At 58.7% G+C, this 57671-nt stretch carries 50 protein-coding genes and 1 tRNA gene (2 of these 51 only partly in view); 28 read left to right on the top strand and 23 right to left on the bottom strand.

Annotated features, from left to right (window positions below):
• The 3 genes in view from CYR55_RS09715 to CYR55_RS09705 are tightly spaced (at most 59 nt apart) and all read left to right on the top strand, a layout consistent with a single transcriptional unit that may run on beyond the window.
• Positions 1-416 carry the final stretch of a cellulose biosynthesis protein BcsC gene (locus CYR55_RS09715; RefSeq protein WP_101815938.1) on the top strand. Its footprint begins 3556 nt before the window's first position, so the window shows 416 of its 3972 coding nt (coding positions 3557-3972); the start codon falls outside the window, past its left edge; it ends in the stop codon at positions 414-416.
• An 18-nt stretch (positions 417-434) separates the two neighbouring features.
• Positions 435-905 (top strand): cellulose biosynthesis protein BcsD, encoded by a 471-nt coding sequence (bcsD, locus tag CYR55_RS09710; RefSeq protein ID WP_101815968.1) that lies wholly within the window; start codon positions 435-437, stop codon positions 903-905.
• Between the two features lie 59 nt (positions 906-964).
• Complete coding sequence (locus CYR55_RS09705) at positions 965-1969, top strand: family 8 glycosyl hydrolase (protein WP_101815967.1); 1005 nt, start codon at positions 965-967, stop codon at positions 1967-1969.
• Between the two features lie 38 nt (positions 1970-2007).
• On the opposite strand, the gene CYR55_RS09700 is transcribed toward CYR55_RS09705, so the two are convergent.
• The 6 genes from CYR55_RS09700 to dppA form a co-directional block, all read right to left on the bottom strand.
• Positions 2008-3042, bottom strand: coding sequence for a Fic family protein (locus CYR55_RS09700; RefSeq protein WP_101815937.1), 1035 nt, complete (start codon positions 3040-3042; stop codon positions 2008-2010).
• 136 nt (positions 3043-3178) lie between these two features.
• A complete protein-coding gene (gene dppF / locus CYR55_RS09695; protein ID WP_101815936.1) occupies positions 3179-4192 on the bottom strand; it encodes a dipeptide ABC transporter ATP-binding subunit DppF in 1014 nt (337 codons plus the stop codon).
• Positions 4182-5222 carry a dipeptide ABC transporter ATP-binding protein gene (gene dppD, locus CYR55_RS09690; RefSeq protein ID WP_101815935.1) on the bottom strand — a complete coding sequence of 347 codons (1041 nt, stop codon included), beginning with the start codon at positions 5220-5222 and terminating at the stop codon, positions 4182-4184. The genes dppF and dppD overlap by 11 nt, the downstream gene beginning before the upstream one ends.
• 11 nt (positions 5223-5233) lie before the next feature.
• Positions 5234-6151, bottom strand: coding sequence for a dipeptide ABC transporter permease DppC (gene dppC / locus CYR55_RS09685; RefSeq protein WP_101815934.1), 918 nt, complete (start codon positions 6149-6151; stop codon positions 5234-5236).
• Between the two features lie 9 nt (positions 6152-6160).
• Positions 6161-7180 carry a dipeptide ABC transporter permease DppB gene (gene dppB, locus CYR55_RS09680; RefSeq protein WP_101815933.1) on the bottom strand — a complete coding sequence of 340 codons (1020 nt, stop codon included), beginning with the start codon at positions 7178-7180 and terminating at the stop codon, positions 6161-6163.
• Positions 7181-7362: 182 nt separating this feature from the next.
• Positions 7363-8970 (bottom strand): dipeptide ABC transporter periplasmic-binding protein DppA, encoded by a 1608-nt coding sequence (gene dppA / locus CYR55_RS09675; RefSeq protein ID WP_101815932.1) that lies wholly within the window; start codon positions 8968-8970, stop codon positions 7363-7365.
• Positions 8971-9840: 870 nt separating this feature from the next.
• Between dppA and budC the strand changes: the two genes are divergently transcribed.
• From budC to CYR55_RS09660, 3 genes are all read left to right on the top strand, one after another.
• Positions 9841-10605 (top strand): meso-2,3-butanediol dehydrogenase, encoded by a 765-nt coding sequence (budC, locus tag CYR55_RS09670; RefSeq protein ID WP_101815931.1) that lies wholly within the window; start codon positions 9841-9843, stop codon positions 10603-10605.
• A gap of 56 nt (positions 10606-10661) precedes the next feature.
• Complete coding sequence (locus CYR55_RS09665) at positions 10662-12200, top strand: FAD-dependent oxidoreductase (protein WP_101815930.1); 1539 nt, start codon at positions 10662-10664, stop codon at positions 12198-12200.
• Between the two features lie 388 nt (positions 12201-12588).
• Complete coding sequence (locus CYR55_RS09660; RefSeq protein ID WP_101815966.1) at positions 12589-12738, top strand: Hok/Gef family protein; 150 nt, start codon at positions 12589-12591, stop codon at positions 12736-12738.
• 186 nt (positions 12739-12924) lie between these two features.
• Here the strand turns inward: CYR55_RS09660 and CYR55_RS09655 are convergent.
• From CYR55_RS09655 to CYR55_RS09640, 4 genes are all read right to left on the bottom strand, one after another.
• Positions 12925-13001 (bottom strand) — tRNA-Pro (locus tag CYR55_RS09655).
• A gap of 95 nt (positions 13002-13096) precedes the next feature.
• On the bottom strand, positions 13097-14773 hold the full coding sequence (gene eptB / locus CYR55_RS09650) for a kdo(2)-lipid A phosphoethanolamine 7''-transferase (RefSeq protein WP_101815929.1): 1677 nt from the start codon (positions 14771-14773) through the stop codon (positions 13097-13099).
• Between the two features lie 234 nt (positions 14774-15007).
• Positions 15008-15433: an organic hydroperoxide resistance protein gene (locus CYR55_RS09645; protein WP_072927677.1), complete on the bottom strand. Its 426-nt coding sequence runs from the start codon at positions 15431-15433 to the stop codon at positions 15008-15010.
• Between the two features lie 180 nt (positions 15434-15613).
• Positions 15614-16072 (bottom strand): MarR family winged helix-turn-helix transcriptional regulator, encoded by a 459-nt coding sequence (locus CYR55_RS09640; RefSeq protein WP_101815928.1) that lies wholly within the window; start codon positions 16070-16072, stop codon positions 15614-15616.
• A gap of 244 nt (positions 16073-16316) precedes the next feature.
• On the opposite strand from CYR55_RS09640, the gene CYR55_RS09635 reads away from it, so the two are divergent.
• Entirely contained in the window at positions 16317-16919 is a 603-nt protein-coding gene (locus CYR55_RS09635) for an HD domain-containing protein (RefSeq protein WP_101815927.1), read from the top strand.
• Here CYR55_RS09635 and CYR55_RS09630 read toward each other — a convergent pair.
• Complete coding sequence (locus CYR55_RS09630; RefSeq protein ID WP_420912728.1) at positions 16910-18334, bottom strand: alpha/beta hydrolase; 1425 nt, start codon at positions 18332-18334, stop codon at positions 16910-16912. The two genes, CYR55_RS09635 and CYR55_RS09630, sit on opposite strands and share 10 nt — an antisense overlap.
• A 276-nt stretch (positions 18335-18610) precedes the next feature.
• On the opposite strand from CYR55_RS09630, the gene atzF reads away from it, so the two are divergent.
• The 8 genes from atzF to urtE all read left to right on the top strand — a co-directional run bounded on the left by atzF (position 18611) and on the right by urtE (position 30490).
• Entirely contained in the window at positions 18611-20440 is a 1830-nt protein-coding gene (atzF, locus tag CYR55_RS09625) for an allophanate hydrolase (protein ID WP_101815925.1), read from the top strand.
• An 11-nt stretch (positions 20441-20451) separates the two neighbouring features.
• Positions 20452-24084, top strand: coding sequence for an urea carboxylase (uca, locus tag CYR55_RS09620; RefSeq protein ID WP_101815924.1), 3633 nt, complete (start codon positions 20452-20454; stop codon positions 24082-24084).
• A 39-nt stretch (positions 24085-24123) separates the two neighbouring features.
• A complete protein-coding gene (locus tag CYR55_RS09615; RefSeq protein WP_101815923.1) occupies positions 24124-24864 on the top strand; it encodes a GntR family transcriptional regulator in 741 nt (246 codons plus the stop codon).
• Between the two features lie 153 nt (positions 24865-25017).
• Complete coding sequence (urtA, locus tag CYR55_RS09610; RefSeq protein ID WP_101815922.1) at positions 25018-26289, top strand: urea ABC transporter substrate-binding protein; 1272 nt, start codon at positions 25018-25020, stop codon at positions 26287-26289.
• 43 nt (positions 26290-26332) lie between these two features.
• Positions 26333-27907, top strand: a complete 1575-nt coding sequence (gene urtB / locus CYR55_RS09605) for an urea ABC transporter permease subunit UrtB (protein WP_101815921.1) — start codon at positions 26333-26335, stop codon at positions 27905-27907.
• Positions 27907-28998: an urea ABC transporter permease subunit UrtC gene (gene urtC, locus CYR55_RS09600; protein ID WP_101815920.1), complete on the top strand. Its 1092-nt coding sequence runs from the start codon at positions 27907-27909 to the stop codon at positions 28996-28998. The genes urtB and urtC overlap by 1 nt, the downstream gene beginning before the upstream one ends.
• Positions 28988-29782, top strand: a complete 795-nt coding sequence (gene urtD, locus CYR55_RS09595) for an urea ABC transporter ATP-binding protein UrtD (RefSeq protein WP_175580792.1) — start codon at positions 28988-28990, stop codon at positions 29780-29782. The genes urtC and urtD overlap by 11 nt, the downstream gene beginning before the upstream one ends.
• 9 nt (positions 29783-29791) lie before the next feature.
• Entirely contained in the window at positions 29792-30490 is a 699-nt protein-coding gene (gene urtE / locus CYR55_RS09590) for an urea ABC transporter ATP-binding subunit UrtE (RefSeq protein WP_101815919.1), read from the top strand.
• 56 nt (positions 30491-30546) lie between these two features.
• Here urtE and CYR55_RS09585 read toward each other — a convergent pair whose 3' ends face one another.
• The 3 genes from CYR55_RS09585 to CYR55_RS09565 form a co-directional block, all read right to left on the bottom strand.
• Complete coding sequence (locus CYR55_RS09585) at positions 30547-30795, bottom strand: GlsB/YeaQ/YmgE family stress response membrane protein (RefSeq protein WP_101815918.1); 249 nt, start codon at positions 30793-30795, stop codon at positions 30547-30549.
• Positions 30796-31130: 335 nt separating this feature from the next.
• Positions 31131-31610 carry an Hcp family type VI secretion system effector gene (locus CYR55_RS09580; RefSeq protein ID WP_101815917.1) on the bottom strand — a complete coding sequence of 160 codons (480 nt, stop codon included), beginning with the start codon at positions 31608-31610 and terminating at the stop codon, positions 31131-31133.
• A gap of 506 nt (positions 31611-32116) precedes the next feature.
• The gene (locus CYR55_RS09565) at positions 32117-32806 is read right to left on the bottom strand and encodes a hypothetical protein (protein ID WP_241522119.1); all 690 of its coding nucleotides are present in this window, start codon (positions 32804-32806) and stop codon (positions 32117-32119) included.
• A 403-nt stretch (positions 32807-33209) separates the two neighbouring features.
• On the opposite strand from CYR55_RS09565, the gene bhsA reads away from it, so the two are divergent.
• The 3 genes from bhsA to CYR55_RS09545 all read left to right on the top strand — a co-directional run bounded on the left by bhsA (position 33210) and on the right by CYR55_RS09545 (position 35502).
• Positions 33210-33467 (top strand): multiple stress resistance protein BhsA, encoded by a 258-nt coding sequence (gene bhsA, locus CYR55_RS09555; RefSeq protein WP_101815912.1) that lies wholly within the window; start codon positions 33210-33212, stop codon positions 33465-33467.
• A gap of 189 nt (positions 33468-33656) precedes the next feature.
• On the top strand, positions 33657-34280 hold the full coding sequence (locus CYR55_RS09550) for a LysE family translocator (protein ID WP_101815911.1): 624 nt from the start codon (positions 33657-33659) through the stop codon (positions 34278-34280).
• A 196-nt stretch (positions 34281-34476) separates the two neighbouring features.
• The gene (locus CYR55_RS09545; protein WP_241522118.1) at positions 34477-35502 is read left to right on the top strand and encodes an SDR family oxidoreductase; all 1026 of its coding nucleotides are present in this window, start codon (positions 34477-34479) and stop codon (positions 35500-35502) included.
• A 73-nt stretch (positions 35503-35575) separates the two neighbouring features.
• Here the strand turns inward: CYR55_RS09545 and yfcF are convergent, their stop codons facing one another.
• The gene (gene yfcF / locus CYR55_RS09540) at positions 35576-36199 is read right to left on the bottom strand and encodes a glutathione transferase (RefSeq protein ID WP_101815910.1); all 624 of its coding nucleotides are present in this window, start codon (positions 36197-36199) and stop codon (positions 35576-35578) included.
• A gap of 149 nt (positions 36200-36348) precedes the next feature.
• On the opposite strand from yfcF, the gene CYR55_RS09535 reads away from it, so the two are divergent.
• The 5 genes from CYR55_RS09535 (at position 36349) to yicI (ending at position 42454) form a co-directional block, all read left to right on the top strand.
• Positions 36349-36924, top strand: coding sequence for a DedA family protein (locus CYR55_RS09535; protein WP_101815909.1), 576 nt, complete (start codon positions 36349-36351; stop codon positions 36922-36924).
• A 310-nt stretch (positions 36925-37234) separates the two neighbouring features.
• Positions 37235-37531, top strand: a complete 297-nt coding sequence (locus CYR55_RS09530) for a hypothetical protein (protein WP_101815908.1) — start codon at positions 37235-37237, stop codon at positions 37529-37531.
• A gap of 385 nt (positions 37532-37916) precedes the next feature.
• On the top strand, positions 37917-38492 hold the full coding sequence (locus CYR55_RS09525) for a DJ-1/PfpI family protein (protein WP_101815907.1): 576 nt from the start codon (positions 37917-37919) through the stop codon (positions 38490-38492).
• Positions 38493-38745: 253 nt separating this feature from the next.
• Positions 38746-40113 (top strand): glycoside-pentoside-hexuronide family transporter, encoded by a 1368-nt coding sequence (locus tag CYR55_RS09520; protein WP_101815906.1) that lies wholly within the window; start codon positions 38746-38748, stop codon positions 40111-40113.
• A gap of 13 nt (positions 40114-40126) precedes the next feature.
• Positions 40127-42454, top strand: coding sequence for an alpha-xylosidase (gene yicI, locus CYR55_RS09515; protein WP_101815905.1), 2328 nt, complete (start codon positions 40127-40129; stop codon positions 42452-42454).
• A 114-nt stretch (positions 42455-42568) separates the two neighbouring features.
• Here the strand turns inward: yicI and CYR55_RS09510 are convergent, their stop codons facing one another.
• The 6 genes from CYR55_RS09510 to xylF form a co-directional block, all read right to left on the bottom strand.
• On the bottom strand, positions 42569-42715 hold the full coding sequence (locus CYR55_RS09510) for a Hok/Gef family protein (protein WP_206604038.1): 147 nt from the start codon (positions 42713-42715) through the stop codon (positions 42569-42571).
• Positions 42716-43075: 360 nt separating this feature from the next.
• Complete coding sequence (locus CYR55_RS24125; RefSeq protein ID WP_277622320.1) at positions 43076-43162, bottom strand: Hok/Gef family protein; 87 nt, start codon at positions 43160-43162, stop codon at positions 43076-43078.
• Positions 43163-43504: 342 nt separating this feature from the next.
• Positions 43505-44683: a D-xylose utilization transcriptional activator XylR gene (gene xylR, locus CYR55_RS09500; protein ID WP_101815902.1), complete on the bottom strand. Its 1179-nt coding sequence runs from the start codon at positions 44681-44683 to the stop codon at positions 43505-43507.
• 153 nt (positions 44684-44836) lie between these two features.
• A complete protein-coding gene (xylH, locus tag CYR55_RS09495; RefSeq protein WP_101815901.1) occupies positions 44837-46018 on the bottom strand; it encodes a xylose ABC transporter permease XylH in 1182 nt (393 codons plus the stop codon).
• The gene (locus tag CYR55_RS09490; protein ID WP_101815900.1) at positions 45996-47537 is read right to left on the bottom strand and encodes a xylose ABC transporter ATP-binding protein; all 1542 of its coding nucleotides are present in this window, start codon (positions 47535-47537) and stop codon (positions 45996-45998) included. The genes xylH and CYR55_RS09490 overlap by 23 nt, the downstream gene beginning before the upstream one ends.
• A 94-nt stretch (positions 47538-47631) precedes the next feature.
• On the bottom strand, positions 47632-48627 hold the full coding sequence (gene xylF, locus CYR55_RS09485; protein ID WP_101815899.1) for a D-xylose ABC transporter substrate-binding protein: 996 nt from the start codon (positions 48625-48627) through the stop codon (positions 47632-47634).
• Between the two features lie 379 nt (positions 48628-49006).
• On the opposite strand from xylF, the gene xylA reads away from it, so the two are divergent.
• The 4 genes from xylA (at position 49007) to CYR55_RS09465 (ending at position 54068) form a co-directional block, all read left to right on the top strand.
• The gene (xylA, locus tag CYR55_RS09480) at positions 49007-50326 is read left to right on the top strand and encodes a xylose isomerase (RefSeq protein WP_101815898.1); all 1320 of its coding nucleotides are present in this window, start codon (positions 49007-49009) and stop codon (positions 50324-50326) included.
• Positions 50327-50465: 139 nt separating this feature from the next.
• On the top strand, positions 50466-51920 hold the full coding sequence (gene xylB, locus CYR55_RS09475) for a xylulokinase (RefSeq protein ID WP_101815897.1): 1455 nt from the start codon (positions 50466-50468) through the stop codon (positions 51918-51920).
• A gap of 137 nt (positions 51921-52057) precedes the next feature.
• Positions 52058-53080: a cysteine hydrolase family protein gene (locus CYR55_RS09470; RefSeq protein WP_101815896.1), complete on the top strand. Its 1023-nt coding sequence runs from the start codon at positions 52058-52060 to the stop codon at positions 53078-53080.
• A 22-nt stretch (positions 53081-53102) separates the two neighbouring features.
• On the top strand, positions 53103-54068 hold the full coding sequence (locus CYR55_RS09465; protein ID WP_101815895.1) for a GlxA family transcriptional regulator: 966 nt from the start codon (positions 53103-53105) through the stop codon (positions 54066-54068).
• Here the strand turns inward: CYR55_RS09465 and CYR55_RS09460 are convergent.
• Positions 54061-55056 (bottom strand): acyltransferase, encoded by a 996-nt coding sequence (locus CYR55_RS09460; RefSeq protein WP_101815894.1) that lies wholly within the window; start codon positions 55054-55056, stop codon positions 54061-54063. The genes CYR55_RS09465 and CYR55_RS09460 overlap by 8 nt on opposite strands.
• Before the next feature lie 238 nt (positions 55057-55294).
• Between CYR55_RS09460 and CYR55_RS09455 the strand changes: the two genes are divergently transcribed.
• Positions 55295-56533 (top strand): MFS transporter, encoded by a 1239-nt coding sequence (locus CYR55_RS09455; RefSeq protein WP_101815893.1) that lies wholly within the window; start codon positions 55295-55297, stop codon positions 56531-56533.
• An 88-nt stretch (positions 56534-56621) separates the two neighbouring features.
• Here CYR55_RS09455 and exaC read toward each other — a convergent pair whose 3' ends face one another.
• Positions 56622-57671, bottom strand: the 3' portion of a protein-coding gene (exaC, locus tag CYR55_RS09450; protein WP_101815892.1) for an acetaldehyde dehydrogenase ExaC. The gene runs 489 nt beyond the window's last position; only the last 1050 of its 1539 coding nucleotides appear in the window; its start codon lies beyond the right edge, outside the window; the stop codon is at positions 56622-56624.

Raw genomic sequence — 57671 nt, 5'->3', positions numbered from 1 at the left:
TGGATTTCTCGAAAAACCTCAGCTACTTCAGCTATGGCCAGGGCGGCTATTTCAGCCCGCAGAACTATGTCAGCGTCGCCTTCCCGGTAGAGTACACGCAGAAAATGGATGACTGGGACCTGAAGCTGAATGCGTCCGTGGGTTACCAGTCCTACTCGAAAGACAAAAGCGCCTACTTCCCGGATGACCCGGCGCTCCAGTCGCAGCTTGAGTCGCTGGTGGCGGCCGGTTACGGCACCGAAGCGTACTACGGCGGCAGCAGCGAAAACGGCATCGGCTGGAATCTCGGGGCGGCAGGCAATTACCACCTGAACCGCAACATGATCGTAGGCGGGAAAGTGGGTTACGACACCTTTGGTGACTACAATGAAAGCAGGGCGGAACTCTATTTCCGCTATCTGCTCGACAGGAAATAACGTGGAATGAGTAATTTGATGCAAGACGCCCACGCGCAACAGCTCGCCTACCACCAGCGCCGCCAGTGCAAACCGGGCTGGCAGGATCTGGTTCAGACCCTGTTTTCCGGCATTCTGGCCACGGCGGAAGGCGAAGACGGCCACCAGTTCCTGCGCCTGATGGGCGGTGACCTGGCGCGCCGCCACCCGCTGCCCGCCTGCCGCACCGTGGGCGAGCTGGAGGACAACCTCAACCGGCTGCTGGCCGGGTTTGACTGGGGTGAAGTGACGCTGCTGCCGGGCGACCGCAGCCTGACGCTGGCGCACATCGCCTGGCCGCAGGCGCCCCATGCCGACCAGGGGAGCTGGCAGGCGGCCTTTGCCGCCGTGCTGGAGGGCACGTACGCCGTCTGGTTGCAGGCGCAGGGCGGCCATGAGCAGGTACCGCTGCGCTGGCAGGGGCCAGAGCCGCAGCACACCCTGATGTTCCGTTACCAGACCGGCCTCTGAGGCCGTTACCCGGCTGCGCCCTCCCGGTGCGGCCCTGTTTATAGGGATACCCACTGATGATGAGTACCGTACGCCGCATGGCGCTGATTTTCGGGCTGGCGCTCAGTCTGTTCTCTTCGCTGGCCTGTGCGCAGGAGGATGGCTGGGATCAGTACAAAACACGTTTCCTGATGCCGGACGGCAGGATCATCGACACCGCCAACCGTAATGTCAGCCATACCGAAGGACAGGGTTTCAGCATGCTGCTGGCGGTGTTCAATGACGATCGCGCAACCTTTGACCAGCTGTGGAAATGGGCGGACAAGACCCTCTACCGCAAAGAGGTGGGGTTGTACGCCTGGCGTTATGACCCGGATGCCAAAGACAAGGTGGCGGATAAAAACAACGCCTCAGATGGTGACATGCTGATGGCGTGGGCGCTGCTGCTGGCCGGTGACAAATGGGGTAACACGGTGTATACCGACGCCTCAGAGAAATTGCAGGCGGCGATTGTGAAGCACAATGTCATCGAATTCGCCGGTTATACCGTGATGTTGCCGGGTATTTACGGCTTTAACCACACCAGCACCATCACGCTCAACCCCTCCTATTTCCTCTTCCCGGCGTGGAAAGCGTTCTACCAGCACAGCCACCTGAAGGTGTGGAAATCCCTGAATGATGACGGGTTGGCGCTGCTGAAGCAGATGAATTTCGGCAAAACCGGCCTGCCGACGGACTGGGTGACAATGCAGGCCGACGGCACCCTGACGCCGGGCAAAGGCTGGCCGCCGCGCTTCAGCTACGATGCTGTCCGCATCCCGCTTTACATCAGCTGGGCGGAACCGAACTCCCCGGCGCTGCAACCCTTTATCCGTTACTGGCAGGGCTACCCGCGTGAAAACACCCCGGCCTTTATTGATGTGCAGAGCGGGGCAAAAGCCGACTATCCGCTCTCGCCGGGGATGCTGGCGATCCGGGATGTCACGCTGGGCAATAACTTCTATGTGAAGGACACCCTGATGCCGGATGACGGCTACTACTCCTCTGCCCTCCAGCAGCTCGCTTACTGGTCACTGCAGCCATAGCCTGTGGAGGCATAGAAAACCGGGGCAACCCGGTTTTTTTATGCCGGTAAGGTGGACAAAAGGCGCTCCCCGGCGGCCGTCAAGTGATAACGCTGCTGTGGGCTGCGTGGCGAATCCGGGTGGCTCATGGCAACCCACCCTGCGCTCAGCGCCGGTTCCAGCACATTTTTGCGGAAGGTCGGCCGGTGCCGCAGTCCGGTCAAAGGCATCAGTTCCGCACTCTTCAACGGCGGGCTGCGGTAGAGCGCTGCCAGTAACGCCGCGATTGCCTCACTGACATGCACAACCGGCTCGATGACCGCATGGATCTCCTGCATCGCTTCCAGCAAGGCAGCAAGCATGAATGCAATGAATGGGGTAGCCTCCGCATGCCGGTCAGCGTCTGACAGCGCCCGGTAATACTCCTCCTGCCGCGCATTAATCACTGACTCCACCGGCAAAAAAGCAAACATCGGCTGCCATTCACTCAATAACCGGGATTGCCACAGCCGCCCCATGCGGCCATTGCCGTCAGCAAACGGGTGGATAAATTCAAACTCATAGTGAAAAACACAGCTGATAATGATCGGATGCACGGTGGTCGCCCGGCACCACGCCAGCAGGTCGCGTATTAACAGCGGCACGCGATCGGCCGGCGGCGGCATATGAATCAATTTTTTATCACGGTAAATCCCTACGCCGCCCTGCCGGAAATGGCCGGCATGATCGACCAGCCCATGCATCAACATCCCATGCGCCTGAAGCAGATGCGCCACCGAGTAAGGTTGCCACTGCGCCATGCGCGCATAGGCGGCAAACGCATTGCGTACTTCCTGAATCTCATGCGGCAACCCCAGCACCCGTTTTCCTTCCAGCACGGCCGTGACCTGCTCCAGCGACAAGGTATTGTTCTCAATGGCCAGTGAGGCCTGGATGGTGCGGATTTGGTTACCCCGGCGCAGTTGAGGCGTAAAGATATCGTGCGGCGAGATTGACCACCGCCCCAGCAATTCACTGATAGCCGCGACCCGGTCAAGGATGTCGGGCGTAAGGGTAAAGGGTGGGACGTAACGCGATACCTGGCGGTGGTTCATGATGATCAGTACATGTAAAAAGAGCGGGGCTTCTACTCTACTTGATCGGTTACTTGTACGCTACTTGATCGGTGGTGCGGATAGCGCCCATAAAAAAGGGCGCGATGACCCGCGCCCTGGTTGGATGAACCGGCCCTTAGCCGAGTGCCGGGCTCGGTTGTTTCGCCTTTTCCTGCTCGTCCTGATCCACCGCGAAGCAGGCCACCAGCTGGTCGCCGTACTGCTTGAGTTGCGGCTGCTGCTGCGGGCAGACGTGGAACGCCCGGCGGCAGCGGGCATTGAAGGCGCAGCCCGGCGGTGGGTTAAGCGGGCTGGGCAGCTCGCCGGTGAGCTTGATGCGCTCGCGGCGCTGGTCCGGGTTCAGGCGCGGCGTGGCAGAGAGCAGCGCCTGGGTGTACGGATGGCGCGGGTTGTTGAAGATCGCCTCTTTGGTGCCCTTCTCCACACAGCGGCCGAGGTACATCACCATCACTTCATCAGCAATGTGCTCCACCACCGACAGGTCGTGCGAGATAAACACATACGACAACCCCAGCTCCTGTTGCAGATCCATCATCAGGTTCAGCACCTGCGCACGCACTGACACGTCGAGCGCGGAGACCGGCTCATCGGCGATGACCACGTCCGGGTTGAGCATCAGCCCGCGCGCGATGGCGATACGCTGGCGCTGGCCGCCGGAAAACATGTGCGGGTAGCGGTCATAGTGCTCGGTTTTCAGGCCGACTTTCGCCATCATCGCCAGCGCTTTTTCCCGCCGCTCAGCGCTGCTCAGTGAGGTGTTGATCAGCAGCGGCTCCTCCAGAATCTGCCCCACTTTTTTACGCGGGTTCAGCGAGCCATATGGGTTCTGGAACACGATCTGGATCTTCTGGCGGCGCAGCTTTTCCGCCGTCTCATCCGGTTTCAGCAGATCCTGGCCCTGATAGTACAGCTCGCCACCGGTCGGGATTTCGATCATGGTCAGCAAACGCCCGAGCGTGGACTTACCACAACCGGACTCGCCCACCACCGCCAGCGTTTTGCCGCGCTCCAGCGTGAACGAGACGCCATCCAGCGCTTTTACCATCCGCTCCGGGGCGAACAGCCCTTTCTTCACCGGGTAGTGTTTTTTCAGGTCAATCGCCTGTAACAGCGGCGCATTAGTGGTCATAAGTCGGTCTCCCGGCATCATCAAGCGGGTAATGGCATTTGGACTGGCGGCCGGGGATCTGGCGTAACGCCGGTTCCACGGCGCGGCAGTGATCGGTGGCATACGGGCAGCGCGGGTTGAGCAGGCAGCCGGTCGGGCGGTCATATTTGCCCGGCACCACGCCCGGCAGCGAGGCGAGCCGCGCTTTGTCGGTGGCGAACTCCGGCAGGGCGCGCAGCAGCGCCTGGGTATAAGGGTGGCGCGGCGCCCGGAAGATCTCCTCGGCCTTGCCCACTTCCACCACCTGCCCGGCATACATCACGATGATCTGGTGCGCGGCTTCCGCCACCAGCGCCAGATCGTGGGTAATCAGGATCAGCGCCATGTTCTCACGCTGTTGCAGCTCCAGCAGCAGCTCAATGATCTGCGCCTGGATGGTCACGTCGAGCGCGGTGGTCGGCTCGTCGGCAATCAGCAACTGCGGGCGGCAGGCGATCGCCATCGCGATCATTACGCGCTGGCTCATGCCGCCGGAGAGCTGGTGCGGGTAAACGTCCAGCCGCGAGGCCGGATCGGGAATGCCCACCTGCGTCAGCAGGTCGATAGTGCGCTGGCGGCGGGTTTTCTTATTGCCGCCCTGATGCACTTTCAGCGCTTCCATGATCTGGTAGCCCACGGTGTAGCACGGGTTGAGGCTGGTCATCGGGTCCTGGAAAATCATGGCAACGTCAGCCCCCACCAGCTGGCGGCGCTCTTTTTCACTGATCTTTTGCAGGTCGCGGCCGCTGAACTCGAGCCTTTCCGCCATGACGCGGCCGGGGAAATCAATCAGCCCCATGATCGCCAGCGAACTCACCGACTTACCGGAGCCGGACTCGCCGACAATCCCGAGCACCTCGCCCTGCTTTACCTGATAGCTGATGCGGTCAACGGCGCGGAACGGCGCGGTTTTTTCACCGAAATGCACCGAAAGTTGATCCACGGTCAATAAGGTTTTATTGGTGGCGGAAGCTGGCGCTTGCGCCTGAATAGGCGTTTCTGTTGCAGACATCTCGCGTCCTCTTACTGCTTGAGTTTGGGGTCGAGGGCATCACGCAGGCCATCCCCCATCAGGTTAAATGCCAGTACCGTCAGCAGGATCACCACGCCGGGGAAGGTCACGACCCACCAGGCGCTCTGGGCGAACTGCAACACATCGGAGAGCATTGTGCCCCACTCAGGCGTCGGGGGCTGCGCGCCCATACCGAGGAAGCCGAGTGCCGCCATGTCCAGGATGGCGTTGGAAAAGCCCAATGACGCCTGCACAATCAGCGGTGCCAGGCAGTTGGGCAGGATGTTGACGAACATCTGGCGTATGGCGCCCGCACCCGCCACACGAGACGCGGTGACGTAGTCGCGGTTAACCTCCACCAGCACCGCCGCGCGCGTCAGGCGCACATAGTGCGGCAGCGCCACAAAGGTCAGCGCCAGCGAGGCGTTGACAATCGACGGGCCAAAGATCGCCACCAGCACCAGCGCCAGCAGCAGGCTCGGCAGCGCCAGCATGATGTCCACCACGCGCATGATGATGATGTCGGTCATGCCGCCGAAGTACCCGGCCAGCAGGCCGAGCACCACGCCCATCAGCAACGACAGCACCACCACCAGGCAGCCCACCAGCAGCGACAGCCGCGCGCCGTACATCAGGCGGGAGAGGATGTCGCGGCCGACGTCATCGGTGCCGAGCAGGAATTTCCAGCTGCCGCCCTCCTGCCAGACCGGCGGTTTCAGCAGCGCATCACGGAATTGTTCCGCCGGGGCGTGCGGGGCGAGGAAACCGGCACCAATTGCCAGCACCAGCATAATGATAATGTAGGCCAGCCCCACCACCGCGCCTTTGTTACGTTTAAAGTAGTGCCAGAACTCCTGCATCGGGGTCATCGGCACCGGTGCGGTGCCGCGCTGTGACTCTGTGCCGACCGGCTCACTGATTTGAGACATGTGCGCCCCCTATTTCTTGTGTCGGATACGTGGGTTGACCACGCCGTAGAGCAGATCTACCAGCAGGTTAACCAGAATAATCAGGGTGGCGATCAACAGCACCCCGCCCTGCACCACTGGGTAGTCACGCCGTTGCAACGCATCGATCAGCCAGCGGCCCAGCCCAGGCCAGGAGAAAATCGTCTCTGTCAGGATGGCGCCGGCCAGCAGCGTGCCGACCTGCAGGCCAATCACCGTGACCACCGGCAGCATGGCGTTACGCAACGCATGGACGATGATCACCCGCATCCGGCTCACACCCTTGGCGCGCGCGGTGCGGATGTAATCCTCACCCAGCACTTCCAGCATGGAGGAGCGGGTCATGCGGACAATGACCGCCAGCGGGATGGTGCCGAGCACAATCGCCGGCAGGATCATGTGCATCACCGCGTCTTTGAAGTCGCCCGGCTCACCCCAGAAGAATGTGTCGATCAGCATAAAGCCGGTGAGCGGCAGGGTGTCGTCAAGGAACACCGTATCGCTGATGCGCCCGGAAACCGGCGTCAGGTTCAGGTGTACCGAGACCAGCATCACCAGCATGATGCCCCACCAGAAGATCGGCATCGAATAGCCGGTCAGCGAGATGCCGACGGCGGTGTGGTCGAAGATAGACCCGCGCTTCACCGCGGCCAGTACCCCGACCGGAATACCTACCGCCACCGCGAACAGCATGGCGCAGATGCCCAGCTCCAGCGTGGCGAGGAACCGCGGCACAAACTCATCCCAGACCGGGATGCGGCTTTTCAGCGAGATGCCGAGGTCACCCTGGAGCACCCCGCTGATATAATGGAAGTACTGCTGGTACATGGGCTTGTCCAGCCCCATCTCGGCCATCAATTGCGCGTGGCGCTCGGCGGAGATGCCGCGTTCGCCGGCCATGATGGTCACCGGGTCACCGGGGATCAGGTGGACAAACGCGAAGGTCAGCAGGGTAATGCCGATAAACGTTGGGATAACCAGCCCCAAACGCCGGAGTATGAACTGAAACATAACCCGAACTCTCTGTATAAAATGCCCGGCGAACCGTAGCTCGCCGGGCTTATTTAAGGCTCACATCTGAATCGGGCGCAGCGGAAAACCGCGCCCCAACAGCTCACAGTCGTAACATATCGATCCATCGATTAAAGCAGGACGGCACAGGCCGGGCGCCTGTGCCGGATGCCGTGGCGGCATCACTCCATAGAGACGTTTTCGAAGTGGTGTTTGCCCAGCGGGTCAACAACGTAGCCTTTCACCTCTTTGCGCACCGGCTCATAGACGGTGGAGTGGGCGATGATCAGCGCCGGGGCCTGGTCATGCATCACGACCTGCGCCTGTTTGTAGTATTCGATGCGCTTGTTGTGATCGGATTCGGCGCGGGCCGGCTGGATCTGGTCTTCAAACGGCTTGTAGCACCATTTGGAGTAGTTCGAGCCTTGCTTGGCCGCATCGCAGCTGAACAGGGTGGCGAAGAAGTTGTCCGGGTCCCCGTTGTCACCGGTCCAGCCCATCATGACCGTCTGGTGTTCGCCCGCTTTGGCGCGCTTCAGGTATTCGCCCCACTCATAGGTCACGATGTTGGCTTTCACGCCGATTTTCGCCCAGTCAGACTGGATCAGCTCCGCCATGCGGCGGGCGTTCGGGTTGTACGGGCGCTGCACCGGCATCGCCCACAGGTCGATGCTGAAGCCGTCTGCCATCCCGGCCTCTTTCAGCAGCGCCTTGGCCTGCTCCGGGTTGTAGTCATAGTCTTTGACGTCGTTGTTGTAGCCCCACATCGTCGGCGGGATCAGGTTTTTGGCGGACTGGCCGGCACCCTGGTAGACCGCGTCGATAATCGCTTTCTTATTCACCGCCATGCTCAGTGCCTGACGCACTTTCACGTTATCCAGCGGTTTTTTCTCAACGTTAAACGACAGGTAGCCGACGTTCAGCCCTGGTTGCTGCATCAGGTTGATCGATTTGTCTTTCTTCATCGCCGCGATGTCAGCCGGGTTCGGGTACGGCATCACCTGGCATTCGTTTTTCTGCAGTTTCGCATAACGCACGGAGGCGTCCGGCGTGATGGAGAAGACCAGGCGGTCAATCTGCGGCTTGGTGCCCCAGAAACCGTCAAAGGCTTTGTAAAGGATGCGAGAATCTTTCTGGTACTGGAGCAGCTGGAACGGGCCGGTGCCGACCGGGTTCAGGTCGATTTTCTCCGGTGTGCCGGCTTTCAGCATGTTGTCAGCATATTCCGAAGACATGATCGAGGCGAAGTCCATCGCCATATCGGCCAGGAACGGCGACTCCGGGCGGGTCAGCACGAAGCGCACGGTGTAGTCGTCCACTTTCTCAATCTTGCTGATCAGGTCCGGCATACCCATGCCCTGGAAGTACTCATAGCTGCCGCCGGAGACTTTGTGGTACGGGTTGGCTTCGTCTTTCTGGCGGTTGAAGGAGAACAGCACGTCGTCCGCATTGAAATCACGCGTTGGCTTGAAATCTTTGCTGGTCTGCCACTTCACGCCTTTGCGCAGGTGGAAGGTGTAGGTTTTGCCGTCCGGGCTGATTTCCCACTTTTCGGCCAGGCCGGGCTGAATCTCCGTGGTACCAATTTTAAATTCCACCAGACGGCTGTAGATCGGCACGGAGCTGGCGTCATAGGTGGTACCGGACGTGAACAGCTGCGGGTTGAAGCCTTCCGGCGACCCTTCTGAACAATAGACCAGGGTTTTCGCCTGTACACCCGCCGCCACAGACAGCGCAAGCAAGCCCATGCCAAACTTCAGTATCCCTGTTTTTCCCAAGGAGATTCTCATCGCGTTACTCCATAGATTGTGATGTGGTGTTGTGTGTTATTTGTACAAGCCGGCCTGTAATGTTTTTTTCGGTGGCCGGTTGCGGCTGACGCCGGGAGGCGTCTGAAGGAGTACGGTGCGGGTGCCGGTGAAAGCGTTTACCGGCGTGTCCGGGTGCGTGGAATTCACCCGAACTATCCTCTGGTCATACCCCTGAGGCTACCAATTTGGCAACTGTTTGGGGTGACGTCAATATAACCAACGGGCATTTACACAGAGTGTGAGAAACAGCAAACAAACATAAAAAAAACCATTTTCTAACATATTCAGGATTAAATAATGAGCAGGGATACTTTGCAGGCGAATCGTCTCGATGTAACAGTTTGTTCTCAGAGATTTCTACCGCTAAAAAACTAAAAAACTTTCTTACTGAATGGCGATAATCTGAGCGCTTATCACCTTGAAGTGCAGGAAATCCAGCTGAAAATGCTGGTGCTTAACCCAAAAGGGGGAGCATTTTTACCATAAGCTGCGCCTATGAGTGGCACATCTGCCGCGTAACGAAAAAACGTCTCATTCCGCACTGGTTATTTTTTACCAGACAATATGCTGCTCGCCCGCCCTGCCCCCGGCAGAAGCCACGGCGATTTTTGCCTCGCATTGTCTCTAACGGCGCATGACGGGCCGGCTACAGACTATCGACAGCGGCCAAACTATCGGCACCCTCCCTATCCCGCTGTTAACACTTTTTAAAACTTTAAAAAAACCCAAAAACAGCAGGTTATCCCGCAATTTGGCCGTTATGTCCCGGTATTTTCCCTGTGTTTGCTAGGCTTAATTCAGTAACGCTTAGTGCAGGGCGTCATGCCCATTAACCAGAAAGGAGGCAACATGCAACGATTCAGCAAAAAAGTCGTGGTCATTACAGGTGCAGGTTCCGGTATCGGCGAATTCACTGCGAAACGCTTTGCCGCAGAGGGCGCCTCTGTGGTGCTGGTGGGCCGTACTGAAGAGAAATTGCAGAAAACCCTGAGCGCGCTGGAAGGGGGAGACCATCTGGTGCGGGCCACGGACATGTCGAAAGCGGACGATGTTGAGCAGTTAGCCGCGGACGTGCTGGCGAAATATGGCCGGGTCGATGTGGTGGTGAATGATGCCGGGGTTGCTGCTCAGGGCAAAGTGCATGAGGGTGATTACGAAGATTGGGAAAAGGCGATCAAGATTGACCTGTATGGCGTATTCCACAGCTGCCGCTATTTCATGCCGGCGCTGATCAAAAGCCAGGGCAACATCGTTAACGTCTCCTCCGTCTCCGGGCTGGGCGGTGACTGGGGCATGAGCTTCTATAACGCAGCAAAAGGCGGTGTGACCAACTTTACCCGCTCGCTGGCGATGGACCACGGTGCCGATAATGTGCGCGTCAATGCGGTCTGCCCCGGCCTTATCATCACGCCGATGGCCTCTGACATCAAAGAGAATGAGCCGCTGCTGGCCGAGTTCCGCAAGCGCACCCCACTCGGCCGCCCCGGCCAGCCGGACGAGGTGGCGGCGGTGATCGCCTTCCTGGCAAGTGACGACGCGCGCTATATCACCGGGGTTAACCTGCCGGTAGATGGCGGGATTACGGCGTCCAACGGCCAGCCGAAACAAGCCTGATCCCTGCGCCTGCAAGACACACCTCTTCTGATAACAGCTTATAAAAGGAGCATGTCGTGGCCTATCAACAGGTAATTGCATTGTCGGCACTGACCGACAGCCAACCCGAACCGATCACGCTGGGCGAGCAAAAAATTATAGTGGTGCGGCGTGGCGATCGTGTCCACGCCTTCCAGGCAACTTGCCCTCATGCCGGCGCCCCCCTGGCAGAAGGTGCCGTGTGTGACGGCAAGCTGGTGTGCCCATGGCACAAAGCGGTTTACTCCCTGGATGACGGCATGCTGCTGGAGCCTCCGGCGCTGGAGGGGCTGACCCGCTATGCGGTGAAAACAGAAGAAGGCGCGGTATGGGTTGACCCGGAAACCACCCTGCCGCCCGCCACCCCAGATGCCCCGGATGACAAAGGCACGCTGGTGATTCTTGGTGCCGGGGCTGCCGGCAGTGCGGCACTGAGTGCGCTGCATGAACGCGGCTACACCGGCCGGATCATTGCCATTGATGCTGAAAAACAGGCCGGTTATGACCGTACGGCGCTGAGCAAATTTGTGCCGATGGGCAGTATGGCGGTGGACGATGTGCCGGAACTGCTGGATGAGGACGTCACCGGCGAGGCAAATGTGAAGCGCATTACCGCACGGGTGGCGCAACTCGACAGCCTGGCGCGCACGCTGGTGCTGGAAGACCAGCGCCGCATCACCTTCGATTCATTGCTGATTGCCAGCGGCGGGCGGCCGCAGGTGCCGGATCTGCCGGGCGTGAACCTGAGCGGCATCCATGTGCTGCGTAACCTCCAGCATGAAAAAACCCTGCTGCACGCGGTGGATACCCTGAAAAAGCTGGTGATTGTCGGCAGTAATTTCATCGGCATGGAGATGGCCGCCGCCCTGCGCAAACGCGGCATTGAAGTTACAGTGATTGCGCCGCACCCGCTGCCGTTTGAAGCGCAGTTCGGCCCGCGCATAGCGCACTATTTCCGTGAGCTGCACGAGTCGCATGGGGTGACCTTTGTGGATGGCGAAGCCACCGGTTTCAGCGGCGATCGCTGCGTCACGGCGGTGCAGCTGAAAGATGGCCGGGAAATCCCTGCCGATCTGGTATTGCTGGCAACCGGCATTGAACCGGTGACCTCCTTTATCCATGATTTACCGCTGTGTGAAGACGGTAGCCTGAAGGTTAACCAGGCGATGCAGGCGGCGGAAAACATCTATGCGGTGGGGGATATCGCCACCTTCCCCTATGAGGGCAAGCCGATCCGCATTGAGCACTGGCGGGTTGCGCAACAGCAAGGGCGCGTTGCCGCAGTCAATATGCTGGGAGGCAACGAAGTATTCGACCGTATTCCGTTCTTCTGGACACAGCATTACGGTACCCGTTTCGACTACCTCGGCCATCCGCAACGCTGGGATCAGATCGATCTGATCGGATCACTGGAAGCGCAGAACTTTGTGGCGCTGTATGGCCTGAAAGAGCAGTTGGTTGCGGTCGTGGCCACCGGCCGTGAACGCACCACCGGCAGGCTGATGATGGAAATGCAAAAGCACGAGCTGAGCATGGCGCATGCCCGGCGGGTCGTGCATGAGACTGCTCAGGCCTGAAGACGACTATTTCCCGGCCGCCTGCGGGCGGCCATTATTATTTCCCGCCCTTCCCTGCCGTTATAAGAAATATTCCTTTTTCTCACCGCGTTATTAATGACAGGTTCCTGTTACAGGTTTCACTCCCCTTATTTAGTCGCATTAAAACGATTTATTTAGCAATGAATTGCTTTTATTCGTGCGAGCAAAAAATATCAATGATTAAAAGGGGATAGCATCAGGAAATAAGGCGTACACTGCGCGGCGGGTGCTTAAGGCTGTCTGGCTTAAGCATCGGTCAGGCAGAGAAAAGCCCCACGAGGTATACACCAACGTGGGGCTAACACTCACACCTGAACAATGTGGATGTTAGCCTCTTAACCGCCGCAAGGCAATGGAGGAAACTGATATGCTGCAGAAGTTTAATACCGGGGTTTTTATGGTGTGCTTTACCATCCTGGTTTTTACCTGGCTGGTACGTGATTCACTTTGTGAATTACAGGTCACCATGGGAAACACCACGCTTGCAGCGGTATTAGCCTACGAAGTTAAACGTTAAGAGCAGCAGCGGGGCGGCCAATCGCCCCGCTGATTGAGCATTGTCAGGCCGGGCCTTCAGCACCCGTTTTTTATCACCGCCTTACCCGCACAGCAGGCAGAACGGCAACTCGCAGGCAATAAAAAACCCGCTAACCAGAGGTTGCGGGTTTTTTATTTCACGGGTCGGGAACCGTGATGCAGAATTTGGTCGGTGAGAGAGGATTCGAACCTCCGACCCCTTCGTCCCGAACGAAGTGCGCTACCAGGCTGCGCCACTCACCGAGAGTGCGGGCGCATCTTACTGCCGCTGCGCCTCTACCGTCAATCCCTTTTTTCTATGCTTTTCATCAACTGTTTATTAATTCAACAGCACGCCATTACGCCTTATTGGGCAGGTGGCACCAGTTGTTTTTCGGGTTGATCCCGCCGTCCGGCGAGGTGTAGCCCAGGCAACCCAGAATCGAGTCATACAGCTCAGTGTGGCGATGGGTTTCCCCTATGCGCTGCTGCGCCTGCAACTGCTCAAAGGCGCTGCGGTGCTCCGGCTGGGCGAGGAATTTGTCCGAGGCCCAGACCATCAGCGGCACGCGGAATTGCTCCGGCGGCGCCATTTCACGCGGCGTGCCGTGGAAATGGTAATTCTCGTCAATCGACTCCCCGTGGTCAGCGGCATAGAACACCAGCGCTTTCTTGTCGCGCACCTGATCGATGACGTTATCAATAAAGCTGTCGGTATAGAGCACGCTGTTATCAAAGGCGTTGATCAGCTGTTGCTTGCTGCAGGACTGGTCCACGCCCATGCACTCCGGGGTGTAGCGCGCATACTCACGCGGGTAGCGCTGGGAGTAGAGGTAGTGCGAGCCTTTGGTGTGCAGCACGATCAGGTGCTTGCCGGTCGGGTAGCGTTTCAGCGATTCATGCATCTCATTCACCAGCAGCATGTCGTCTACCGGTTTACCGTCGTTGCGTTTTTCAGAGGCAATCAGCTCACGGAATGAGAAGTTGTTCGGGTTGGTGTTGTTGTAGAACCACACCTCGCTCTGCATGGCGAACAGCTCCGAGGTAAAGCCCAGCGAACGCAACACAGCAAACACATTCTGCTCTTTCAGCGTGCGCTGCGGGTTATCTTCTACCCCGCCCTCACGCACGAACATGCAACGCAGTGACAGCTTGGTGGAGGTATCACACGAGGTGCCTTTGAAGGCCACCAGGTTCTTCTCTTTGGAGAGGCGCGGCGTGGTGTCGCGGTTATAGCCGAGCATCCCCATGTGGTCCCAGCGGGTGGTTTCACCGATGATAAACACCACGTAGGTATCATCGATACCCGCCGGGGGGATATAGGTGAACTGTTTGGCCGGGTTAGCCAGATCTTCCGCGTCCTGGCTTTCGTCATACTGGGTATAGGCAAACAGCCCCAGCGCTGCCAGCCAGTTAGACGGCAGATAAGAGTGCGCCACCACGCCGCCGTAGCTCGGCATATCAATATTGGTGAGTTTCTCGTTGGCGGACTGCTCCATGTCCAGCAGGCGCAGCGGCAGCCAGACCAGCAACCCGACGCCCAGCAGCACCGCCAGCGGTTTGATGCGGTGGCCCGGCGTTTTGATCTGCTCGATCAGGGTAAAGCTGAGGTTATTTTTCCAGATCAACAGCAGCGGCAAGGCGCTGACAGCCGCCATCCACAGGATAAAGTGGTAGCCAATCACCTCTTTCGACAGATCCACATCCGTAGTCATTACCGACACAATAATGCCGTAGCCAATCACCACGTTGAAAAAAGTCATGTAGTAGCTGGCTGCCACGGAAACCAGCACCAGCAGTGAGGCAATCAGGCGGTAAAAGAGTTTGCCGCCAAGCGACACCATACGCATCACGAAGAAAGTGAACAGCACAATGGCAATCACTTCCGTCACGGCGGAAATCAGTTGTAAGGTATGTACGCCCTGGGTGAAGGTGTCAAAACGACGGTAAAAAACGGAAAAATTAAGAAAAATGCCGATATAAATCGCTAACAAGAGAGAAAGATTTTGTTGCGATAGAGTTTTAACTCTATTCATGTACTGTCTGAACCCCGGTCCGATAACGCAATCTGAATCAATCAGACATTATTGATCAAATCAGGTTCATTTAGCTGCTGAATAAATGCTTAATGAATCACCAAACCCAGAAAATTCCGAGCGAAAAGCAGCGAAAATTTCCGAAAAGGCGATGAAAACAGGCAATTGATAAAAAAAGAGGGAAGATCCCTCTTTTTTATAAACAACGATAATGTTTTGTTTTCGAAAACAGACTTATTTGATGTTCAGGGTCACATCAATATTGCCGCGGGTGGCGTTTGAATAGGGGCAAACCACGTGCGCTTTCTTCACCAGATCTTCTGCTACGCTGCGCTCAACGCCCGGCAGGCTGATGTCCAGCTGCACTTCAATCGCAAAGCCGGTCGGTACCGGGCCGATGCCGACGGTGCCTTCAATCTGCGCCTCAGCCGGGATTTTTACCTTTTCCTGTGACGCCACATATTTCAGCGCGCCGAGGAAGCAGGCGGAGTAACCGGCCGCAAACAGCTGCTCCGGGTTGGTGGCTTCACCACCTGCACCGCCCATCTCTTTCGGCACGCCCAGTTTCACATCCAGCACGCCATCTGACGAGGTAGCACGGCCATCACGGCCGCCGGTGGCTTTGGCATGGGCCTGGTAAACAACTTTTTCGATAGACATACACATTTCCTTCTTTGGGTAGGAAGAGACCGGCGCAGGGCCGGGCTGATGGTGCACAAGCTCACGATTAAATCGTGTGCTATATAAATAAGCGTAACATACTAAGTATAGAGCAGCGCGCCGCGATGTCGCGGATTTTACCTCCTGCCCAACGATGAAGCTGCCGGGCAGGGCAGCCTGTCAGCCCTTCTTCAACAGGTTGCCGCGCAACAATTCCAGCTGCTGCTTAATGCCGTTCAACTGCTCGGTGCTGCACGCGGCGGCACAGGCCACCGCTTCCGGCACCGATTGCGCCTGCGAGCGTAAGTCACGCCCGGCGTCGGTCAGGGTAATCAGAACCTGACGCTCATCGGCGGCGGCACGGCGGCGCATCAACAGCCCGGCACTCTCCAGCCGTTTCAGCAGCGGCGTGAGGGTGGCGGAGTCAAGAAACAGCCGCTCGCCAATCTCAGAAACCGTGACGCCATCCCGCTCCCACAACACCAGCATCACCAGGTATTGCGGGTAGGTGAGGCCGAGTTGCGCCAGCAACGTGCGGTACACTTTGTGCAACGCCAGGTTGGCGGAATAGAGCGCGAAGCACATCTGTTGGTCGAGGTGCATCATCGGCAGGTCAGGCAAAACGTCATCTGTTTTCATGTTCATGGTGTCAATATAGATAGTGTACGATATAATAGCAAGACTTCATTATGTAAAAGCGCGCCGCAGCCTAAGTCTGCTCTGAAAAAGCGGGCGGTAAGCGGCGTAATGCGGTAAACCACGCTATCTTGAAAGGAGTCACAAAGCGTATGAGCCGCCTTCTTCTGCATGAGCCATAGGGGTTGGCGTGCATGTTTCTTGCCTGCCGATGCAGGCCGCGCCACAGGGATAAAGGGAGAAATTCATGACGACTTTAGTTGAACGCGCCCGTTTGTTTGCGGGCAAAGCCCACGCCGGCATTAACCAGCGCCGCAAGTATACGGACGATCCTTACATTGTGCATCCGCGCGCCGTCGCGGAAATTGTCAGCCGCGTGCCGCATACTGAAGCGATGCTGGCCGCTGCCTGGCTGCATGACACGGTAGAAGACACCCCCGCCACCCTTCATGACATTGAGCGTGAATTCGGGCTGGAGGTGGCCATGCTGGTGGGGATGCTGACCAACGCCAGCCAGCCGGACGAAGGTGACCGCATCCAGCGGAAAAATCTCGACCGCCGCCACACTGCGCAGGCCAGCCCACAGGCCAAAACCATCAAACTGGCGGATCTGATCGATAACCTTGATGAGATCCTGGAATATGATGCTGACTTCGCCAAAACCTACCTGATCGAAAAACGGTTACAGCTTGAGGTGCTGAAAGAGGGCAACAAAACTCTGTGGAAGCGCGCCCGCAAGATCATTGACCAGGCACTCGACAGCCTGCACCAGCCGCCGTACAACGTCCCGGCGCAATGGTTCCGCGACACCGAACGCGCCTACCTGAACGCTGACCGCCCTCACTCCTGACCGATGCCCTGATCAATCCGCGCCAGCAGATAGGGGTAAAACGGGTTCGATGCGATGCGCATCAGCGCATCCATACTCTCCACCAGCGCCCCGCGCTCCCCGCGCGACGCCAGCGTTCCCAGGCTGATGCCGAACTGATGCGGCTCCGTGGGCGTGCGGCCATAGAGCGAATCATCAGCCGGAAACGGCAGCGCCACATGGGACAGCGAATAGATCTCCGGCGGGTAAGGAATGCCCAGCACCTGTTGCTGCGGCACCCGTTGCCCGGCGCTGAGCCTGACGGCGACGGCGGAATCCCCGGCGGTAACCGCGCTTTGCGGGCCATTACTGATGATGGTGGTGGTGTAGCGGCGCGGCGGTGCGGGCAGCAGCGTATCGATCGCGGTGTCCGCATCCGGCCTGAGCAGCGGGCCGAAATCCGCCCGGCGGTTGATGTCAAACAGCACCAGCTCACTGCCGTTGGCCGGCAACCGGTTATAGAGGGCATCCACCACGGCGCGGGTGCTGACGGTGGAATCCAGCACGGACTGGAACGTCAGCACCGGCGGCAGCTGCGCCAGCTGCCCGCTGCGCTGCGCCTGTGCAATCTGCTGTTGCAGCGCCTGGGTTAACTGCCAGGACTGGCGCGCGCCGTTGACCGGGAACGAGTTATATTTGAACGGGTTGAACTCCGGCAGAATACTGAGCCAGGCCGCTTTGGCAAACGGCGGGAACACGGCGGGCCAGCCGGCGATCCCGGCAAAGCGGGCGTAAGCGGTGACGCCTATCATCGGCGAAATCAGGATCACCCGCTGCGGCCGCGGCAAGGTGTTATCCTGCAAAGCATCCAGCGTATATTTCATCGCCAGTGCGCCGCCGTTGGAAAAGCCCACCAGTTGCAGCGGCGCACCCGGCCCCACTTTTGCCCGCGCCTCACGCACCGCCAGCCGGGTGGCGGCCAGCCAGTCTTCCCAGCTGACGCGGGTCAGCGCACCCGGCACCGTGCCGTGCGCCGGTAACCGGATCCCTACCACCAGCCAGCCGCGCTGCCGGTAGTGCGCCGCCAGGTGGCGCAAACTGTAGGGGGAATCGGTCAGCCCGTGCAGCATCACCACCGCGCCGCGCGGCTGGCCCGGCGGCACCAGTTCATACGAGCGGTTCCAGTCGTGGCGGAAATGCTCCGGGTAGATCGGGCTGCCCTCGAAATAGCGGTTGAGCGGCAAACGCTCGCTGCTGTCGAGTTTCTGCGTCACATTGCGGTAGACGTCATCAAACGCCACTTGCTCGGCCTTCAGGTAGCCTGCCCAGTCGGTGTGGTCCAGCGCGGCAGCCTCCAGCTCAGGCGGCGCTTCGGTGTGCCACGGCTCCAGCGCCGGGCCGCGCTGCGTGTCATACACCCGCACCGTAAACAGCGTCACGGCCGCGACGGCCACCATAATCGCCAGGCGTTTCGCCCTCTTCCTGAATGCCCGAAACCGCATGCCGCCTCACCGTTGCTGAGTCAATGATGGTGATCATCATAGCCCGCCCAGCGCAAATCCGGCACCCCGCCGGTGTGCGCCTTCAGCGCGCAGAAAATGGTCAACGCTGGTGCACAGCCTCCCACCTTTTTGTCACCACAAACAAATACCCTATGTATATCAATAAATTGCATTGTGGCACGCACTTTGCTCTGGTGAATTCAATCTTGTGTACAGGGTGGAATTCAGCAGATGCAACCGACTCCTTATAACGGCTTTACCCTTGATGAATGGCAACAGCACTACCGCGCCGCGCCACAAACGCTTTTCACCACGTTACAGGTGGTGCTTACCGCGCTGGACGCGCAGGACAATGCCTGGATTTACCGCGCCACGGTGGAACAGCTCAAAGAGCAGGCCGATGCCCTGCTGCACCGGTTGGAGGAACAGGGTGGCGATCTGGCGGCGTTCCCGCTGTTTGGCGTGCCGTTCGCGGTCAAAGACAACATCGACGTCGGCGGCTGGCCCACCAGCGCCGCCTGCCCGGCGTTTACCTATCAGGCGGAGCATGACGCCGCCGTGGTGGCGAACCTGCGCGCCAAAGGGGCGATCGCGCTCGGCAAAACCAACCTCGACCAGTTCGCTACCGGGCTGGTCGGCACCCGTTCGCCGTTCGGCGCGGTCAGCAACAGCTTTAACCCGGCCTATGTCAGCGGCGGCTCCAGCGCCGGTTCCGCGTCAGCCGTGGCACGCGGGCTGGTGGCTTTTGCGCTCGGCACCGACACCGCCGGTTCCGGCCGCGTCCCTGCCGGGTTTAACAATATTGTCGGGCTGAAACCCACCAAAGGCTGGCTCTCCAACCGGGGCGTGGTGCCGGCCTGCCGGTTGAATGACTGCGTGTCGGTGTTCGCCCTCACGGTCACCGATGCGCTGGCCGTGGCAAAGGCGGCAGGCGGTTACGACGCGGCCGATGCCTATTCGCGCCGCAACCCGCACACCGCCCCGGTGATGATGCCCGCCGCCCCGCGCTTTGCGGTGCCGGACAGCCTGGAATTCTTCGGCGATACGCAGAACCCGCAGGCGTTCGCTGCCGCGCTGGCGCAGTTGAAAGCCTCCGGCATCACGCTGGAGACGGTAGATTTCAGCCCGTTCCGGGCATTAGCGGAGCAACTTTACCAGGGGCCGTGGGTCGCCGAGCGCACCGTGGCCGTGGGCGCGCTGCTGGATGAGCAGCCGGAGGCGATGGACCCGGTGGTGCGCGGCATTGTTGCCGGCGGTAAAAATTACAGCGCCTGTGATGCCTGGCGCGCCGAGTACCTGCGGGCGGAACTTGCCCGCCAGATTAACGACACGCTGGCCGCCTTTGATGCACTGGTGGTACCGACCTCGCCGACCATCCGCACGATCGACGAGATGGCGCAGGAGCCGGTGCGTTACAACGCCCAGTTCGGTACCTACACCAATTTCACCAATCTGGCCGACCTCAGCGCGCTGGCCCTGCCCGCCACCCTGCGTGAAGATGGCCTGCCCGCCGGGATCACGCTGATCGCCCCCGCCTGGCATGATGCCGCGCTGGCGGATTTCGGCCAGCGCTGGCAGCAAACCCTGCCCCTGCCGCTGGGGGCCACCGGCCGTGCGCTGCCGCCCGCCTACCTCACCCCACCGCTGCCGCCCACCGAAGGGGTGGTGCTGGTGGCGGTGGTGGGCGCACACCTCACCGGGATGCCGCTCAACCACCAGCTGACCACCCGCCGCGCGGTGTTATTGGAGCAGACCACCACCGCCGCCCATTACCGCCTGTTCGCCCTGCCCGGCACCCAGCCGCCCAAACCCGGCCTGGTCAGTGACGCGGGCGGCAGCGCCATCACGGTAGAACTGTGGGCGATGCCGCTGGCGCGCTTCGGCGAGTTCGTGGCGGAGATCCCTGCCCCGCTCGGCATCGGTACGCTGGAACTGGCGGACGGCCGCCGGGTGAAAGGGTTTATCTGTGAGCCTGCGGCGCTGAACGGCGCGCAGGAGATCACCTCCTTTGGCGGCTGGCGCAATTACCTCAGCAGCCTCTCCCCCTCCACTGCGTCCTGAGGAACTGCGCCATGTTCACCACTGTTTTGATTGCTAACCGCGGCGAAATCGCCTGCCGGGCCATCCGCACCCTGAAAAAACGCGGCATCACCAGCGTGGCGGTGTATGCCGGGCCGGATCGCAATGCGCCGCACGTCAGTGAGGCAGAGATCGCCATTGCGCTGGGCGGTGAGAAACCCGCCGACACTTATCTCGACATCGGCAAAATCCTCACGGCCGCAAAACAGAGCGGCGCGCAGGCGATTTTTCCCGGTTACGGGTTTTTATCCGAGAGCGCGGAATTTGCCGACGCCTGCGAGGCGGCCGGGCTGGCCTTTATCGGCCCGACGGCGCAGCAGATCCGTGAATTCGGCCTGAAGCACCGCGCGCGGGAGCTGGCCGCCGCCGCCGGGGTGCCGATGACGCCCGGCACCGGTTTGCTGGCGGATCTTGACGCGGCGCTGGCAGCGGCAGAACAGATTGGCTACCCGGTGATGCTGAAAAGCACGGCGGGCGGCGGCGGCATTGGCTTAACGCGCTGTGACAACGCGGACGCGCTGCGGGATGCCTGGGAAAGTGTGCGGCGGCTCGGCGGGCAGTTCTTCCGCGATGACGGCGTATTCCTGGAGCGGTTTATCGACCGGGCGCGCCACGTCGAGGTGCAGATCTTTGGCGATGGTCAGGGCCGCGTGGTGGCGCTGGGTGAACGTGACTGCTCACTGCAGCGCCGCAACCAGAAGGTGATTGAGGAGACGCCCGCGCCGCACCTGCCGGAAGCGACCCGTACCGCGCTGCTCCGGGCGGCCGTGGCGCTGGGCGAGTCGGTGAACTACCGCAGCGCCGGAACGGTGGAGTTCATTTATGACGCGGCGCAGGAGGCATTCTATTTCCTGGAAGTGAACACCCGGCTTCAGGTCGAGCACCCGGTCACGGAGCTGGTCACCGGCCTCGACCTGATCGACTGCATGTTGCAGGTGGCCGCGGGTGACACGCCGGACTGGCTGCATCTGGCGCGCGCGCCGCACGGCGCGGCGATAGAGGTGCGGTTATACGCAGAAGATCCGCTGCGCAATTTCCAGCCCAGCCCCGGCGTGCTGACCGATGTGCACTTCCCGGAGGGCGTGCGGGTGGATGGCTGGGTCTCGACCGGCAGCGACGTGTCGGCATTCTACGACCCGATGATCGCCAAACTGATTGTGTATGGCGAGAACCGCACGCAGGCGCTGGAGAAACTGGTGGCGGCGCTCAACGCCACCCGGCTGCACGGCATCGCCACCAACCTCGATTACCTGCGCCAGATCGTTGCCACCGACGCCTTCCGCCACGGCGAGGTCTGGACGCGCATGCTCGACAGCTTCACCTACCGCCCGCAGGCGATTGAAGTGCTGCAACCCGGCACCTACAGCAGCGTGCAGGATTTCCCCGGCCGGTTGGGCTATTGGGATATCGGCGTGCCGCCGTCCGGGCCGATGGATGATTTCGCTTTCCGGCTGGCAAACCGGATTGTCGGCAACCACCCGGACGCCGCCGGGCTGGAGTTCACGCTTCAGGGGCCGACGCTGCGCTTCCATGCCGATGCCCTGATCGCCCTGACCGGGGCCGATTGCCCGGCAGATCTTGACGGCTCGCCGGTACGCTACGCCGAGCCGGTGGCCGTCAGTGCCGGGCAGACGCTGACGCTCGGCCGTGCGCGCCATGGCTGCCGCACCTATCTGGCGGTGCGCAACGGGCTGGATGTGCCGGTCTATCTCGGCAGCCGTTCGACCTTTGCCCTGGGTGCGTTTGGCGGCCACGCCGGGCGCACGCTGCGGGTGGCGGACCTGCTGCCTATCTCCCAGCCGCACCTGCCCGCCTGCACCACCCCCGCGCCGACTGACGCGCCGCAGGCCGCCGATGCCGCGCTGCTGCCGCACTACGGCAACCTGTGGCACATCGGCGTGTTGTACGGGCCGCACGGCGCGCCGGATTTCTTCACCCCGGAATCGATAGCGGAATTTTTCGCGGCGGAATGGCAGGTGCATTACAACTCCAACCGGCTGGGCGTGCGCCTCACCGGGCCGAAACCGGCCTGGGCGCGGCAGGACGGCGGCGAGGCGGGGCTGCACCCCTCCAACGTGCATGACTGCGAATACGCCATCGGCGCGATCAACTTTACCGGCGATTTCCCGGTGATCCTCACCCGCGACGGGCCAAGCCTCGGCGGTTTCGTCTGCCCGGTGACCATCGCTAAAGCCGAGCTATGGAAAGTCGGGCAGGTGAAACCGGGCGACCGCCTGCGCTTCCACCCGATCAGCATCGAGCAGGCGCTGGCGCTGGAACAGGCGCAGGCGGGCACCCTCGCCACCCTCAGCCCGGTAGAGGCGCTGGCGCTGCCGGCACCGTCGCTGCTGCCGGAGAGCACGCCATCGGCGGCGATTCTGGCTACCCTGCCCGCCACGGTGGAGCGCCCGGCGGTGGTCTACCGGCAGGCGGGTGACAGCTACATTTTGCTGGAATATGGCGACAACGTGCTCGATCTGGCGCTGCGGCTGCGGCTTTACCTGCTGATGCAGGCGATCCGCGAGGCGGCGGTGGCGGGCATTGCCGAACTCGCCCCCGGCGTGCGCTCGCTGCAAATCCGCTATGACAGCCGTACCCTCAGCCAGTCGGCGCTGCTGCAACTGCTGCTGACGCTGGAAAACCAGTTGGGCGACGTCAGCACGCTGAAAGTGCCGACGCGCATCGTGCATTTGCCGATGGCATTTGAAGATTCCGCCACGCTGGGCGCGGTGGAACGATACCGCGAAACGGTGCGCGACCAGGCCCCCTGGCTGCCGAACAACGTCGATTTCATCCAGCGCATCAACGGGCTGGCGAGCCGCGAGGCGGTGCGTGACATCATTTTCAGCGCCAGTTACCTGATCCTCGGGCTGGGCGACGTCTACCTCGGCGCGCCCTGTGCCGTGCCGCTCGACCCGCGCCACCGGCTGTTCAGCTCCAAATACAACCCGGCGCGCACCTACACCGCCGAAGGCACCGTGGGCATCGGCGGGATGTACATGTGCATCTACGGCATGGATTCGCCGGGCGGCTACCAGCTGGTAGGGCGCACGCTGCCGATCTGGAACAAATTCCTCAAAAATCCGCAATTCGCCCCCGGCGAACCCTGGCTGCTGCACTTCTTCGATCAGGTGCGCTTCTACCCGGTCAGCGAAGCGGAGCTGGACGTCTTCCGCGAGGCGTTCCGCGAAGGGCGCGCCAAGGTGAAGATTGAACCGGGCGAGTTCGATTTCGCGGAGTACACCCGCTTTTTAACGGAGAACGCCGACGATATCAACGCGTTCCGCGCCCGTCAGCAGGCTGCGTTCACCACGGAGGTGGCGCACTGGCAGGCCGAAGAGAGCGCCGCCGTGGCGGAGGCGGCCAACCGCCCGCAGCCGCTGGAGGAGAGCGAAGGCGAAGGGCAACTGGTCAGCGCCGATCTCAACGGCAACGTCTGGAAAATCCTGGTGCAGCCGGGCGACGTGGTCACCCAGGGGCAGCCGCTGATCGTGGTCGAGGCGATGAAAATGGAGCTGTCGGTGTATGCGCCCTGCGCCGGGACGGTAACGCAGATCCGCTGCCGCCCCGGCCGCCCGGTCGGCCCCGGCGATGCACTGCTGTGGCTTGATACTGCCGCCTCATAACGGAGACGGGCCGGGCAAACCGGCCCCTTAAGGACGCCTATGCAACTTGCCGGACACCACACCAAAGCCCGCCCGGAAGGGCTGGCAGAACGGATTTACCAGCAACTGAAACAGGACATTTTTGACTTCCGCCTGCTGCCCGGCGACCGCTTCAGCGAGAGCGAAATCGCCGGGCGGATGGCGGTCAGCCGCACGCCGGTGCGGCAGGCGCTGTTCTGGCTGGAGCGTGAGGGCTATGTCGAGGTGCATTTCCGCAGCGGCTGGCAGGTGAAACCGTTCGATTTCGCCTATTTCGAACAGCTGTATGACCTGCGGATTGTGCTGGAACTGGAAGCGGTGAAGCGGCTCTGCGCCCGCCACGGTGAGGCGCTGCCCGCGCTGCTGCTGCCGGTGGTGGATTTCTGGATCGACCAGCCGCCGCTGCCGGACGGCGTTGAGGTATCGCGCTTTGACGAGGCGTTCCACATGGCGCTGGTGGAGGCGGTGGGCAACGGGGAAATGGCGCGTATCCACCGTGACCTGACCGAGAAGATCCGCATCATCCGGCGGCTCGACTTCACCCAGGGCGCGCGCGTCAGCGCCACCTACCGCGAGCATGCCGCGGTGCTGCACGCCATTATGCAGCGCCGTACCGGCGAGGCGCAGCGCCTGCTGCATGACCATATCGCCGTCAGCAAGGCGGAAGTGCGCAAAATCACGCTGCACCGGCTGCATGAGGCGCGCACGGCACCCCCGGGTGCTGGGGAGGATGACGGGGCGCGCCCCGCCCCACACGGTTAACGCAAAAACAGTCACCCGCGCAGTCAGCGGGAAAACAACACCGTCACCCGCGCCACCCGCGCGGAACGGGAACAGCACCGCCTGCCGCGGCAGGCAGGGCGTCGCCGGGTTTCCGCGCGCCTTTACCTTCACTTTTCATCAGGAGTGCGTTTTATGCAACCTCGCCGCTTTATCAACGCTTTTGCCCTCTCCGCCACCATGGTCAGCTTTGGCCTGGCGTTCGGCGCCCAGGCCGCCGACACCATCAAAGTCGGCATCATGCACTCGCTCTCCGGCACCATGGCGATCTCTGAAACGCCGCTCAAGGATGTGGCGCTGATGACCATCGATGACATCAACGCCAAAGGCGGCGTGCTCGGCAAAAAGCTCGAGCCGGTGGTGGTCGACCCGGCCTCCAACTGGCCGCTGTTTGCCGAAAAGGCGCGCCAGCTGCTGACGCAGGACAAGGCCGCCGTGGTGTTCGGCTGCTGGACGTCGGTGTCACGCAAGTCGGTGCTGCCGGTGTTTGAGGAGCTGAACGGCCTGCTGTTCTACCCGGTGCAGTATGAGGGCGAAGAGATGTCGCCGAACGTCTTCTACACCGGTGCCGCGCCGAACCAGCAGGCGATCCCGGCAGTGGAGTACCTGATGAGTGAAGACGGCGGCGAAGCCAAACGCTTCTTCCTGCTCGGCACCGATTACGTCTACCCGCGCACCACCAACAAAATCCTGCGGGCGTTCCTGCATTCCAAAGGCGTACAGGACAAAGACATCGAAGAGGTCTACACGCCGTTCGGTTACAGCGATTACCAGACCATCGTCACCAACATCAAAAAATTCGCCGCCGGCGGCAAAACCGCGGTGGTCTCCACCATCAACGGCGACTCCAACGTGCCGTTCTATAAAGAGCTGGCGAATCAGGGCGTGAAAGCCACCGATGTGCCGGTGGTGGCCTTCTCGGTGGGGGAAGAGGAGTTGCGCGGCATCGACACCAAACCGCTGGTGGGCGATCTGGCGGCCTGGAACTATTTCCAGTCGGTGGACAACCCGACCAACAAGGCGTTTGTCACCGAATGGAAAGCCTACGCCAAAGCGCACAACCTGCCGAACGCCGCCTCAGCCGTCACCAACGACCCGATGGAAGCGACCTATGTCGGCATCCATATGTGGGCGCAGGCGGTGGAGAAAGCGGGCACCACTGACGTCAACAAAGTGCGTGACGCCATGGCCGGACAGACCTTCGCCGCGCCGTCCGGTTTCACCCTGACCATGGACCAGACCAACCACCACCTGCACAAACCGGTGATGATTGGCGAGATTGAGCCGGGCGGCCAGTTCAACGTGGTGTGGCAGACCGATAAGCCGATCCGCGCCCAGCCGTGGAGCCCGTACATTCCCGGCAATGACAAAAAACCGGACACGCCGGTGAAAACCAGCGGCCAGTAACCGACCGGGGCCGGGTTCGCCCGGCCCGCACAGGAGATCTCCGATGCGACTCCCTTTCATTATGCGCCTGCTGATAGCAACGCTCGGCTGCCTGCCGTGGCTGGCGCAGGCCGGGCCGGCGGATGAGTTCGCCGCCGCCAACCGCAGCCAGCAGGCGACATTGTTACAGGCGTGGGCCGCCGATCCCCAACCGGCGCGGCTGCCGCTGTTGCAGGCGCTGAAGCAGGAAAACGTGGTGGTTGACCAGGCAAAACACGCCTTCACCCGCCAGGGCGAGACGTTAACGCCGCTGGAAGGCAACGCCGCGCCGGTGGGCGACACCAAAAAAGTCTGGCTGAACAACCGTCTGCGGAATCTGATCGCCAATGCGCTGGCGGCGCACCGGCTGGTCAGCACCGATACCGCCACCCGGTTGCAGGCGGCCACCTCGCTGCAACGGGAGGCACAACCTGACCAGTTGCCGCTGCTCACGGCGCGGCTGGCGCAGGAAAAAGACCCGGGCGTCCATGCGGCGCTGGCGCTGGCGATGGCCAACCTGCAACTGGCCGATGCCGACCCGCAGGTGCGGCTGGCGGCGGTACACCTGCTCGGTGACGCGGCCGACCCGGACACCCAGGCGCGGCTGCAACCGCTGACCGACGCCCGCACCGAACCCGATGCCGCCGTGCGCCGCGCCGCCGGGGAGAGCCTGGCGCAGATCCACCACCGGCTGCTGATCGGTGACCTGCTCGGGCAGGCGTTTACCGGGCTGTCGCTCGGTTCGATTCTGCTGCTGGCGGCGCTCGGGCTGGCGATCACCTACGGGCTGCTGGGCGTGATCAACATGGCGCACGGCGAAATGCTGATGCTCGGCGCGTATGCCACCTGGCTGGTGCAGTCGCTGTTCCAGCACTACGCGCCCGGCTGGCTGGCGCTCTACCCGCTGGCGGCGCTGCCGGTGGCGTTCTTTATCACCGCCGGGATCGGCATGGCGCTGGAGCGCACGGTGATCCGCCATCTCTATGGCCGCCCGCTGGAGACGCTGCTGGCGACCTGGGGCATCAGCCTGATGCTGATTCAGGGGGTGCGGATGCTGTTCGGCGCGCAGAATGTCGAAGTTGCCAACCCGGCGTGGCTCTCCGGCGGCATCCAGCTGTTGCCGAACCTGGTGCTGCCGTGGAACCGCATCGCGGTGATTGTGTTCGTGCTGCTGGTGCTGGCGCTGACCTGGCTGCTGCTGAATAAAACCCGCCTTGGGCTGAATGTGCGCGCCGTGACCCAGAACCGGGCCATGGCCGCCTGCTGCGGCGTGCCGACCGGCCGCATCGACATGCTGGCTTTCGGCCTCGGCTCCGGCATCGCCGGGCTGGGCGGCGTGGCGCTGTCGCAGCTTGGCAACGTCGGCCCGGAACTGGGCCAGGGCTACATCATCGATTCATTCCTGGTGGTGGTGCTGGGCGGCGTCGGCCAGCTGGCGGGCAGCGTGGTGGCAGCGTTTGGGCTGGGGATCGTCAATAAAATCCTCGAGCCGCAGATGGGCGCAGTGCTGGGCAAGATCCTGATTCTGGCGCTGATTATCCTGTTTATCCAAAAACGTCCGCAGGGGCTGTTCGCCTTCAAGGGCCGGGTGACTGACTGATGACACAACCACTGACCTTAACCGGCGTGCAGAAAGCGCCGCGCCTGACCCTGAGCCTCGGCACCCTGGCGCTGCTGGTGTTGCTGGTGTTGCCGTTTCTGGCGCTGCTGCCGGCGGCGCACCCGCTTTCGATCTCCACCTACACCCTGACGTTGATCGGCAAGATCCTCTGTTATGCGATCGTCGCGATCGCGCTGGATCTGGTCTGGGGCTATGCCGGGCTGCTGTCGCTGGGGCATGGGCTGTTTTTTGCCCTCGGCGGTTACGCGATGGGCATGTACCTGATGCGGCAGGCGGCGGGCGACGGCCTGCCGGCGTTTATGTCTTTCCTGTCGTGGTCGGAGCTGCCATGGTTCTGGGCCGGTACGCAATATTTCGCCTGGGCGCTCTGCCTGATTGTGCTGGTGCCGGGGGTGCTGGCGTTCGTGTTTGGCTTCTTTGCCTTCCGCTCGAAGATCAAAGGCGTCTACTTTTCGATCATGACGCAGGCGCTGACCTACGCCGGGATGCTGCTGTTTTTCCGTAATGAGACCGGCTTCGGCGGCAATAACGGCTTTACCGGCTTCACCACCCTGCTCGGCTTCCCGATCACCGCCACGGCTACCCGCATCGGGCTGTTTGTGGCGACGGTGCTGCTGCTGGCCGCCAGCCTGGTGCTGGGCTTTGCGCTGGCGAAAAGCAAATTCGGCCGGGTGCTGACTGCCGTGCGTGACGCTGAAAACCGCCTGACCTTCTGCGGCTATGACCCGCGCGGCTTCAAGCTGTTTGTCTGGACGCTCTCCGCCGTGCTGTGCGGGCTGGCCGGGGCGCTCTATGTGCCGCAGGTCGGCATCATCAACCCCGGCGAGATGTCCCCGACGAACTCGATTGAGGCGGCGATCTGGGTGGCGCTCGGCGGGCGCGGCACGCTGGTGGGGCCGCTGCTGGGCGCCGGGATTGTCAACGGTGCCAAGAGCTGGTTCACCGTGGCGATGCCGGAATACTGGCAATTCTTCCTCGGCGGGATGTTTATCCTGGTGACGCTCTGCCTGCCGCAGGGCGTGATCGGGCTGCTGCGCCGGAAAAAACAGGGGCAACGCGATGATCACTGAACCGCTGTTCACCCAGCCGCACCCGGCGGACAAATACCGTGACCAGCGTGACCCGATTTTGTCGCTGGAAAAGATTAACGTCAGTTTTGACGGCTTCCGCGCGCTGACCGATCTCTCGCTGCAAATCGGTGTCGGGGAGCTGCGCTGCATTATCGGCCCCAACGGCGCGGGCAAAACCACGCTGATGGATGTGATCACCGGCAAAACCCGGCCGCAGAGCGGCAGCGTCATCTATGACCAGCGCACCGACCTCACCCGCCTGGCACCGATGGCGATTGCGCAGGCCGGTATCGGCCGTAAATTCCAGAAACCCACGGTGTTTGAGGCGCTGACGGTGTCTGAGAATCTGGAGATTGCGCAGAAAGCGGATAAGTCCGTCTGGGCCTCGCTGCGCGCCCGGCTGAGCAGCGAGCAGCGTGACCGCATCGATGAGATGCTCACCACCCTGCGGCTGGCCGCCGAGCGCCACCGCCCCGCCGGGCTGCTGTCGCACGGGCAGAAGCAGTTCCTGGAGATTGGGATGCTGCTGGTACAGGAGCCGCACCTGCTGCTGCTCGACGAGCCGGCCGCCGGTATGACTGACGCGGAAACCGAGTACACCGCCGAGCTGTTCCGCTCGCTGGCCGGTAAGCATTCGCTGATGGTGGTAGAGCATGACATGGGCTTTGTGGAAACCATCGCCGACCATGTGACGGTGCTGCACCAGGGGCAGGTGCTGGCGGAAGGCTCGCTGCAACAGGTGCAGGCCAACGAGCAGGTGATTGAGGTTTATCTTGGGCGCTGAGGGGGAAAAATGTTACAGGTCACGGATCTGAACCAGTATTACGGCGGCAGCCACATTTTGCGCGGCCTGTCGTTTGAGGCGCGCATCGGGGAAGTCACCTGTCTGCTGGGGCGTAACGGCGTGGGCAAAACCACCCTGCTGAAGTGTTTGATGGGGCTGCTGCCGGCCAAATCCGGCACCGTTCACTGGCAGAATGAGGCGATCACCCGCCGCAAACCGCACCAGCGGGTGCAGGCAGGCATGGCGTATGTGCCGCAGGGGCGCGAGATCTTCCCCCGGCTGACGGTGGAGGAGAACCTGCTGATGGGGCTGTCGCGCTTTAGCGGCGCGCAGGCGCGGCAGGTACCGGAGGAGATTTACCAGCTGTTCCCGGTACTTAAGGCGATGAAACAGCGGCGCGGCGGCGATCTCTCCGGCGGCCAGCAGCAGCAACTGGCGATTGGCCGGGCGCTGGCCTGCAAGCCGCAGCTGTTAATTCTGGACGAACCCACTGAAGGCATTCAGCCTTCGGTGATCAAGGAAATCGGGCAGGTGATCCGCACGCTGGCGGCACGCGGCGATATGGCGATTCTGCTGGTGGAGCAATTCTATGATTTCGCAGCAGAACTGGCCGACAGCTACCTGGTGATGTCACGCGGCAACATCATCCAGCGCGGACGCGGCACCACCATGGAGGCAGACGGCGTGCGGTCGCTGGTGGCGATCTGACATAAAAAAACCCCGGAGGCACCAGCCTGCGGGGTTTTCCAGCGCCTGATAACAGGTCAGCTGCGGACTTTACGGTAGATAAACAGCACGACCAGCGCACCGATAACCGCGACAACGAAACTGCCGAAGTTGAAGCCATCCACCCGGCCAAAGCCGAAGAACGTACTGATCCAGCCACCGACCACGGCACCGATAATCCCCAGGATGATGGTAATGAAGAAGCCACCGCCATCTTTACCCGGCATGATCCACTTAGCCAGGATACCTGCGATCAGACCAAAAATAACCCAAGATAAAATTCCCATAGACTCCTCCAACAGTGTCTTTAGCCGGGCTGTTACGCCATGTGGGCGTCGCCACAGCGACATGTTTACGTTCCTGTACCGCCCCGGCCTCTCCCGCCGGACGGTGTAAACAGAGTTAAGTCTAGCAGGGGTTAAGAAAACTGCACAAAATCAGCATGTAGGCGCTTACTTCTTCATCGGATGCGTTTTTTTCGTCGCCTGGCGGCCCTTTTCTATTATGAGGATCTGTTGGGTCAGCGCCGGCGGCCGCTGTATGTGAGATAGGGGGTCACCTGTGGGCAGCGGCAGGGCATCCTTAAAAGAGGGCGGCGGCTGCCGTTTTATCCTGGCGTATTTTAATAGGTCGCGAAGTTATTCCATTGGTCGGTGTGGATGATGTTACCGTCACAATATTTCCAGGTTATTTTCTCATAACAAAGCAAAATGGTTTCAAGATGCGTTTTGGTTGATGCCCCAGGATAGACATCAGGGGTTATAGAGAGAATCTTTGCATTTTCCATTATCGTATTAAAATATTCTACTTCTATCCCTGCTTCGTTTATCGAGTAATTTTTAATGACTGCCGATTTAAGTTTGGCATTTGTGGTTAATGCTTTATATAAAAAAGGGGTAGTACGATCGGCCTCTTTTTGGAACATAATGGGGGTATGAATCCGGGTTCCCGTCAGGCGGCCTGTATGCCCATCGGCAGGGATATTGACATTATGTGTGAGGGATTTTAGCTCAATCGCACCGACCCTTCCATTCACCAACGATGACCCCACAATAGGGGAGCCGTTTTCATCCGTTAACCATAAATACGCTGGATTTGACATGTTAACTCCTTATTTTATTGAGTATGTTTTATTTGAACTTCTCGAATCTTTTTGTAATACGAGGGAAAAACCAGATTATAGCAATAATGGTAAAAAACATTAGCCCCCACCAATATTGAGGAAGTACATACAACCACAGCACGCCAAAAAATAAAATTATCAATGGCAGCAGTAAATTATATATAATAAGTGTAATCAAGGTCTTAAACACAATACTTTTCTCTACAATCAATAATCATGAAAGAGCTATTGTCTGCACCGGTGCCGTTTTCATCCGTTAACCATAAATACGCTGGATTTGACATGTTAACTCCTTATTTTTTAATTGTACTCAGTTGTATTTCTCAAACCTTCTTGAAATGCGGGAGAAAAACCAAACCAGGAAAACAAGCGTGACGAGCATTAACTCCCACCAATATTCAGGAAGCAAAAACAGCCATAGGAAGGCAAACGCTAAGATTGTTAAGGGAAAAATTGCGTTATCTATTATAAGTATGATTAAAACTTTAAACACCGTAATTCTCCCTGATATAGTCAGTGAGCTTATCCAAATCGGTAAAGGCATCGGATCTCACCTTCTTAATAAGGTCTACAAGCAGGGGCTCCGCAAAGTAATAGAGCATCTCCAGTTTTGCGTGATACAGCAACCAGTAATATTCCGGGTCAATCGCTTTCAGCGCTCTGGCAGCCAGAGCTGCTTTTTGTTGCATCCCAAAGAACTGGAGTAGAAAAACAGCCTTAGGTATCTGACCTGATATTTTTTCAACAACAATCTTTGACAGAAAACCTGATTGTGCCAGGGCTTCAGAGAGGGCGGAGGCGAGGGCATATCGTGTCCCGCCTGTGACGGTTATGTTGCTGGCAAAGCCAGCCACGGATGTAACCAACTCACGGGCCGAACCTTTTGGACTCCCCTCTTTTATATCCTCACATATCTTTTTAAAGTATAAATAAAGCATATGTTGAATGACATCACAGTGTCTATAAATGGACAACATGGAATAGAGTGACCGCACCTCTTCAGCTTTTAACTCCTGACAAACATTGTTATAACCTGGGATAAAACAGGAAGAATACCAGCTTGCGCGCTCTAAACCTGAATAAATATCAGATGCCACCCCCATAGCGGCTTGCATCGTGCCCCTAAACCCGTTCTGTGCAACCAGCGCTAAATGCCTGTCATGTTGGAACTTCATTCTTAAATATTCAGACGCCCGCATTTTACCTCTCCCTATAGCAGGGTGTTGAGCATAATCCAGAACAGTAATATGTTAAAAACCACCCTAGGCCGGTAATTAATCTCAGACAAGAGGAATCATTTTAAAATTTGATTTAACGCAAACTTTAAAATCAATAAAATAAAAGGTTAAATTAGGTTTCTTATTATTCACTGCCTAATATTGCAAATTCGATAAATCATTTATGAGCATGCCCTCAATACCCATAGAAACATACGCAAAGCATTCACCAATTTTTTTGAATGAGTTCCTCAAAACAACCCGTTTTTCTTTTGCCCTGCCGCCGCCTATGCTTATCTCATCGAAAGGGAACGCCCTTTCACAGCTGATAAATTCACTGATTACTGACAGGAAACTCATCATGAAAAACATCAAATATTTTGCTGTAGCTGTTGCTCTTTCCCTGGCTGCTTTTACCGGTACGGCCGGTGCCGCCACCCTGACCCAGCAGGACGCCGGTGAAAAACTGGGTGTGGTCACCGCCAGCGGTGCCACCGACCTCTCTACCGTAGAAGCCCAACTGGCTGCGAAAGCCCAGCAGGCGGGTGCCTCTTCCTATCGCATTATTGCCGTCAGCGGTAACAATAAACTGCACGGTACCGCAGAGCTGTATAAATAAGCCCGATGCGTTCAGGTGATGCCGGCAGGCGCGCGCCATGCCGGTTCACTGCTGCCCGATGTAACCGCCTTCCGCTGTTTACATGCCGTTTTCCGGTACGCATTCCACAATGACAACTTCGAATTAACAAGCGGTTGCCTGCCTTTTCAGCAGCTTATATGCTGGCGTCTTTCGTTAGCCGGAGCCGCCATGACCCTCACTGAATCCCTGATCTCTTTCTCGTTTGCTGCCGGGGTACTGACCCTGACGCCGGGGCTGGACACTGCGCTTATCCTGCGCACCGCCGCCACGGAAAACAGCCGTAAAGCCCTGCAAGCCGCCATGGGCATTAACGCCGGTTGCCTGGTATGGGGCGCGCTGGTGGCACTGGGGATGGGGGCGCTGCTGGCGGCCTCTGAAATCGCCTTTACCACCCTGAAATGGATCGGCGCAGGCTACCTTTGCTGGCTTGGTTTGAACATGATCCTGCGGCCGCGCACCGCGATGGCCCCGGAAACTCCCACTGCCAACGCCCGCGGCAGTAACTGGTTCGTTAAAGGGCTGTTCGGCAATCTGCTTAACCCCAAAATGGGCGTGTTTTATGTCTCCTTCCTGCCGCAGTTTGTACCGTCCGGTTACCCGATGGCCGTGTCGGTGTTCAGCCTGGCGGTGATCCATGTGCTGATCGGCACTTTGTGGTCCTGCACGCTGATTGCTGCCACCCGCCCGCTGGCACGCTGGCTGCGCCGCACGGCCGTGGTTAAAACGCTGGATCGGCTGACCGGCTGCGTTTTCCTGGCCTTTGCTGCCCGGCTGGCAACCACGCGACGCTGAGCTTCTTCTGCAAAAGCGCCGCGCCCCAAGCAGGCCGCTGTAAATGCCGGAAATTCCGGCCGTGGTGTGATGGGTTGTTACATCAATTTTGCGCAATTTATGGACGGCCGTCACATGCCCACTATTCTTTAAGGGTTACTCCCCCTTTTTCCGGCCAGCCCGGACAAAGACAATGCAGACCTTAAGGAGGCAGGAAGTGGAACCCACAGGCAAAAAAGGTATTTCGCGGCGACAGGTCGTCGGTGGCATGTTAGGCGGCGTGGCGGCGGGCATGACCCTGCCGGGCGCGGCGCAGGCAGCCACCGGGGAAACCGGTACAGGCGGGCAGGCCGTGCCGCTGGCGGTTAAACAAAACCCCCTTGATCAGTACCCGAAACCACCCTTCGCCCGCCAGCCGCAAGATCCGCCGGGGCTGGCAGGCAAAATGCAGCCGCGCCCCGATCATGGTGAAAACAGCTACCGGGGTGCCGGCAAACTGGTTGGCCGCAAGGCACTGATCACCGGGGGCGACTCGGGCATCGGCCGTGCAGCGGCAATCGCTTACGCCCGCGAAGGGGCCGACGTCGCGATTAACTACCTGCCGGTTGAAGAACCGGATGCCCGCGAAGTGATCGATCTGATCCGCGCCGAAGGGCGTAACGCGGTGGCGATCCCCGGCGATCTGCGTGACGAGGCATTCTGTAAAAAACTGGTGAGTGAGGCCGTGGATAAACTGGGCGGGCTGGATATTTTAGTGAATAACGCCGGCCACCAGCAGTCCATAGATTCAATCCTGGATCTGACCAGTGAACAGTTTGATACCACCTTCAAAACCAACGTGTATGCGATGTTCTGGCTGACCAAAGCCGCGATCCCACACCTGCAACCTGGTGCGGCGATCATCAATACCGCCTCTGTACAGGCGTTCAAGCCGGGTGAGGCCCTGCTGGACTACGCCTCTACCAAGGCTGCGATTGTGGCGTTTACCAAAGCGCTGGCCAAGCAGATCGCACAGAAAGGGATTCGCGTTAACGCCGTGGCACCCGGCCCCTACTGGACACCGTTGCAGTCCAGCGGCGGCCAGCCACAGGACAAAGTGATGCAATTCGGCAGCGAGGCACCGTTTGGCCGCCCCGGCCAGCCGGTGGAAATTGCCCCACTGTATGTGCTGCTGGCCTCTCAGGAAGCAAGTTTCACGTCCGGCCAGGTCTGGGGATCAGACGGCGGCACCGGTACAGCCTGATCCTGCGTTTTCCGGCGCGGCCTTTGCCGCGCCTTTCGGCCGCCTTTTCGCCTTTCTGTCATAGTGGCCGGCGCTATTTTTGCGACAGTGCCGGCCAGCGCTGCACCGATGGGCGCTGCCACTGCGCGTGTGCATACTCAGCCAACCGGGCCGGTACGGCGTCCCCGTTCATGATAAGCCGGTTAAGCATCAGCGCCAGATCAGTATCCGCGATGCTCCACGCGCCAAACAGGCTGGTCTGCCCCGCCGGCAACAGTGCCCCGGCGGCGGCGATCAGTTTCTCAGCAGCCTGCTGCCCGGCAGCGGTTAACGGCGCGGCCTTCAACCCGTCAAATATCACTTCCGTTGGCCGCTCCGCGCGGATTGCGCCTAAATCACTGCGTAACCACGCCTGCACCTCACGAGCCTTTGCCCGCTGTGCGCGTGATGCCGGGTAGAGGGCGACATAATCGGGCGCCGGGAAGCACTCCTCCAGGTATTCATCAATCGCGGAGGATTCCGATAACCGGAAATCGCCATCCACCAGCGTTGGTACCCGGCGCGTCAGCGAAAGCGCGCCATAGGCTGGTTGCTGCTGTTCGCCCGCCCCTAACGCCACGGTCTCCAGGGTGAAAGCCGCGCCTTTTTCTGTCAGCGCCACAAACGCAGACAGGGCATAAGGGCTGAAATAGTGATCATCCACATACAGGGTAAACATGGTGTGCTCCTTGGCGGCTGAAAAAGGCGGAATGGCAGGCGTACGCTCTCTTACCAATCATTGACTAAGCTATTGTTATCTCTGTTTTGTATTGCCTGAGTCAATGTGTTTATTTTTCAGGCATTAGTTCTCAGACCGTAAGGATCGTTATGCCGGATATTGCACATTTTATTACTGACTATGGGTATTGGGCGCTGTTGGCCGGCTGCCTGCTGGAGGGGGAGACCATCACCCTGCTCGGCGGCATTGCCGCACACCATGGATTGCTGAAATTGCCGTGGGTACTGGCGGTGGTGGCTTTTGGCGGCTGCCTGGGCGACCAGATCCTCTATTTTACCGGACGCCGTTTTGGCCCGCTGCTGCTGGGCAAACTGAAACGCCGCAAACCGCAAATTGACCGCGCCAACCAGCTCATTAACCATCACCCGGCGCTGTTTGTGCTGGGGGTGCGCTTTATGTATGGCTTCCGCATCATTGGCCCTTTGATCATCGGTGCCAGTAAAATGCCGGTGGCGCGCTTTGTCAGCCTCAATATTCTGGGCGCCTGCGTCTGGGCGCTGGTCTGGGTGCTGCTGGGCTATTTCTGCGGTCACTTTATTGAGACGCTGCTGGGATCGCTGGATAAAAAGACCTCCGGCGCACTGTTGATTGTCGGCGCGGTGGCTGTGGTACTGCTGATGAAATTCCTGCTTGGCCGTATGGATAATAATAAAAAGGAAAATTAGCCGGTATTCCCTGATGTAAGGTGTATGTTACTTTTCATCAGGGGAAAATATAATCTGAAAATAATCCCGATATAAAACTACTATCACCATTATAGATTGAAACAGATCCGTTATTTATTTTTTTGTTCCTTATCACTTATTGACAATGAGAACGTAATCACAGAAATCACCCCTTTAAATACCTACCTTGTCATTATCCCGGAGATTTATATTCACCCACAGAAAAAAAGTAACCCCTAAAATAGTGAGTGCGATAATTAACTACCCGGTTCGATGATTTTTTTATTCCATTAATGACAAGGAAACGATAATGACTGCAAACTGGACGATAAATGACTATCTTGATCCCTGTAATTTACCCCAGAATCTGGCCAGTGCATTTCCGGGGTTAGTGGAACCCCTGATCGACATAGGCTATACGCCGGTGCTCTATTGTGGCTACCAGTTCGTTAACGGCATAAATTATATGCTTATCTGTAAGCGGGTCACCCTCGCTCCGTGTTTTTCTTCCACGCTGGTGAAATGTATTATTCATGAATCATTGCCCGTTCATGGCCTGAGCCATTACCATATCCTTTCTATTGAAGATTTAATGGGTATTTATTAATAACTTTTTTATTATGCAAAAAAGTTACCCTGCTATTTTCATGCTGCTTTAACGCGGCAATTCATGTGCCTGCAATAAAAACTCGTATTTTATTCCTCATCATATGGGCGGTTATCACATCAGGCGCAGACGCATTAAGTAGCAGCTGCATCTTTTACGCAAATCGCCGCGAAAATAAACATGGGCTCCATTCCAATTCTCCGTTGTTTAATAGATGTGAAGTACTCCCTCCAGGGGCTGTAACCGGCCCCGTTTCTGGTCTTTTCCGGTCACCGGCCTCCTTTTCTGCGATCCCTCTCGTACTTTTTAAAACAGCGTTCCAATTCTTAAAATCGCTTTGCTATGCTGGCCGCTGTTACCCCTCTATTAACAAGCAGGAGTCAGGATGAGCAAGCGTGTCGCCATACTGTTGGCAGAAGGATTTGAGGAAGCGGAAGCGGTGATTGTGATCGACGTGTTGCAGCGCCTGGAGATTGAGGCAGTGACCGTAGCCTGTCAGGCTGCGCGGCAGGTGGTGAGTTACCACGGGCTGAACGTCACGGCCGATTGCCTGTTATCAGAGGCGCACGCCACGCTGTTTGATGCGGTCGTGCTGCCCGGCGGCCCGCAAGGCACGGTGAACCTGGCGGCCAACCCGCAGGTTACGGACTTTATCCGCCAACACGATCGGGCGGGGAAATGGATCTGCCCGCTCTGCTCTGCCGCAGCACGCGTGCTGGGCGGCAACCGGTTATTGCAGGGGCGGCGCTATGTCTGCTCTGGTGACCTTCATCACACCGTAGACGATGGCATCTACGTTGATGCGCATGTGGTAGAAGATGGCAACCTGATCAGCGGCCGCGGGCTGGGCGTGGCGTTTGACTTCGCCTTTCACCTGGCCTGGCGGCTGACCGGCGAAAAAGAGGCGATCAATTTCCAGGCTGAGCACATTTATTACGACAGCTGGCGCGTGCCGCAATAATACCTATTTCATTCCTGAAATTGATAAAACGTGATGCGTTTATCATCACGTTTTATTTTTATCTCCTCCACCCTTCTTTTACTGATGTTCTATACAGCAACGGAAAAAATCCTTTCACAGAAACCGGTTACCGCGATCACATAAATAAAGAAACGTAATTTCATAAACAAATATCAGAATGGCCGCCCCCGCCTGACTGGTTTAAAAACGTGACTACGTTTATTAGCCGCGCACCTTATTAAGGATGGTTGAAATGAGTGAAGTTCTCTCGGTTAAAGAAAAAATCGGTTACGGTCTGGGGGATGCGGCCAGCCACATCATCTTTGATAACGTCATGCTTTACATGATGTTTTTTTATACCGACATTTTTGGCATTCCCGCCGGGTACGTCGGCACCATGTTTTTACTGGCACGTGCCCTGGATGCGATTTCTGACCCTTGTATGGGGTTAATCGCTGACCGCACCCGCACCCGCTTCGGCAAATTCCGCCCTTATGTGCTGTTCGGCGCCATTCCGTTCGGGATTGTCTGCGTCTTTACCTACAGTACCCCGGAGCTCAGCATGAGCGGCAAAATGATCTATGCCGCCGTTACTTACACCCTGCTGACGCTGATGTATACCGTGGTGAACATCCCTTACTGCGCCCTGGGCGGGGTGGTCACTGCCGATCCCGCACAGCGCATTTCGCTGCAATCCTACCGCTTTGTGCTGGCCACGGCGGGCGGCATGCTGAGTACCGTGTTAATGATGCCGCTGGTCACGCTGATTGGCGGGGAGAACAAAGCGCTGGGTTACCAGGGCGGGATCGCCGTGCTGGCGCTGGTCGCGGTCGTGATGCTGGCTATCTGTTTTGCCACCACCAAAGAGCGGGTCAGTGACGAAGGCGCGCTCAAAGGCACGATGCGCGAAGACTTGCGTGACATCTGGCAAAACGACCAGTGGCGCGTGGTGGGCTGGCTGACCTTGCTGAATATTCTGGCGGTGTCGGTTCGCGGCGGCGCGATGATGTACTACGTCACCTATATTCTCGGCAATCCGGCGGTATTCGCCATGTTCCTCGCCACCTATTCCGTAGGGAATCTGTTCGGCAGTGCGTTGGCGAAACCACTGACTGACTGGAAATGCAAAGTCAGCGTCTTCTGGTGGACCAACGCCGCCCTGGCAGCCCTCAGCCTCGCCATGTTCTGGGTGCCGGTGAGTGCCAATATCACCATGTTTATCTTCATCTTTATTATCGGCGTGCTGCACCAGCTGGTGACGCCGATCCAGTGGGTCATGATGTCTGACACCGTGGACTACGGCGAATGGCGTAACGGCAAGCGCCTTACCGGCATCAGCTTTGCCGGTACCCTGTTTGTGCTGAAACTCGGGCTGGCACTCGGCGGCGCGCTGATTGGCTGGTTGCTGGCCGGGGCAGGTTACCAGTCCGGCGCGGCGACGCAAAACGCGGCCACCCTCACCAGCATTATTGCGCTGTTTACCCTGGTGCCGGGGGTCTGCTACCTGCTGAGCGCCATTATCTGCAAGCGCTTCTATACGCTGCGCACTCCCATGCTGCGAAACATTCTTGATGAGCTGGCCGCCGGCGTTCACCGCAACCAGCAGCAATTTTTGAAGTAACAGGAGAAGTGAGATGAAAATCAGTGACGGTAACTGGTTAATCCAGCCGGGCCTTACGCTTATCCACCCCTTACAGGTGTTCGAGGTCGTGCATCTGGCGCAGGAGATGGTGGTGTACGCCGCGCCGCGGGATGCGCGCGAACGCGCCGGGCAGGTCGATTCACCGCTGTTTACCCTGCGCTTCACCGCGCCGCAGCCCGGCATTATCGGCGTACGTATCGCCCACTTCGAAGGCACGTTGCCGCGAGGCCCGCATTACCCGCTGAATTGCCTGGCCGATGCCCCGGTGTGCAGTGAGGAGAACAGCGAATTTGCCGCCCTGCACAGCGGTGACCTGACGGTGCGCGTTACCAAAGGGGAGAACTGGGCGCTCGACTTCTTGCGGCATGGCGAACGCATCACCGGCAGCGGGGCAAAATCAGCCGGTTATGTGCAGGATGGCCAGACCGGGAAAAACTATCTTTATGAGCGGCTTGACCTGGCCGTGGGTGAAACTGTTTATGGTCTGGGCGAACGGTTTACTGCTTTTGTGAAAAATGGTCAGACGGTGGAAACCTGGAACCGTGATGGCGGCACCAGCACTGAGCAAGCCTATAAAAATATTCCGTTTTACCTGACCAACAAAGGCTATGGCGTGCTGGTGAACCACCCGGAGTGCGTCTCCTTTGAAGTGGGCTCTGAAAAAGTTTCTAAAGTGCAGTTCAGCGTGGAAAGTGAGCATCTGGACTATTTTGTGATTGATGGCCCGACACCCAAACAGGTGCTGGACCGCTACACCCGTTTTACCGGCCGCCCGGCACTGCCGCCCGCCTGGTCTTTCGGCCTGTGGCTGACCACCTCGTTTACCACCAATTATGATGAAGAGACGGTTAACCGCTTTATTGACGGTATGGCAGAACGCCGGCTACCGCTGCATGTGTTCCACTTCGATTGCTTCTGGATGAAAGCGTTCCAGTGGTGTGACTTTGAGTGGGACCCGGCCACCTTCCCTGATCCGCAAGGTATGCTGGCCCGCCTGAAGGCGCGCGGCCTGAAAATTTGCCTCTGGATTAACCCCTATATCGGCCAAAAATCCCCGCTGTTCAAAGAAGGGATGGAAAAAGGCTTTCTGCTGAAGCGCCCGAACGGCGATGTCTGGCAATGGGACAAGTGGCAGCCTGGGCAGGCCATTGTGGACTTTACCCACCCTGGTGCCTGTGAGTGGTATGCCGGGCATCTTAAACGCCTGATTGACATGGGTGTTGACTGCTTTAAAACCGACTTTGGCGAGCGGATTCCAACGGATGTGGTGTGGGCTAACGGGGCATGCCCGCAAAAAATGCATAACCACTATGCCTTTATTTACAACGAGCTGGTCTATCACACCCTTCAGGAAAAACTGGGACGCGATCAGGCAGTGCTGTTTGCCCGTTCCGCCTCGGTGGGCGCGCAGCAATTCCCGGTTCACTGGGGTGGTGACTGTTATGCCACCTACGAATCGATGGCGGAAAGCCTGCGCGGTGGCCTCTCGCTGGGGCTTTCCGGTTTTGGGTTCTGGAGCCATGACATCGGTGGATTTGAAAATACCGCCCCTGCGCATATCTATAAACGCTGGTGTGCCTTTGGCCTGCTGTCGAGCCACAGCCGCCTGCATGGCAGCAAATCCTATCGGGTACCATGGGCGTATGATGATGAGGCCTGTGATGTGGTCCGTCATTTTACCGAATGGAAATGCCGGATGATGCCTTACCTCTACGCCCAGGCCGCAGAAGCCGCCGGGCACGGTACCCCCATGATGCGCGCCATGATGCTGGAATTCCCGGATGACCCCGGCTGCGACTACCTTGACCGGCAATATATGCTGGGTGACAGTGTGCTGGTGGCACCGGTGTTCAGCGAACGGGGAGAGGTTAGTTTCTATCTGCCGGAGGGGCGCTGGACGCACCTGTTCAACAATGCCCGGATTGATGGGGGCCGCTGGCATAAAGAGCAGCATGATTTTAACAGCCTGCCGCTTTATGTCCGCCCGAATACCCTGTTAGCGTTGGGTAGCCAGGATCAACGCCCTGATTATGATTATTGCGATCGGCCGTTCTTCCAGCTGTTTGAACTGGAAGACGGGCATTGTGCTGAAAGCCGGCTGGTAGATCAGGCAGGGGGGACGGTGTTTACCCTGACAGCTGAGCGACACGGCCGGCAAGTTACGCTGCGAACGACAGGCAATGCCCCAGGCTGGCAGGTTTGCCTGCGCAATATCATGTCACTGGCTGATGCCCGCCACGCAGTTTATCAGCAGGGTGAATGGGGTACGGTGATTACGCCAGAAACTGAGGCAGGAAGCATCATCATTACCCTGCCCTGATCCCCGATGTTTACCATAAAAAAAGCCCGCCGAAGCGGGCTTGTTGAAAGGGTGCATGGCAGCGATGCGCGGCAACGAAGGGGCGGGCAAGCGCCCGCCCCGGTTGCCTTACCCTCAGGATTCGTAGTCCATGATGACTGCAACGTTGATGTCGTTATTGTTAAACCGCACTTCGCAGAGCGAACTGCGCGTTATCCACATAAAAATCAACAGCGTGATGCAGATAACGATCAAACAAATAACCCCACTTTTTTGCAGCATACTGGCCTCCGGTTCCTTGCCTTGCGGCGGGTAAAAGGCTAACCTGATGTTGTTGAGCATCGAGATTGGCCTCACTTGATTTACATTGAGTGGGGCCTTTTCTTTGTCTGCACCGGATGGCCCGGAACAGACATGTCCAGGCACCCGCCGGTAGCATACGCCTTTCGCATCTTTATGTAATCCTTTGATTATATAGATTTTATGCTGTCTTATTGCTGCACTTATTCATTCTACTGATGCGTTCGCTCTTTTCCGGCAGCCATAAAAAAAGCCCGCCGAAGCGGGCTTGTTGAAAGGGTGCATGGCAGCGATGCGTCGCAACGAAGGGGCGGGCAAGCGCCCGCCCCGGTTGCCTTACCTTCAGGATTCGTAGTCCATGATGACTGCAACGTTGATGTCGTTATTGTTGAACCGCACCTCGCAAAGCGAACTGCGCGTTATCCACATGAAAATCAACAACGTGATGCAGATAACGATCAAACATATAACCCCACTTTTTTGCAGCATACTGGCCTCCGGTTCCTTGCCTTGCGGCAGGTAAAAGGCTAACCTGATGTTGCTAAGCATACAGATCGGCCTCACTTGATTTACATTGAGTGGGGCCTTTTCTTTGTCTGCACCGGACTGCCCGGAACAGACATGTCCAGGCACCCGCCAGTAGCATACGCCCTTCTTTTACTTACGCAACATTATGATTATTTAGGATATTATTTATATTCATGAATTAAATGAAAGGAAGAAGAACATGGGCGTGACGTGGTAATAACACTGTTTCCTGCCGAGAGAGGCCTAATACACCCCTTCGCCATAGCGTTCGCGATACTCTTTTGGGGTCATGTCATCGTCTTTTTTAAATACGGAATAAAAGTACTGCAACGAGGGATAGCCACACATCTGTGAAATCTCGTTGATGGGAAGTGACGTCGCTTTTAGCAGGTTACGCGCCCGTTCCAGCTTCTCTTCATGGATTACGCCATGAATGGTTTGCCCAATCTCATCTTTGAAGCGTTTCTCCAGGTTAGAGCGGGAAATACCCACTGCATCCAGCACCTGTTCGACCTTGATGCCTTTGCAGGCGTGATAGCGGATGAAATGCATCGCCTGAATCACGGCCGGGTCACGCAATGAGCGGAAATCGGTTGAACGACGGGCAACCACTTTTACAGGCGGTACCAAAATACGTTGCAGCGGCAGGGAATTATCACTCAGTAATTGATGCAGCAGCTTGGCGGCCCGGTACCCCATCTGGCGGGTGCCTTGTACCACCGAGGAGAGCGCCACGCGCGAGAGGTAGCGGGTCAGCTCTTCATTATCAATGCCGATGACGCTCAGTTTTTCCGGCACCGGAATATCGAGATGTTCGCACACCTGCAACAGATGGCGTGCGCGTGCATCGGTGACGGCAATAATGCCGGTCTGCTGCGGCAGGGTTTGCACCCAGTCTGCCAGCCGGTTTTGTGCGTGTTGCCAGTTTTCAGGGGCAGTCTCCATACCCTGATACACCACGCCCTGATATTGCTCCGCGGCGACCTGCGTCCGGAAAGCATGTTCCCGCTCCTGGGCCCAGCGTTTGCCGCTGGCGTGCGGCAAACCATAAAACGCAAACCGGTTGATGCCTTTCTCTTTCAGGTGCAGAAATGCCGCCTCCACCAGTGCCTGGTTATCCGTGGCGATATAGTGCACGGCCGGGTAATCTTCCGGCCGGTGATACGAGCCACCGACGCCGACAATCGGCACATTCACGCCTTGTAACAGCGACTGAATGCTCCGGTCATCAAAGTCAGCGATTACACCGTCGCCCAGCCAGTCTTTGATATTGTCTATCCGGCAGCGGAAATCCTCTTCGATGAAAATATCCCAGTCACATTGTGATGCCTGTAAATACTCGCCTACTCCCTCAACTACCTGCCGGTCATAAACCTTATTAGCATTAAACAACAGCGTAATGCGGTAGCGCTTTTCGAACATGGTGAGTTATCCCGTTGATTCACTGCCTTCTGGATAGCACAGCCATCTGCCTTCATGGCATAAAAGATGAACCAAGTGTGATCCTTCTCGAGCTATTTGTCTGGTGAAGCCTTGTATCGGCTTCACCTGCCTCCGGTTATGGATGAAGGTGAATCAGGCGCGGCGTTTGGTAGCGGAGTCCATCCATACCGCCAACAGCAAAATGGCACCCTTGACGATGTACTGCCAGAACGTCGGGACGTCCAGCATGCTCATGCCGTTATCCAGTGAGGCCATAATAAAAGCGCCCATGACCGCGCCGGCGACGCTGCCGACCCCGCCTGCCAGGCTGGTGCCGCCAATGACACAGGCAGCGATGGCATCCAGCTCGGCAATATTCCCGGCAGAAGGCGACCCCGCACCCAATCGTGAACTGAGGATCAACCCGGCAATTGCCACCATCAGGCCGTTAATAGCAAACACCGCCAGCTTGGTGCGCTCAACGTTCACGCCGGAGAGGCGTGCCGCATCGATGTTGCCGCCGATGGCATAGATGCGGCGGCCGAAGGCGGTACGGGTTGCCATAAAGAGGCCGCCCAGCATCAGGGCAGCCAGCACCAGCACGGGCGTCGGCACACCGCGGTAATCGTTCAGCAGATAGATCGCCCCCAGCACGATAATGGCGGTCAGGGCATGGCCGGACGCGGCCTTCCCGGCAGCAGGCAGCGGCAAATTCAGCGCCTGTCGTTGTTGACGCCGCCGCCACTGCCAGCCGATAAACAGCAGCAGCGTCACGGTCCCAATGCCGAACCCCACGCCACCCGGCAGGTAACTTTGCCCAATCAAAGACATCCCCTCACTGGTAGGGGCGACGGTCGTGCCGTGGGTGATACCGATCAGTACCCCACGGAACGCCAGCATCCCGGCCAGGGTGACGATAAAAGAGGGTACCTTGCGGTACGCCACCCACCAGCCATTCCATGCCCCCAGCACCAACCCCAATGCCAGCGTGACGATCACAGTGAGAGGCAGCGGCCAGCCCAGCCAGACGTCGAAAATCGCGGCAGCGCCCCCGAGCAGGCCCATCATTGACCCCACCGAGAGATCGATTTCAGCGGAGATAATCACAAACACCATGCCCACCGCCAGAATGCCGGTAATGGCCGTCTGGCGCAGCAGGTTAGAAATATTGCGTGGGCTGATATACGCCCCGTCAGTGGTAAAGGTGAAAAACAGCATGATGATGACAATGGCGGCCAGCATCACATATACCTGAAGGTTGATGTGCTTCAGGCGCTGCAGAACACCGCGTGGCTCAGCCATCGGTGCGGCGTCAGACTGTGTAATTTTCGACATAAGGTTCACTCCTGAGAGCCGCTTCCATCACCTGCTCTTGCGTCAGGTTGCGGTTAATAAGGGAGGCTTTGCATTTACCCAGATGCATCACCAGCACCCGGTCGCTCAGCCCCAGCACTTCCGGCAATTCCGATGAGATCACAATGACGGCGATCCCTTGCTGGGCCAGTTGGTTAATCAGTTTGTAGATTTCAGATTTGGCTCCGATATCAATCCCACGCGTCGGCTCATCCAGGATCAGGATGCGGGGGTTGAGTAACAGGCACTTGGCCAGAATCGCTTTCTGCTGGTTCCCGCCACTCAGGCGGCCGATCGCCAGCTCCGGAGAGGAGGTTTTGACCCGCAGCGAGGCAATGGAACGCTGAATAACCGCCTGCTCCTGGGCATCATCCAGCACACTGAGCCGCCCGGTGAAATCAGCCAGTGCGGCCAGTGTGATATTGGCCCCGACCCCCATCACCGGCACGATGCCGTCCCGCTTCCGGTCTTCCGGCACCATGGCAATGCCGCTGCGCATGGCGTCCTGGCAGGTACGCAGGGTCACCGGCTGCCCATCGATGAAAATATTGCCCTGCCAGCGCCCCGGATAGGCCCCGAACAGGCACTGCACGGTTTCCGTCCGGCCGGAACCGACCAACCCGGCGACACCCAGAATCTCACCGCGCCGCAGGCTGAAACTGACATCATCTACCCGTTTGATATGGCGGTTTACCGGGTGCCACGCCGTCAGGTGTTCCACCCGAAGAATCTCCTCCCCCGGCTGATGCTGGTGCGGCGGGTAGAGCTCCGTCAGCTCACGCCCCACCATCATGGCGATGATGTCCTCCTCGCTCATGGTGGCCGCCTCACGGGTAGCGATATGTTTACCGTCACGGATCACGCAGATCAGGTCAGAGATGGCACTGACCTCATTCAGCTTGTGGGAAATATAAATGCAGGCGATACCGTGATTACGCAGATCGCGGATAATCCCCAGCAGGATGTCCGTTTCACGCTCGGTCAGTGACGCCGTGGGCTCATCCAGCACCAGCAGCCGCACCTGCTTATTCAACGCTTTGGCAATCTCCACCAGTTGCTGTTGCCCCAGCCCCAGCTCGCCTACCGGCGTGTCCGGGTCAATCTCCAGCCGCACCTGCGCCAGCATCCGCTGGCAACGCAAGTACATGCCGTCATAATCCAGCACGCCATAACGCCCCCACTCGCTGCCGAGAAACATGTTTTCCAGCACTGACATCTGTTTCACCAGTGCCAGCTCCTGATGAATAATCGCGATGCCGCGCTGTTCTGTTTCACGGATATTTTTTGCTGCCAGCAGTTCCCCGGCGAAATAGATTTCACCCTGATAACTGCCGTGCGGGTAAATGCCACATAACACTTTCATTAATGTGGACTTACCCGATCCATTTTCACCGCACAGCGAGAGAACCTGCCCGGCATCCAGTTGCAGGCTGACATTATCGACGGCTTTGACCACGCCAAATTGTTTAGTGATATGATGCATTTCCAGCAGGCAGGGCATAATTCCCTCCAGATACCGCGTGATTCAGCCATTATTCCGGCCGGTGTCACAAGGAAAGCAGGTCACACCGGCGGCGCATCTCCATAACCCCGTATTAATAGATATCTGATTTTTTATGGAAACCATCAGCGACAATGGTGCTGTCGATATTGTTTTTATCGACCTGGATTGGCGTCAGCAAATAAGAGGGCACCTCTTTTTTACCGTTATTTAATGTGGCATTCGATTTTGGTGCTTCCCCATTACCTAATTCAACGGCGATTTTTGCCGCCTCTGTGGCTAATTGGGTAATGGGCTTATACACCGTCATGGTCTGGCTGCCGGCCACAATACGTTTCACGGCGGCCAGATCGGCATCCTGGCCGGAAATGGCCACCTTGCCTGCCAGCCCCTGTGCAGACAGCGCCTGAATCGCGCCGCCCGCCGTGGCATCATTGGAGGCCACGACCGCATCAATTTTGTTATTGTTGGCCGTCAGCGCATTCTCCATGATTTTCAGGGCATTTTCCGGCAGCCAGGCATCCGCCCACTGGTCACCGACTACCTTGATCTTTCCACTGTCTATCAGCGGCTTAAGCACGTTCATCTGGCCTTTGCGGAACAGTTTGGCGTTGTTGTCTACCGGTGAACCGCCCATCAGGAAATAATTCCCCTGCGGCACCCGTTCTACCAGGCTTTTAGCCTGTAACTCCCCGACCTTTTCATTATCAAAGGAGATATAAAAATCGATATCGGCATTATTGATCATCCGGTCATATGCCAACACTTTAATGCCTTCCCGCTTGGCCTCGGCAATCACATTGCTCAGCACTTCCCCGTTATAAGGAATAATCACCAGGACATCCACGCCCCGGTTAATCATATTTTCAATCTGCGACATCTGGGTCTCTTCATTACCGTTAGCAGATTGCACAAATACATCCGCACCCAGGGTTTTGGCCTGTTTGACAAAAATATCCCGGTCTTTCTGCCAGCGTTCCAGCCGCAAATCGTCAATCGCCATGCCGATTTTAATCTCTTTTGCCATCCCCGGCTGGCTGATCAGCGCCAACGCCGCACACACACCGAGCAATACTTTTTTCATTTTCATTGTGTAAACCTTTTTTAATGAACCGTACAGGGTAAGAGAAATGGCCCACCTTAATGGCTGGTGAATTGTTAACGCTGCATAAATTAACAGCAATTGCAGATTTTAACTGGCTCATTACGTTTTTTAGTTTATTTTCCGTTTTATGATGGAGATCATAGTTCCCTGCTGAAACTTATTTTCACTCACCGTTATGCTGGAAAGCGACGCGCAAATACCGGCTTTTTTTCGGTTATCCGGGCTATTTATGAGATCTGCTGCACAATTGTGTATTCTCTGAAGTTGAGTGTGAAATAACGTAATTGTGAGGGGTGCCGAACAATCCCAAGATAACGGCTCCGCATGCTCAGCCAGTGCTGGGCCAGATCCCGAGGAGCCCATAATGCCATCCTATTTTGATCAGCTTGATAAAGTCCGGTTCGAAGGCACCACCAGTACCAACCCGTTAGCATTCCGCCATTACAACCCGGATGAGCTTATCCTGGGCAAACGCATGGCTGATCATCTGCGCTTTGCTGCCTGCTACTGGCACACCTTCTGCTGGAACGGCGCAGATATGTTCGGCGTCGGCGCGTTTGAGCGCCCGTGGCAGCAGTCTGGTGATGCGATGGCTCTGGCAAAACGCAAGGCGGATGTCGCGTTTGAGTTTTTCCAGAAGCTGAATGTGCCCTACTACTGCTTCCATGACGTTGATGTCTCGCCCGAAGGCAACTCCCTGAAAGAGTACCTGAGCAACTTTGCCGAAATGACTGACATCCTGGCGCAGAAGCAGCAGGAGAGCGGCGTGAAGCTGCTGTGGGGCACCGCCAACTGCTTTACCCATCCGCGTTATGCCGCCGGGGCGGCCACCAACCCGGACCCGGAAGTCTTCAGCTGGGCGGCGACCCAGGTCTTCACCGCCATGAACGCCACCCAAAAACTGGGCGGTGAGAACTATGTGCTGTGGGGCGGGCGTGAAGGGTATGAAACGCTGCTGAACACCGACCTGCGTCAGGAGCGGGAACAGATTGGCCGCTTTATGCAGATGGTGGTGGAGCACAAACATAAGATCGGTTTCCAGGGCACCCTGTTGATTGAGCCGAAACCGCAGGAGCCGACCAAGCACCAGTATGATTACGATGTCGCGACCGTGTATGGCTTCCTGAAACAGTTTGGCCTGGAAAAAGAGATCAAGGTCAATATCGAGGCCAACCATGCCACCCTGGCCGGGCACTCGTTCCATCATGAGATTGCCACCGCCATTGCGCTCGGCATCTTTGGTTCAGTGGATGCCAACCGGGGCGATCCGCAACTGGGCTGGGACACCGACCAGTTCCCGGTCAGCGTGGAAGAGAATGCGCTGGTGATGTATGAGATTTTGAAAGCCGGCGGCTTCACCACCGGTGGCCTGAATTTTGATGCCAAAGTCCGCCGCCAGAGCACCGATAAATATGACCTGTTCTATGGGCATATCGGCGCAATGGACACCATGGCGCTGTCGCTGAAAGTGGCGGCGAAAATGGTCGAAGAGGGCGGGCTGGATACGCTGGTTGCCAAACGTTATGCCGGGTGGAGCGAGGAGCTGGGCCAGCAGATTCTGCAAGGCAAGCTGTCGCTGGAGGCATTGGCCGCCTACGCTGAACAGCATAACCTGGCACCGCACCACCAGAGCGGCCGTCAGGAACAGCTGGAAAACCTGGTCAACCGCTACTTATTTGGCTGAGCGGCGCATTCGGCTGATTAGCACATTCGGTTGACTGGCGTATTGTTACTGACACCCGGGCGCAAGCCCGTTCACAGGCCGGCGCAGATGCCGGCCTGTACTGCTTATGTCTTCTGTTTGCCTGTTTCGGGGAGAAATCATGTACATCGGTATTGATCTGGGCACATCAGGCGTTAAAGCGATCCTGCTTAACGAGGCGGGAGAGGTCGTTGCCCAGCAGAGTGAAGCGTTGACGGTGTCGCGGCCCCATCCGCTGTGGTCTGAACAGGACCCGCAAGCATGGTGGGACGCGGTTGACCGCGCAATGCAGGGGCTGGGCGGGCAACAGGAGCTCAGCCGCGTGAAAGCGCTGGGGCTGACCGGGCAGATGCACGGCGCAACCCTGCTGGATGCCGACCAACAGGTGCTGCGCCCGGCCATTTTATGGAACGATGGCCGCAGTTTTGCCCAGTGCCGCGCGCTGGAGCAGGCGGTGCCGGAGGCGCGCCGCATCACCGGTAACCTGATGATGCCGGGGTTTACCGCCCCGAAACTGGCCTGGGTGGCAGAGCACGAGCCTGAGATTTTCCGCCGTATTGATAAAGTGCTGTTGCCGAAAGATTACCTGCGCCTGCGGATGACCGGCGACTTCGCGACCGATATGTCGGATGCCGCAGGCACCCTGTGGCTGGATGTGGGTAAACGTGACTGGAGCGATGCCCTGCTGGCAGCCTGCGGCCTGACGCGTGCGCAAATGCCGCGGCTGTATGAGGGCAGCGACATCACCGGCCAACTGAAGCCGGAGGTCGCCCGCCGCTGGAACCTGCCGGAAGTGCCGGTGATCGCCGGAGGTGGCGACAATGCCGCTGGGGCGGTCGGCGTCGGACTGTATCAGGCCGGGCAGGCGATGCTGTCACTGGGTACGTCCGGCGTCTACTTTGCGGTGAGTGAAGGGTTTCTCAGTAACCCGGAGCAGGCCGTGCACAGCTTCTGCCATGCACTGCCGCACACCTGGCACCTGATGTCAGTGATGCTGAGCGCGGCCTCCTGCCTCGACTGGGTATGCCGCCTGACCGGGTGTGAGAGTGTGCCGGCGCTGCTGCACCAGGTTGAACAGGCACCGCCTGCCGCCTCGCCGGTCTGGTTCCTGCCCTATCTCTCCGGCGAGCGCACGCCGCACAACAACCCGAATGCCACCGGTACCTTCTTTGGCCTGACCCACCAGCATGGCCCGGCCGATCTGGGGCGCGCGGTGCTGGAAGGGGTAAGTTTCGCCCTGGCGGACGGGATGGACGTGTTGCACGCCACCGGCCTGCGGCCACAGCGCATCACGCTGATTGGCGGCGGCGCGCGCAGTGCTTACTGGCGGCAGATGCTGGCGGATATCAGTGGCCAGACGCTGGAGTACCGCACCGGGGGCGACGTCGGCCCCGCCCTCGGCGCGGCACGGTTGGCGCAAATTGCCCTCAGCCCCGGCAGGCCGCTGGCCGATCTGCTGCCGCCGCTGCCGCTGGAGCAAACGCACGAGCCGGACGCAGAGAAACATCAGGCGTATGCGGCGCAACGCGAGACCTTCCGCCAGCTTTACCGGCAGCTTGCGCCCCTGATGCAGTGAATCCGGTACCGGCGGGAGGACGCTCCGCCGGGTTGCGTGATTCGTCCTGCCGTGACAGAGGGATGGCTGTTTTTGGCATTCCGCTTCTTTTTTAGTTACGCCATTATGAGGTTACTTTACTCAGATGGAGTCCGGATATGTCACAGAGCGCGCTGTTGGTTATCGATGTTCAACACTCCTTTCTTCACAAACCGTTTTGGCAGGAGGAGGATCTGCCGCTGTTCCGGCAGCGTCTGCACCAGTTGGTTGACGGCTGTCAGGCACGCGGGGTGGCGGTGGTGGATGTGTTCCATGTGTCGCAGGGGCCGTTCTCGCTGGCTTCCGGGCTGGTGACCCGGCTGCCGTTCCTGACCCATCAACCGGATCTGGTGGTGCATAAACGTGTGCATAACGCCCTCACCGACTCCGGGCTGGATCAGTGGCTGCGCGACCGCGGCATTAACCACCTGATTATCAGCGGGATGCGCACCGAGCAATGCTGCGAAACCACGGCGCGGGTGGCTTCCGATCTCGGGTACCGTGTGACTTACGTCACCGAGGCCACCCTGACCTTCCCGATGACCCATGCCGACGGGGAAACCAGCACGGTAGCTGAGATTAAGCACCGGACTGAGCTGGTGCTGGCGGAGAGGTTCGCCCATGTCTGCGATGTGGAAGGTGCATTACGGGAACTGGACGAGACGCCAAAAGCCACGCCTCTGGCGGAGGTTGTCTGGCAGCCTCAGCCTTATCTGCCGCGCCCGGTCACGCCGCTCGGGGTGATGGAGTTTGGCAACTGGGCGCTGAAGCGTTACGCCATCCGTTATCCACTGGCGGGCGGGGAAGCGGATTTTATGGCAGCGCACCCTCTGGTCACCCAGTGGTTGCCGTCACAGGCGCAAACGCCCCAGCGCCCCGGCGTCGGGTTTTTGATTGAGCATCAGGGCAAGACCATGGACTATCTGGTGGCCGGCTGGTGGGACAGTGAAAACGAGCTGCGCATGAACGTCTGGGTCACGGACAACGGCCGCTGGCGTCGGGCGCGGGAAGAGTCATTCTGCGTCTGGGATATGCAGGTGATGGCGTTTGAGCGTGACGCGTTCGTCGGGATGCTGTTACAGGCACAGCCGGATCGGGCGGGTTATCTGGCGCGGCAGTTGACCATTACGCTGGACGATTAACAGCAGGCGGTGAAGAAAAGCGATGACCCTTAACCAGGCTGAGTACACCGATCAGAACAGCACGTGCCCGCGCCGCGAGGCGTACTTTATCGTGCTGCCGGGGGTGATGGCGCTGGATGTGACCGGCCCTGCAGAGGCGCTGCAGCTGGCCGGGCAGTTCACGCTGCACTATATCGGCCCGGCTCCGCAGGTTACCAGCTCCACCGGGCTGGTGTTGGGCGGCATTAGCCCGCTGCCTGATACCCTGCCGCCCGGCGCAATCCTGATCGTGCCGGGGGTGAAAGATTCGCGTACCGGGTTTGATACCCCGGAGGCGCGGGTCGTGGAGGCGTGGCTGCGTGCGCAGCGTCCGGCGCTGGAACAGGGCGATCTGCTGCTGGTCGGCGTCTGTTCGGGTACCCTGCTGGCGGCCCGCGCCGGGCTGCTGGATGGTTACCAGTGCACCACCCATCATGATGTTATCGCCCGTCTGCGGGCGCAGGCCCCGGCCGCCCAGGTGCGGGAAAACCGCATTTTTATCGAAGACCGGCAAGTGCTCACCAGTGCAGGGATCACGGCGGGCATTGATGTAGCGCTGCATATCATCGCCCGCGTGCAGGGGCCGCAGGCGGCCACCGAAGTGGCGCGTGACATGGTGGTCTATTTCCGCCGCTCCGGCGACGATCCGCAGCTTTCGCCCTGGCTGCGTTACCGCAACCACCTGCACCCGGCGCTGCACCGGGCGCAGAATGCGCTGATCGCTGCCCCGGAAGCGCGCTGGCAGGTGGAGGAGGTCGCGGCGCGCGCCCATGTCAGTGAGCGCCACCTGACCCGGCTGTTCCGCGAGCATCTCGGCATCAGCGTGCGGGATTATCATGAACAGTTGCGGCTGGCGGTAGCGCGCCAGCGCTTGCAGGACGGATGCGGCATTGAGCAGGCGGCGCTGGCCGCCGGGTTTACCTCTGCCCGCCAGCTGCGCCGCGCCCAGGCGCGCTGGGGCGTCAGCTGACCAGCCGCCGCGGATCAAGGCGGCGCACCGCATAGCCCAGCAGCAGGCTTAAGCCCAGCGCCACCGCGAAAACATATACCATATCCAGCAGCGGCCAGCGGATCACATCCCATTTCTGGCTGCGGATGAAGTTAATGATCAGGGCATGAAACCCATAAATCGCCAGGGAGTGATCGGCAATGCGCCGCATGCCCGGCAGCATCGCCGTGGCGAGGCTGTTCTTGCCCCAGACAAACAGCGCAATGGCCGCAATAAACACCAGCGGGCCGCAGTAGACGTAATAGGTATCGGCAAAGGCGCCGTTGATAAACATCTGTTTTTTGGTGGAGACGGCAATCAGCCCCACAGCGGCTGCAAACAGCAACCCGGCCAGCATCGTGAGGCCGCGCCGTTGGGTGTCCATCATCCCGATGGCGCGGCCCAGCAGCGCATACAGCACGTAATAAAAGGTGTCGCCGGCCACAAACAGATTCACCGGGATAAGGTGAAACTGATGCCATGAAATCTGCGCCATTTGCGGGTTCACCAGAATCCCCAGCACCACACCTATCCCCAGCGCCGTGCGCGCCGCAACGGGTTTGACGTTAATCAGTGGGGAGAGCAGGTAAATCACCGCGATCGCGTAGAAAAACCAGAGGTGGTAAAACACCGGCTTGAACAGCAGGTTACGCAGTGACGGCCAGAACCCGATGCGGGTAAACAGGGCGATATACACCAGTGACACCGCGCTGTAGAACAGCAAACAGCAACCGATCCGCAGCAGGTGCTTCTTTCCGGCGCTTTTATCCCCGAAAAACAGGTAGCCGGAGATCATGAAAAACAGCGGCACGCTGACCCGCGACAGGGAATTCAGCAGGTTGGCAATATCCCAGTTCAGGTTGCCGACAGAGACGCCGGTGGTCACATAATAGGTAGTGGTGTGGATCAGGATAACCATCAGGCAGGCGAGCGCCCGCAGGTTATCAACCCAGATAAGTCGGTGAGTCATGCCGCTGCCGCATCCTTGTCACTGTTTACTGTTAAAAACGGTTTATTGTTAAAAAGAGGTTATATACGGCCGGAGAATTCAACAACCTGAAATCCGCTAAACTCAGATTGTGCGATATTTACCGGGCATGATTGCCAAGGCCGGCAATTGGCAGCAAAATAGCCGCCCTTACCGTTTTCCCGACAATGGCCCGCGCGGCTTTTTCGATTTTTCCTTTTTACATTCATTAAGTTAATTTATGACAAACACAATACCTCCTGTTGCCCGCCTGGGCCGCCGGGCGCTGTGGTTTCCGCTCTCGCTGGTGCTGTTCGAATTTGCGACCTATATCGGCAACGATATGATCCAGCCCGGCATGCTGGCGGTAGTGGCCGCATTTCATGCCGGTGAGGAGTGGGTACCGACCTCTATGACCGCCTATCTGGCCGGCGGCATGTTCCTGCAATGGCTGCTGGGGCCACTCTCTGACCGGCGCGGCCGCCGCCCGGTGATGCTCTCCGGCGTGGCTTTTTTTACCCTGAGCTGCCTGGCGATCCTGTTTACCCAGACCATTGAACAGTTCATCGCGGTGCGCTTTTTGCAGGGTATCGGGCTGTGCTTTATCGGTGCGGTGGGGTACGCGACGATTCAGGAGTCCTTTGAAGAATCGGTGTGCATCAAAATCACTGCGCTGATGGCGAACGTGGCGCTGATTGCCCCGCTGCTCGGGCCGTTGGCGGGCGCGGCGCTGATCGCCTGGTTGCCGTGGCAGAGCATGTTTGTGCTGTTTGCCCTGCTGTCCGCCTTTGCCTTTTACGGCCTGTGGCGGGCGATGCCGGAAACCGCCACCCGCCGGGGCGAGCCGCTGTCCCTCACCGGGCTGGGGCGTGATTACCGGGTGGTACTGGGCAATAGCCGCTTTGTGTGCGGCGCACTGGCGATTGGTTTTGCCAGTTTGCCGCTGCTGGCCTGGATTGCCCAGTCGCCGGTGCTGCTGATCCGGGGGGAAGGGCTGAGCACGCTGGACTATGGCCTGATGCAGGTGCCGGTATTCGGCGCGCTGATTATCGGCAATATCACGCTGGCCCGCCTGACCGGCAGGAAATCCGTGGAAACGCTGATCTGGCTGGGTGCCGCGCCGATGGTCGCCGGGCTGCTGCTGGCTGCCGCGGCCACGCTTTACTCTTCCCATGCCTACCTGTGGATGGTGGCCGGGCTGAGCTTCTACGCTTTCGGCATCGGCATTGCCAACGCCGGGCTTTACCGCCTGACGCTGTTCTCCAGTGAGATGAGCAAAGGCACGGTGTCGGCCGCGATGGGGGTGCTGAGTATGCTGGTGTTTACCATAGGCATTGAGATCGCCAAAGTGGCCTACGGCTGGGGCGGCAGCGGCGTGTTTAACCTGTTCAACTTTTTAAGCGGCATGTGCTGGCTGACGCTGGTGGTGCTGTTTATGCGCGGGCGTCAACGCGACAGCAAGGCCGTTAGCCAGTATTAATCCGGCACTGCCCCATCAGGAAGAGAACGGCAACGCGATGCGTTGCCGTTTTTTATTTCAAAACAGAGGATTGTAAGCACAATCGGCATCAGAACAGGCCGAGGGGTTTTTCCGAGTAACTGACCAGCAAACATTTGGTCTGCTGGTAGTGTTCCAGCATCATTTTGTGGGTTTCCCGCCCGATGCCCGACTGCTTGTAGCCGCCAAATGCTGCATGGGCCGGGTAGGCGTGGTAGCAGTTCGTCCATACGCGCCCGGCCTGGATCTGCCGCCCCATCTGGTAAGCGACGTTGCCGTTGCGGCTCCAGACGCCCGCCCCCAGCCCGTAATCGGTGTCATTGGCGATCGCCAGCGCCTCATCCATATCTTTGAAGGTGGTTACCGCCAGCACCGGCCCGAAGATCTCCTCCTGGAAGACCCGCATACTGTTTTTCCCGAACAGGATGGTCGGCTCCAGATAGTAGCCCTGCGCCAGATCGCCGCCCAGGGTTTTGCGGCGGCCACCGGTCAGCACATCCGCGCCCTCTTTTTTGCCGATTTCAATATAGTTGAGGATGGTTTCCATCTGCCCCTGCGACACCTGCGCCCCCATCTGGGTGGCGGAGTCGAGCGGGTTGCCGCTGCGGATGCTTTCTACGCGCTTAATGGCGCGCTCCATGAACCGCTCGTAAATCGATTCCTGTACCAGCGCGCGGCTTGGGCAGGTACAGACTTCACCCTGGTTGAACGCAAACAGCGCGAAGCCTTCCAGCGCCTTGTCAAAGAAGGCATCCTCTTTGTCCATCACATCCGCAAAGAAAATGTTCGGCGATTTGCCGCCCAGCTCCAGCGTCACCGGGATCACGTTTTGCGCCGCGTACCCCATGATCTGCTGGCCGACCTCGGTGGAGCCGGTAAAGGCCACTTTGGCGATGCGTTTTGACGTCGCCAGATATTCCCCGATTTCACTGCCGGAGCCGTTCACCACGTTGATCACGCCCGGCGGCAGCAGATCCTGAATCAGCTCCATCATCAGCAGAATCGACATCGGCGTGAGTTTGGCCGGTTTCAGCACAATGCAGTTACCGGCGGCCAGCGCCGGGGCCATTTTCCAGCAGGCCATCAGCAGCGGGAAGTTCCACGGGATAATCTGCGCGAC

Source organism: Chimaeribacter californicus (assembly GCF_002858675.1).
Classification (GTDB): Bacteria; Pseudomonadota; Gammaproteobacteria; order Enterobacterales; family Enterobacteriaceae; genus Chimaeribacter; species Chimaeribacter californicus.
Note: the sequence above shows the minus strand (reverse complement) of the source record. Positions and strands in the feature narration are given on the sequence as shown.

What these genes read in the sequence shown, in the direction of transcription:
- bhsA (WP_101815912.1), top strand. Translation starts at nt 33,210, where the DNA reads ATGAAAAACATCAAATATTTTGCTGTAGCTGTTGCTCTTTCCCTGGCT.
- dppA (WP_101815932.1), bottom strand. Translation starts at nt 8,970, where the DNA reads ATGAGAATCTCCTTGGGAAAAACAGGGATACTGAAGTTTGGCATGGGC.
- bcsD (WP_101815968.1), top strand. Translation starts at nt 435, where the DNA reads ATGCAAGACGCCCACGCGCAACAGCTCGCCTACCACCAGCGCCGCCAG.
- CYR55_RS09660 (WP_101815966.1), top strand. Translation starts at nt 12,589, where the DNA reads ATGCTGCAGAAGTTTAATACCGGGGTTTTTATGGTGTGCTTTACCATC.
- xylF (WP_101815899.1), bottom strand. Translation starts at nt 48,627, where the DNA reads ATGAAAATGAAAAAAGTATTGCTCGGTGTGTGTGCGGCGTTGGCGCTG.
- xylR (WP_101815902.1), bottom strand. Translation starts at nt 44,683, where the DNA reads ATGTTCGAAAAGCGCTACCGCATTACGCTGTTGTTTAATGCTAATAAG.
- CYR55_RS09535 (WP_101815909.1), top strand. Translation starts at nt 36,349, where the DNA reads ATGCCGGATATTGCACATTTTATTACTGACTATGGGTATTGGGCGCTG.
- CYR55_RS09530 (WP_101815908.1), top strand. Translation starts at nt 37,235, where the DNA reads ATGACTGCAAACTGGACGATAAATGACTATCTTGATCCCTGTAATTTA.
- CYR55_RS09465 (WP_101815895.1), top strand. Translation starts at nt 53,103, where the DNA reads ATGACCCTTAACCAGGCTGAGTACACCGATCAGAACAGCACGTGCCCG.
- urtC (WP_101815920.1), top strand. Translation starts at nt 27,907, where the DNA reads ATGACACAACCACTGACCTTAACCGGCGTGCAGAAAGCGCCGCGCCTG.
- CYR55_RS09550 (WP_101815911.1), top strand. Translation starts at nt 33,657, where the DNA reads ATGACCCTCACTGAATCCCTGATCTCTTTCTCGTTTGCTGCCGGGGTA.
- eptB (WP_101815929.1), bottom strand. Translation starts at nt 14,773, where the DNA reads ATGAATAGAGTTAAAACTCTATCGCAACAAAATCTTTCTCTCTTGTTA.
- CYR55_RS09520 (WP_101815906.1), top strand. Translation starts at nt 38,746, where the DNA reads ATGAGTGAAGTTCTCTCGGTTAAAGAAAAAATCGGTTACGGTCTGGGG.
- atzF (WP_101815925.1), top strand. Translation starts at nt 18,611, where the DNA reads ATGCAACCGACTCCTTATAACGGCTTTACCCTTGATGAATGGCAACAG.
- xylA (WP_101815898.1), top strand. Translation starts at nt 49,007, where the DNA reads ATGCCATCCTATTTTGATCAGCTTGATAAAGTCCGGTTCGAAGGCACC.
- CYR55_RS09700 (WP_101815937.1), bottom strand. Translation starts at nt 3,042, where the DNA reads ATGAACCACCGCCAGGTATCGCGTTACGTCCCACCCTTTACCCTTACG.
- yfcF (WP_101815910.1), bottom strand. Translation starts at nt 36,199, where the DNA reads ATGTTTACCCTGTATGTGGATGATCACTATTTCAGCCCTTATGCCCTG.
- CYR55_RS09585 (WP_101815918.1), bottom strand. Translation starts at nt 30,795, where the DNA reads ATGGGAATTTTATCTTGGGTTATTTTTGGTCTGATCGCAGGTATCCTG.
- uca (WP_101815924.1), top strand. Translation starts at nt 20,452, where the DNA reads ATGTTCACCACTGTTTTGATTGCTAACCGCGGCGAAATCGCCTGCCGG.
- CYR55_RS09455 (WP_101815893.1), top strand. Translation starts at nt 55,295, where the DNA reads ATGACAAACACAATACCTCCTGTTGCCCGCCTGGGCCGCCGGGCGCTG.
- CYR55_RS09565 (WP_241522119.1), bottom strand. Translation starts at nt 32,806, where the DNA reads ATGAAGTTCCAACATGACAGGCATTTAGCGCTGGTTGCACAGAACGGG.
- CYR55_RS09460 (WP_101815894.1), bottom strand. Translation starts at nt 55,056, where the DNA reads ATGACTCACCGACTTATCTGGGTTGATAACCTGCGGGCGCTCGCCTGC.
- dppC (WP_101815934.1), bottom strand. Translation starts at nt 6,151, where the DNA reads ATGTCTCAAATCAGTGAGCCGGTCGGCACAGAGTCACAGCGCGGCACC.
- yicI (WP_101815905.1), top strand. Translation starts at nt 40,127, where the DNA reads ATGAAAATCAGTGACGGTAACTGGTTAATCCAGCCGGGCCTTACGCTT.
- urtD (WP_175580792.1), top strand. Translation starts at nt 28,988, where the DNA reads ATGATCACTGAACCGCTGTTCACCCAGCCGCACCCGGCGGACAAATAC.
- xylH (WP_101815901.1), bottom strand. Translation starts at nt 46,018, where the DNA reads ATGTCGAAAATTACACAGTCTGACGCCGCACCGATGGCTGAGCCACGC.
- CYR55_RS09470 (WP_101815896.1), top strand. Translation starts at nt 52,058, where the DNA reads ATGTCACAGAGCGCGCTGTTGGTTATCGATGTTCAACACTCCTTTCTT.
- CYR55_RS09580 (WP_101815917.1), bottom strand. Translation starts at nt 31,610, where the DNA reads ATGTCAAATCCAGCGTATTTATGGTTAACGGATGAAAACGGCTCCCCT.
- CYR55_RS09525 (WP_101815907.1), top strand. Translation starts at nt 37,917, where the DNA reads ATGAGCAAGCGTGTCGCCATACTGTTGGCAGAAGGATTTGAGGAAGCG.
- urtA (WP_101815922.1), top strand. Translation starts at nt 25,018, where the DNA reads ATGCAACCTCGCCGCTTTATCAACGCTTTTGCCCTCTCCGCCACCATG.
- CYR55_RS09635 (WP_101815927.1), top strand. Translation starts at nt 16,317, where the DNA reads ATGACGACTTTAGTTGAACGCGCCCGTTTGTTTGCGGGCAAAGCCCAC.
- budC (WP_101815931.1), top strand. Translation starts at nt 9,841, where the DNA reads ATGCAACGATTCAGCAAAAAAGTCGTGGTCATTACAGGTGCAGGTTCC.
- dppB (WP_101815933.1), bottom strand. Translation starts at nt 7,180, where the DNA reads ATGTTTCAGTTCATACTCCGGCGTTTGGGGCTGGTTATCCCAACGTTT.
- dppD (WP_101815935.1), bottom strand. Translation starts at nt 5,222, where the DNA reads ATGTCTGCAACAGAAACGCCTATTCAGGCGCAAGCGCCAGCTTCCGCC.
- CYR55_RS09615 (WP_101815923.1), top strand. Translation starts at nt 24,124, where the DNA reads ATGCAACTTGCCGGACACCACACCAAAGCCCGCCCGGAAGGGCTGGCA.
- urtE (WP_101815919.1), top strand. Translation starts at nt 29,792, where the DNA reads ATGTTACAGGTCACGGATCTGAACCAGTATTACGGCGGCAGCCACATT.
- CYR55_RS09630 (WP_420912728.1), bottom strand. Translation starts at nt 18,334, where the DNA reads ATGGTGGCCGTCGCGGCCGTGACGCTGTTTACGGTGCGGGTGTATGAC.
- CYR55_RS09490 (WP_101815900.1), bottom strand. Translation starts at nt 47,537, where the DNA reads ATGCCCTGCCTGCTGGAAATGCATCATATCACTAAACAATTTGGCGTG.
- CYR55_RS09705 (WP_101815967.1), top strand. Translation starts at nt 965, where the DNA reads ATGAGTACCGTACGCCGCATGGCGCTGATTTTCGGGCTGGCGCTCAGT.
- CYR55_RS09640 (WP_101815928.1), bottom strand. Translation starts at nt 16,072, where the DNA reads ATGAAAACAGATGACGTTTTGCCTGACCTGCCGATGATGCACCTCGAC.
- xylB (WP_101815897.1), top strand. Translation starts at nt 50,466, where the DNA reads ATGTACATCGGTATTGATCTGGGCACATCAGGCGTTAAAGCGATCCTG.
- dppF (WP_101815936.1), bottom strand. Translation starts at nt 4,192, where the DNA reads ATGACCACTAATGCGCCGCTGTTACAGGCGATTGACCTGAAAAAACAC.
- CYR55_RS24125 (WP_277622320.1), bottom strand. Translation starts at nt 43,162, where the DNA reads ATGTGGATAACGCGCAGTTCGCTTTGCGAGGTGCGGTTCAACAATAAC.
- CYR55_RS09510 (WP_206604038.1), bottom strand. Translation starts at nt 42,715, where the DNA reads ATGCTGCAAAAAAGTGGGGTTATTTGTTTGATCGTTATCTGCATCACG.
- urtB (WP_101815921.1), top strand. Translation starts at nt 26,333, where the DNA reads ATGCGACTCCCTTTCATTATGCGCCTGCTGATAGCAACGCTCGGCTGC.
- CYR55_RS09645 (WP_072927677.1), bottom strand. Translation starts at nt 15,433, where the DNA reads ATGTCTATCGAAAAAGTTGTTTACCAGGCCCATGCCAAAGCCACCGGC.